The following is a 57,671-nucleotide window of genomic DNA, read 5'->3' as shown; positions in this document are numbered from 1 at the left end:
GAACAGGCCGATATGGCCGCCGGGCACCAGCTTCTTCTCGATCTTTCTCTTCGGCGTGCCGACGAGGTCCTCCGCTGCGAAGACCTGCTCGCTGGTGGTGATGTCGTCCTCAGCGCCGGCCAGCAGATAGACCGGGCAGGTCACGTCCTTCAGGCTGAGGCGCCGACCGAGGCCGACGAACGCGCCCTTGGCGAAGCGGTTCTCCTTGAAGATCTGCTCGATGGCCTGAAGATAGTAGACGCCGGGCAGGTCGAGCGGGTTCTCGTACCAGGCGGCGAAGGTCTCGGTCCGGTCGAGATAGTTCCTGTCGGCGAGGTTCTGGTAGAGCCGGACGAACTTATCGACGTAGTGCTCCTCGGGATGCATGTTCTTCCAGCCGGCGAGCATGAAGCGCCCCGGCATCAGGCCGCGTCCAAGCTTGACCATGTCGCGATAGCTCTTCAGCGGCATGGTCTGCGCCATCTGCTTGATCGGGCCGTTACCCGCGTCGGCATCGATCGGCGAGCCCGCCAGCACCAGCGACTTCACCTTGTGCGGGAAGCGCGCGGCCAGCATCGCACTCAGCCAGCCGCCCTGACAGAGCCCGACCAGGTGCACCTCGCCGCCGAGATCGTCGATCGCAGCGTTCAGTTCAGCCAGATAGGTGTCGATGCTGAAATACCGCATCTCCTGCGTCGCCGGCTTCCAGTCCGTAACGAGGACACGGTCGACGCCGTTCGCCAGCAGCACCTCGACGAGGCTCTGTCCCTTGTCGTAATCGGCAATGGTGGCCCCGTGGCCGGCATAGGGTGCGTCGACCAGGACGGGAATGCTGCCGGCCACTACCTTGCCGAATTCGCGCAGGCGCATGGTCGGCAGGTCGAGCCGCACCGTGTTGGGCGTGGCCCAGTCCGGCGGCGGCGGGCGGGTGATCTTCACGGCCTCGGATAGGAAATCGAGATTGCGCTCGGTCAGGCGCAGCGCGGCATCGACCGGCCAGAACCAGGGTAGGCTGAGCGCGGCGGAGCGGCTCTTCGGCTGGCTCGCTGCCTTCGTCGCGTTGCGGCTGGTCGCCATGGTCGAAACACTCGCTCATCGATTGGCCCCGAAGGGTAGACAGGCAACCTGATAGAGGCAAACGCGACAGCCTTGCGACAGGTCAAACCTCGCCAGCGATGCGCGGCGTCCGGGCGGCCACACCGGGGCGGCCCGGCTGCAACGGCCCGACCAATGTACGCAAGGCGTTGATGATGACGGCGATGTCGATGCCCTGTTGCAGGAAGGCGCCGGCGACAGGCGGGATGTAGCCGAAGGCGGCGAAGACCATCGCGATCCCGGACAGGCCGAGGCCGACGACGATGCTCTGCAGCGCGATCGCCCGCGTCCGCTGCGCGATCGAGACCGCTTCCGCAACGCGGTCGATCCGGTCGACGAGGATCACCACATCGGCGGCTTCGGAGGAGGCGGTCGCTCCTCTCGCGCCCATCGCCACGCCGACATTGGCAGCCGCCAGCGCCGGAGCGTCGTTGAGGCCGTCCCCGATCATAACGGTCGGCTGCCGCGCCTGTTCGGCCGCGACGGCGGCGACCTTGTCCGCCGGGCTGCAATCAGCCCGGACTTCGTTTATGGCGAGCTGGGCGGCGACCGCCTTCGCCGTGCCGGCATCGTCCCCTGTCACCATCAGGATGCGGCTCACCCCTGCCGCGTGTAGGCGCTGCAAGGTTGCGGCGGCGTCAGGGCGCACTGCGTCCGCCATGGCCAGGAAGGCGACCGGTTGGCCCTCGACCGCGATGAAGACAGCGAGCGCCGCCGCCATGTCTCCGCTCGTCCCGGCCGATGTCGCCCAGGGAGGAAGCGGCCCATAGCCCAGCACAAGGCGGCGCGATCCCGCGCGGACATGCCGCCCCTCCACGACGCCTTCCAGGCCGGAGCCGCGGTACTCCCGAACGGCAGTGGGTGCCGACAGGGGCAAGGCCTTCTGGCGCGCCAGCGCGACCAGGGTCTCGGCGAGAACATGGTGCGAGGCTTGCTCGAGCGAGGCGACGAGGCGCAGGATATCGCCCGCCTCGACGCCCGGTGCCGTGTCGAGCGCGATCAGCCGGGCGCCGCCCTCGGTCAGGGTGCCGGTCTTGTCGAAGATCGCCGTGCGGACCTGGCCCAGCGCCTCGATGGCCGAGCTGCCCTTCATCAGGATGCCGGAGCGCGCAGCACGCGAGACACCGCCGATGAAGGCAACTGGCGCGGCGAGGATCAATGGGCATGGCGTGGCGACGACGAGCACCGCGAGCGCGCGGATCGGATCGCCCGACAGCCACCATGCGAGGCCGGCGACGATCAGCGTCGCCGGTAGCAGTAGCAGCGCGAAGCGGTCAGCCATGCGGATGAAGGGAGCCTTGGCGGTCTGCGCCGCTTCCACCATCCGGATGATGCCGGCATAGGTGCTCTCATGCGCCGCGGCCGATGCACGGTAACGGAACGCTTCACCGGCATTGACCGTACCGCTGCGCAGCGCGGCGCCCCGCGTCTTCGTCTCCGGCAGAGGCTCGCCGGTGACGGCGGATTCGTCGAGCTGGGCCCGGACATCGAGCAGTTCGCCATCGACCGGCAGCAATTCGCCGGCGCGGACCAGCAGTTCGTCGCCGGCCGCCACGTCCCCGGCGGCGATGTCGACGAGGCCGCCGGCCTCCTGACGGTGAGCGATGCGCGGCGTCCGGTCCCGCAGCGAGCGGAGCTCGCGTTCAGCCTTGCCGCGCGCATAGTCCTCCAGCAGGTTGCCGCCGGAATACATCATCGCGACGACCACGCCGGCGAGCGGTTCTCCCATGGCGATCGACGCGAGCATCGCTACGAGCGCGATCGCATCGACGCCAAATCGGCCCGCCAGCATGTCCCGCAGCATCGAGACGGCGAGCGCCACCGCAACCGGGATGGTGGCTGCCGTCCAGATCTGATCCGGCGTCCAGAGTCCTCCGAAGCGGCTAGCGAAAAATCCGGCGATGGCGCCGGCTAGCGCGATGGCGAACAGGTTCAGATGGATGACCATCTCACGCATCGGTACCGCTCCGGCCTTGCCTCTCTCCAATCCCCTTCAAGCGAAGATCACTTTCCGGAAGCGGGCGAGCGCGAAGGCGAAATAGGCTGCGCCGATCGCGATGATCTTGGCGATCTCGGGCCAGACGACGTCAAGGCCTGCGCCGCGATAGAGCACGCCTTGCGAGAAGGCGACGAAATGCGGCGTCGGCGAGAAGATCCGCATGATCCATTGCAGCCAGATCGGCATACTTTCCATCGGGGTCGTTGCACCGGACAGGAGCTGCGTCACCACGAAGACCGGGATCGCGAGCAGGCCGAATTGCCCCATCGTGGTCGCCAGCGTGCCGAGCAGGATGCCGAGCGCGGCGACGGCAAAAGCATAGATCGCCGTCCCGAGCACGAAGAGCAGGAGCGAGCCGGTGATCGGCACACCGAGAGCCCACTCGACAACGAGCACGAGCGAGGCCACCGCAGCGACCAGGATGACCAGCGCGCTCGCCACCATCTTGGCGAGCATGATCTCGACCGGCGTGACCGGCATCACGAGCAGGTGCTCGACCGTACCCTGCTCGCGCTCCCGGATCAGGGCCGCACCGGTCAGGATGATTGTCAGCAGGGTGACATTGTTGAGCACCTGCATGACCGAGCTGAACCAGCCGGAATCGAGATTGGGGTTGAAGCGCGCCCGCACCACAAGATTGATCGGCAGCGCCGTCGCTGTCTCGCGCCCGGCCTGCCTGTTCGCGATCTCCGGCGCGATGATCTGCTGGATATAGACCGCGCCATTGCCGGCCTGGGTCATCGCGGTGGCGTCGATATTGAGCTGCAGCGCCGTCTGCCGCCTGGCCAACAGGTCCGCCTGGAACTTGGGCGGGATCTCGAGCACAAAGACGAGCCGGCCGGAGTTCATCTCGGCGTCGATCTCCGAGGCGGCGATGCGCTTTGAGACCTTGAACAGCGGCGGGTTGAAAGCACCGAGCAGCGAGCGCGAGAACTCCGACTGGTCCTCGTCGACGATCCCGATGGTGAGGTCGCGCGCCTCCAGCTTCACGCCGGTCGCAACCGTGTAGACGGCGATGCTGAAGGTATAGGCCACCAGCACCAGCATGATCGGATCGGCACGCAGGCTGCGCAGCTCCTTCACGACGAGGCGCAGGATATTCTGGAGATGGATGACGAGCGCGGCCATCTCACACCTCCTGCTTGCGTAGCGCCAGCTGCGCGACGACGAGGAAGAGCAGGAAGAAGAAGCCCAGCATCACCAGATTGGGCCAGAGCTCGGCCGCCCCCAGCCCCTTGGTGAAGACGCCAACACTGACCGGCTGGTACCAGGCCGGCGGCAAGCTCATGCCGATGATCCGGCCGCCGCCAGAGAGCGAGGCAACCGGCACCATCAGGCCGGAGAAATTGACTGCGGGAATGATCGACAGGATCGCGGTCGCGAAGACGGCCGAGACCTGCGTGCGGGTGAAGCTAGAGATAAGCTGGCCGAAGCCGGTCGTGGCGGAGACATAGAGCAGGGTCGCCAGCACCAGCACCCAGGTCGGCCCCTTGATCGGCACCGCAAAGACGGTGAGCGAGATCAGTGCCAGCATGAAGAAGCTCGCCATCGCCACAGCGATATAGGGCAATTGCTTGCCGAACAGGAACTCAAAGCGGCTGATCGGCGTCGAGCGGAAATTGGCGATCGAGCCGGTCTCCTTCTCACGGACGACGCCGATCGCCGACATGATGGCCGGGATGAGGATCAGCATCAGCATGATCACGCTCGGCACCATCGCATTGGCGCTCTTGAAGTCTTGATTGTAGCGGAAGCGGGTCTCGATCGTGACGGGCGACGGCGCATGGCTCGACGCGGCCTGCGCTGCCGCGAAACCTTGCGCATATTGCGTCGCCAGGCCCGTGACATAGCCGCGGGTGGTCTCGGCCCGGAACGGCATGGCGCCATCGAGCCAGACCGAGAGCTCTGGCGCTCGCGCCGCCATAAGGTCGCGGCCGAAGGAGGGCGGGATCTCGATCGCAAGCTGAATCTCGCCGCTTCGCAGGCGCTGGTCGAGTTCGGCAGCGGAGCGGATCGGCGCCTGCTCGTCGAAATAGCGCGAGCTGGAGAAGGCCTCGACCAATTGCCGGCTCTCCATCAAGTTATCCTGGTCGAAGGCCGCGAATTTCAGGTTCTCGACATCGAAGGAAATGCCGAAGCCGAAGGCCAGCATCAGCAGGAGCGGCCCGAGGAAGGAGAAGCTCAAGCGGATCGGGTCACGCAGCAGCTCCATGGTTTCGCGGCGGGTGCAGGCCCAGAGCCGGCGCGGATCGAAGCGGCGGGCCGGGGGCGCCGGCCGGGTTTCGCCGGCAGGCGCCGCAGCCGCCTCCGCTGGCGTATCCTCAATGCCGGCGGCTTCCTTGAGATAGGCGATGAAGGCCTCTTCGAGCGTATCGACCCCGCGTTTCTGCACCAGCTCCGGCGGGGTGCCGACCGCTAGCACCTTGCCTGCATGCATGAAGGAGATGCGATCGCAGCGCTCCGCCTCGTTCATGAAATGCGTCGACAGGAAGATCGTCACGCCGTCGTCGCGCGAGAGGTCGATCAGCGTGCGCCAGAAGGCGTCGCGCGCGATCGGGTCGACGCCCGATGTCGGCTCGTCGAGGATCAGCATGGCCGGCTTGTGCAGGACGGCGACGGCGAGCTGCAGGCGCTGGCGGATGCCGAGTGGCAGACTCTCTGGCCGCTCGTCGGCGACATCAGCCAGATCGAAACGGGTCAGCAGCTCCGAGATCCGGCCGGGAACCTCGGCCGGTGGCAAATGATAGAGCTCGGCATGGAGCACGAGATTCTGGCGGACCGTCAGCTCGCTGTAGAGCGAAAACGCCTGCGACATGTAGCCGACATTGCGGCGCGTTTCCATGTCGTCGGCCGCGAGCGGCTGTCCGAAAAGCCTGGCCGTGCCTTCGGTCGCGGGCAGCAGGCCGGTCAGCATCTTCATCGTCGTCGACTTGCCGCAGCCATTCGAGCCGAGGAAGCCGAAGATCTCGCCGCGGCCGATGCGGAAGCTGACATGGTCGACCGCAACGAAATCGCCGAAGCGGCGGGTCAGGCCCTCCGCCTCGATCGCAGGTGTCGCATCGTTGCTCACGACCCGCGGCCGCAGCGCGACCTCCCGATGCTGCGCGCGCTTGACTTCCGGCAATAGCGCGACGAAGGCGCCTTCCAGCGTCGTTTGCCCGGCCTTTTCGCGGAGTTCGGCAGGCGTGCCGGTGGCGATCGCCTTGCCGTCATCCATCGCCACGAGCCAGTCGAAGCGCTCGGCCTCCTCCATATAGGCGGTGGCGACGATGACGCTCATGCCCGGGCGGCGGGTGCGGATCGTGTCGATCAGGTCCCAGAACTGGCCGCGCGACAGCGGATCGACGCCCGTCGTCGGCTCGTCGAGGACTAGCAGATCGGGATCATGGATCAGGGCGCAGCAGAGCGAGAGCTTCTGCTTCATGCCGCCGGACAGCTTCGCGGCGGGCCTAGCCTCGAAGGGATCAAGCCCCGTCGCCTTGAGCAATTCGTCGATGCGGCTGCGGCGCTCGGCCGCGTCCTGCCCGAAGAGCCGGGCATGGAAGTCGATATTCTCGAAGACCGAGAGCGTCGGATAGAGATTGCGGCCGAGTCCCTGCGGCATATAGGCGATGCGCCCGCGCCGGGCCTCGCGCTCAGCCTTGATACCGAGATCACCGCCAAGCGCACGGACGTTGCCCTGCTGGATGGCCCGCACCCCGGCGACCAGTGCAAGCAAGGTCGATTTGCCGACGCCGTCCGGCCCGATCACGCCGATCATCCGGCCGGCGGGAATATCGAGGGTCAGCGCGTCGAGGGCGATCACCTTGCCGTAGCGATGCGTGACCCCCGCGAGGCTGGCGGCGGGGCCGGCCTCTGTCATGGCAGCTTCACGGCGAGAGAGTCAGGCCATTTCGCGCTGGGGGACGTGCGGACGAAACCGAGGCCGCGCACGCCCGTCTTCACCTGCCGATGGTATTTCGCGAGCAGGTTGCGATCGACCTGTAGCTTGGCGCGGAAGACCAGCTTCTCGCGCTCCTCGGCGGTCTCGACGGCCTTGGGCGTGAACTGTGCATCGGCTGCGACGAAGCTCACCGTCGCCGGGATGACATATTGCGGCACGGGGTCGAGGATGATGCGCGCTTCGTCGCCCAGCGCGAGCTGCCCCGCCTGCGCGGCCGGCAGATAGATCGTCATGTAGACATCCGAGAGGTCTAGGATGGTGACGACGCGGGTGCCCGCCGCGACGACCTCTCCGCTCCGGGCAAGCTGGTACTGGACGCGCCCGCTGCGCGGCGCGAGCAGCACGAGATCGACCAAGATCGCCTTGATCTGCTCGGCATCGGCCTCGGAGGCGTGGATCGCGAACTGGGCCTGATCGCGCTGCGCCTGGGCGGCTCGCAGCGCCGCGTCGGCCGCGTCGGCCTTGGCCGAGCGCTGGTCGTCGACCTGCTTGCTGAGATATCCCTTTGCGACAAGTTCCTTGCCCCGCTCGGCATCGGTGCGGGCGAGGATCTGGTCGCTCTTGCGCTGGGCGATGAGCGCCTCGGCCTCCGCGAGGGCCTGCCGAGCGCGCAGCACCTGCGCCTGTGCGGACCGCAATTGCGCTTCGTATTCGGGCGACGCGATGCGGGCGATGACCTGCCCGGCAGTGACCTCGTCACCTTCCTTCACAGTGACTTCCGCCAGACGACCGGCATATTTCGAGGAAACGTCGACCTGCGTCGCCTCGATCCGACCGTTGGTCTTGACGATCCCGTCCGGCATCGTGTCGCCTCGCAATCTCTCGATCAATGCCTTGATGCGGGACTGCGCCTGCACACCAGGCGCCGGCAAAACGAGCGCAGCGAGAAGGATTGCTGCAACGGCTCGAAAGCGACGCATCTTGCATCTCCGAAGAAAGTAGGCGGGGCAGGTATAGGCCATCGCCTTAACATGCGGGAAGCAGCGGACCTCGCCAAGCAGCCACTTGGCGTCAGTAAATTTACCCGGCGATGTCGAGTGCTAGACGACGGATCACATCACCTGAAACCGGACGATGCCAAAGTCCGCTAAGGGCCACAGTTGCGCCTTGGGCATATCGGGTTGTCAGAGAGATTCAGGAAGAACGGGAGGGTAGGAACCCGCTACCGGGAACCCCCGCGAACCTGAGCCGACAGAGCCGTTCCGGGTCTTGCGAGCCCGGACGGATATTGGAATGACGAGGAACAACGAGGGCGGTGCCACCGCCCAGGATGATGCGCGCCCGAGCGTGGAGCATCTCGCCCGCTACCAGCGCAGCTACCGGATGACGACGGACCGGCCGGAGCGGTTCTACCGGCTTTGGCAGGAGGCGATGGCGCATGCGCTGCTGCTGGAGCAGCAGCCGGAGCGCAGCTATCCGCAGCACGGCGACCTGACAGGTCTGCAACTGGCCGAAGGGGCGCGTGCGACCGCCCGCTTCTTCGCCTTCATGCTGGCGGAGGCGCCGGCGCGCGAGACCGAGCACTTCGAGGCCAAGATCATGGTCTATGAGGCGATGGTCTTCGACGAGGATGAGTTCCGCCGCTCGCGCACCCCCTGGATGGTCGAGGCCGCGATGCAGCAGGATGCGCACGAACTCGGTATCAACCTGACCAAGGTGCCGGTGACGCCCGGCACCGAGAGCCGGCACTGAGGACGCGGCCCCATGTTCGTGATCTACGATCTCGAGACCACCGGTCTCGAACCGCAATGGAACGTGCCGCTCCAGGCTGCCTTCCTCCACACCGATGAGAACCTCGCCTGCCTTGGCGAGCTCTCGCTGCGCTGCCGCTTGCCGGCTCATATCGTGCCGTCGCCCGGCGCGCTGATGACCACCGGCATCCGCCCCGAACAGCTCGAGCAGGCGCCGCTCTCCTCGACCGAGATGCTCTGCGTCATCGCCAAGGCCCTGGAGTCCTGGGCGCCGGCGACCATCATCGGCTACAACACGATCAGGTATGACGAGGAAATCCTCCGGCACGCCTTCTTCACCCATCTGCTGCCGCCATACGGCACGCAGCTGAATGGCCACCGCCGCGCCGATCTCCTGACCATGGTCAGGGCGGTGGCGATGCTGCAGCCGAACGTGATCTCGATACCGCTGAACACCATGGGCAAGCCGAGCTTCAAGCTCGGTGAGGTCTGTCGGGCCAATGGTATCGCCCTGTCCGAGGACGCGGCCCATGATGCCCTCGCCGACGCGAAGGCGACGCTCGCCCTGTTCCGGCATCTGCGCGAGGTCGCGCCTATAACTGTCGCAACCCTGCTGAGCCTCGCCGACAAGGCGGTCGCGAACCGCAGGCTCGCCGGCGGGGAGGTTCTCGTGCTCGGCGGTTCATCGCGATTGGCGCCCGTCGTCGGCGTGACGCCGAACCCGAACGTCGCAACGTCCTGGGCGGCGGCCGACCTCACGATCGATCCGGCGAGCTATCTCGATCTCGCGGCGGACGAGATCGGCAAGCTCATCTTCAGCTCAGGCCCTCGCCCGATCCGGATGATCAAGACCAATGCCCAGCCGATCCTGCTGGCCTACGAGCAGGGCTGCCACGCCCTGCCGCCTGATCGCGATAGCCCGCTCTACCGCGAGCGCGCGGCCCGTATCCGGGATCACGCCGGATTCCGGGCGAACCTCGCGGCCGCCCTGGCGAACCGCTTCGCCGACCGTGAGCCGTCGCCACACCATGAGGCGACGCTCTATTCCGGCGGGTTCATCTCCAACGACGATGCCCGTGCCTGCGCCCGCTGGCATGGCTCGTCCTGGGCGGATCGTGCCTCGATCGCGGCCGGGTTCAGCGACGAGCGGCTGAAAGCTTTCGCCAACCGGCTGACCTTACTGGAGGCGCCGCAATCGCTCTCGCCTGCAGCGTGGCGGAAAGGCCAGACCTGGCTGCGCGATCGGCTGACGACCGAGGCCGATGTCCAGTGGCTGACGCTGCCGAAGGCGCTCGGCGAGGTAACGACCTTGCGTCAGGCGCTCCCACCCGAAGACATCGGCGGTCACGTCCATCTCGACGGGATCGAGCGCTGGCTGTCCGCGCGCAGTGAGTTCTTCAGGTTCGCAGCCTGAAGCGACGAGACAGCAGCGATGATGACGAAGGCGCCGGAGACGGCGCCTTCGTCGTTTCAGGGACTGCTGGTGAACCTGCTGATCGACCTGACCTATACCCTCGTCGACCCGAGGATCCGCTATTGACCGCGCAATCGACCCCCGCGGCTCCCGCCGCCGCACCGGCCAAGGCCGAACTCGGCCGCGCCGCCCGCTTCCGCCGCTATCTGCGCCGGCATCCATCCGTCGCGATCGGCGGCGGTCTACTTACAATAATGGGACTAGTGGCAGTTCTGGCGCCGCTTCTGGGGACCATTGATCCGACCGCGATCTCGCCGACACGGCGCACGCGCGTGCCCTCCGAGCTCTACTGGTTCGGCACCGACATGCTCGGCCGCGACATCTATTCCCGCGTCATATACGGCACGCGCGTTTCGTTGATCGTCGGGTTCTCTGTTGCGCTCCTCGCCTCGGTAATCGGACTGGCTATCGGACTGTTCGCAGGGTTTGTACGATGGAGCGATGGCGTCATCATGCGGATCATCGACGGCATGATGTCGATCCCGTCGATCTTGCTAGCCATCGCTCTGATGGCATTGACGCGCGGCTCGGTGGGAAATGTTGTCATCGCTGTCACCGTCGCCGAGATTCCACGCGTAGCGCGTCTGGTGCGCAGCGTCGTGCTGTCCCTGCGCGAGCAGCCCTATGTCGAGGCGGCTGTGGCGAACGGCGCACGCACGCCTCGGATCATCTTAAAGCACATCCTTCCAAACACCTTCGCGCCGATGAGCGTGCAGGCGACCTACATCTGTGCGAGCGCAATGATCATCGAGGCCGCGCTTTCATTCATTGGAGCAGGTATTCCGCCGGCCACCCCCTCGTGGGGAAACATCATGGCTGAGGGACGAGCACTCTGGCAGGTCCGTCCGCACATCATCCTGTTCCCGGCGGTGTTCCTGTCGATCACCGTGCTGGCGGTGAACCTGCTCGGCGATGGCTTGCGCGACTCGCTCGATCCAAGGCTCGCAAAGAGGCTGTGACGCCGAGCCAAGTCGCCGCGGAGATCGGATCTTATGGCGAAGATTGTTATTGTAGGCGCTGGTATCGTCGGTTTGTGCTGCGCTCGCTCAGCGTTAGCCGACGGACATTTGGTTACGGTCGTCGATCCCGAGCCTCACGGTGACAAGGCATCCTTCGGAAATGCCGGCGGTATCGCGATAACCGAGATTATCCCTGCCTCAACCCCAGCCGTTTTTGCCCGGCTGCCCGGTTGGTTGCTTGACCCATTAGGACCGGTCGCGGTGCGTCCCCAGCACCTAGTGAAGCTTTTGCCATTTCTGTGGCGGTTCGCGCGATCGAGCTCACAGGCTGAGGTGAGCCGCATCACAAAGGTTCTAGCCGGGCTCCTGGCTTCCGCTGCCATCGATATTGGCGACTTATTGACAGAGATGGACCTCTCTCACGACCTTCAGCGTGCGGGCGCCTTGTGGGTTTACCGCAATGCCGCCGCGTTTGAGCGTGACGGGCCCGATCGCGAGCTTCGTCGCAGCTTCGGCATCGTCCTGGACGAGATGGACGGATGTGCGGCACGAGCGCTAGAGCCTTCACTGGGGCCTTCAGTCTTGCGCGCAGTGCTCGCTCCGCAATGGTCTCACCTTACCGATCCACGAAGGCTCACAGTAACATTACAGAAGAGGCTCGAAGCAAACGGCGTAAACTTCGAACGGCAGCGGGCACTGGCGGTCCGACGGGATATCCTTGAATGCGAATATCAGCACATTAGCTTCGACCATTTGGTTATCGCAGCTGGTGCCTGGTCGGGACAACTGGCCCGAAGTGTGGGTGATCGGGTGCTGCTCGAGTCCGAGCGAGGTTATAACCTGACGTTGCCGCATCCCGGAATTGACGTGACGCGCGAGCTTATATTCGCTGAAGACGCGTTCGTTGCTACTCCGATGGACATGGGGCTCCGGATTGGTGGTGCCGCGGAGTTCGCAGGTCTTGATGCACCACCCGATTTCCGACGCAGCGATGCGTTAGCACGGCGCGCCCGCGCTTATCTTCCAGATCTCAATTTGCGCGGCGGGGCACCTTGGGCCGGTCATCGGCCTGCTACCCCAGATTCTCTCCCCGTGCTCGGTCAATCGCCGCGCCGTTCGGATGTAATCTACGCATTTGGCCACGGCCATTGTGGATTAACGATGGCTCCTACAACCGGTCGGCTCGTAGCCGATATTATAGCGGGCCGCCCGACCTCAGTTGACCTTTCGCCCTGTTCAATCTCCCGATTTGGAGCATAGCGATATGAAACGGCACTCGTTCTTCTGTATCGACGCGCACACCTGCGGCAATCCAGTCAGGGTTGTGGCAGGAGGAGCGCCCATACTGGCCGGGCTGGATATGGCGCAGCGGCGGCAGCGGTTCGTTTCTGAACACGACTGGGTTAGGCGCGCCTTGATGTTCGAACCGCGGGGCCACGATGCGATGTCAGGCTCGATACTCTACCCACCTTCCCGCTCTGATTGCGATCTCGGCATCCTGTTTATCGAGGTCAGCGGGTGCCTCCCGATGTGCGGGCACGGAACGATCGGAACGGTGACAGTCGCCATCGAAGAGGGCCTCGTTCAGCCCGCAACTCCGGGACGTATGAAACTAGAAGTGCCTGCCGGCGTGGTTTCCGTCGATTTCACTCAGAAGGACGGATACGTCGACCAGGTCAGGCTGTTCAACGTGGCCAGCTATCTACATGCGGCAGACGTGAAATTAGACATTCCAGGATTAGGAGAGTTAGTTGTCGACGTTGCCTATGGCGGCAATTACTATGTGATCATCGAGCCACAACCCAATTGGAGTGGTCTGGATGGAATGAGGGCTTCTGAGATCACGAAGCTCAGTCCGATCGTTCGGGCAGCAGCACAAGAAGCCGTCGCACCGGTTCATCCCGACAATTCGCTTATCGCGGGCGTGAGCCATGTGATGTGGACCGATGGTCCCAAAAATGCGCGAGCTCATGCACGCAATGCAGTCTTTTACGGAGATGGAGGAATTGACCGTTCCCCTTGCGGAACCGGCTCTTCCGCACGAATGGCCCAGCGGCATGCCAAAGGGCTTATGGCCGTAGGCGACGAGTTCATTCATGAGAGCCTCATCGGTACGATGTTCGACTGCAGGCTCGAATCTGCTGCGCTTGTTGGAACGTCCCCGGCCATCATGCCGAGCGTCGCAGGTTGGGCACGCATCACCGGGCATAACACGATCTTTGTCGATGAGCGGGATCCATTACGACATGGGTTTTCTTTAGAGTAATTTCTACAGTCACCGTAGAGCAAAATTCCCTTTAGCGGCGCCGCAATCACGATACCCGCCCCTATGTTGTCAGATAAGATTCCCATGATCCGAGCTACATGCTTACGTTCTATTTCAGCGTCATCTTTTCAAAACGAGTTAGGTGCGACGAAAATTTTTCTAGACGAACCAATCATGCTTTATGACACCGCACGACTGCTCCTATCGACGTGGACGAAACTCTGAATTCTCTCTTTCAATCAATCGAAGACGAGGCATCCATGGACGATCTTCTTCTCACCAATGCCTGTGTCATGGATGTGATCGCCGGCACGGTCTCGTCAGAGCGCGAGGTGCTCATCAGACATGGGCGTATCGCCGAAATCGGGGAACCGACGGTAGGCGCGTCTTCCGCTCAGCGACTCGATCTGCGCGGCCGCGTGCTGATGCCCGGCCTTTGTGATGCGCACGTCCATGTGATCGTGCCGATGAACAGCTTCAAGCTGCTGACAACCTGGTCCCCATTTTACACAGCCATCCGCGCTCTCCCGATATTGGAGGGCATGCTGATGCGCGGCTTCACGACGGTGCGAGATGGCGGTGGCGCTGAGTTCGGACTTGCCCGTGCGGTCGAAGAGGGGCTCATTCCGTCGCCGCGCATTCTCTACAGCGGCAAGGCACTCTCCCAATCAGGCGGCCATGGTGACATGCGCGGCGCGGGTGAGAATGCCTATGACGGCCACTACGCCGTTCCGAGCCTAGGGCGCGTTTGCAACGGTGTCCCCGAGGTCAGAGCGGCCGCGCGGGACGAACTCCGGCGCGGCGCCTCCCAGGTCAAGATCATGGCCGGGGGTGGGATCGCCTCATACACCGATCCGATCGACAACGATCAGTTCTCGGAAGAGGAAATCCGCGCTGCGGTCGAGGAGGCGGCCATGGCGAACCGCTACGTCATGGCTCACACCTATACGGCCCGCCAAATCGCCCGAGCGGTTCGTTTCGGCGTCCGCTCTGTCGAGCACTGCAATTTTCTCGACGACGAGGCCGCGAGCCTGATCGCTGAACGGGATGCTTTCATGGTGCCAACGCTCGTCGCCTACGAGACGATGTGGCAGGAGGGCCTTGAGATCGGCATGCCTCCCGAGCTTCACGCGAAGATCAAGACTGTGCTCGACGTTGGCTCAGCATCTCTCGAGGTGGCCGCACGCCATAAACTGAACATGGCCTATGGGACGGATCTAATCGGGCCGCTGCACCGGCATCAGACCCTGGAATTTAAGATCAGATCCGAGGTGCTGTCGGTCGCGGAAGTGATCCGCTCCGCGACTTGTTACGCGGCAGATCTGTTTCAGATGCCAGGGCAATTGGGCGTTGTGGCGGTCGGGGCACGAGCAGATCTTCTCGCTGTCGACGGCAATCCGCTGGACGATATCAACCTGCTGGTAGGCCAGGGAGAAAAACTCGATCTGATCTTGAAGGACGGACGAATCTACAAGAACCGGCTTTCGTAATCATGCGCCGCCGTGCGTGCCCATCACACAAGGTTTCTGAGGCGGCTGGCGTCGCCGCTTGTGCAGGCGCGCCGGATTTCGTCCATCAGACTGTTGATCAGCGGCGAGGGTACAACCCATTCGGGGAAAACAAAGCCATAGGAGATTTTAAGCGACGGCCTGAAAGGCCGGAGCACAAGGTTGGCCGCGCCGGCAGACTGCGCCACAAGCGGATCTATGATGCCGCAGCCCAAGCCGCGAGCAACCATCTGAGTGGCAATGATACCGTTTGGAGCTTCGAAACGGATATCCAGATTGGTGCCGCGCTGCCTTGCCAGGCCTTCAATGAAGGTGCGCACTTTAGAACGCGGGTGCTGCATGACAAGTTCGAGGCCAATAAGGTCCTCGAATTCAACAACTGCACGCTCCGCGAGCGGATGCCCGACGGACATTGCGCACATGGCTTCGACTTCTATCAGGGGTTCCGTCCGGAATGCCGCGCTCTGTATGGGCAACACGGCGATACCAATGTCGAAGCTCTCCTTCTGGATCCACTCTTCGATGTCGAGTCTGATACGGGAATCGATCTCAGCGGTGAATTCCGGGTAACGCTGTGCGACCCGGCCGATTGCATCGATCACCAGTGCCGGTGCGAGGAATGGGGCCGTCAAGATGCGCAGATGTGCTCGCTCCATCGAACGCAACTGCCGCGCGACAGCTCCAAGGCGCCCAACACCAGCCAGCGCCACCTTAACTTGGAGAGCAAAATTTCGTCCCTCCTTGGTCAGTGCGAGCGGCTTCGACCGGCGGTCGAAGACCGTGAAGCCCAGTTCTGCCTCCAGGGCATTCAGGAGTCTGCCAATTTGAGGGGGCGTTCGATCAAGCTGTTCGGCCGCCTTCGCGATCGAGCCAGCTTCGACGAACGCCACCAGCGCTTCCAAGCCCCTGAAATTAAACATTTTCATCTCAATCTCGTGGCGACGCGCCTTGTTGTCGCGAGCTAGATAGGGAGTGGATTGCAAAAGTCGGTGCGCCACAAGTTTTCTCTTGATAATGCGTGAAAAGCTTTACATTATTCATATAGTGCGTTTTTAGATTTTTGAAGCACCGCGACGCTGCGGTCGCGGAGAAACGGGGATTGGCCCGGATGACGGCAATAGCCGCGACGGGCCGACGACATGTTCGGGAGAACGCGATGAGATTTGGTCTTTTTGCCCCAGCCAGCCTTGCTGCACTGTTGCTGAGTTCGCCTGTTCAAGCCGGCAAGGCCAATGACACGCTGACTTGGACGACGTCGAGCGAAGTAGAGACGGCGGATATCTATTATGGCAACTCGCGCGAAGCGTTGATCACCGCCTATTCTCAATGTGACACGCTGATCCATCGCGACCCGATCTCACAAGAGTACAAGCCGCTCCTCGCCACGAGCTGGAAGTGGATCGAGCCCACCGTCCTGGAACTTGAGCTTCGCAAGGGTGTGAAGTTCCACAACGGAGCGGATTTCACGGCAAATGACGTTGCCTACACGCTCAATCATGTGGCGGCGCCGGACAGTAACATGGTGCTGCGCGTGCTGGTCGACTGGATCAAGAACGTGGAGGTGGTCGCTCCCTATCGAGTGCGTATTCACACCAACGCGCCAACGCCGGCCGCCTTCGAATATCTTTCGGGAACGACGCCAATCTATCCCGCTGGGCATTACGAGAAGGCGCCCGAAGTTCCGGCCGCCGGCGGCAAGGTGCGCAAGGATTGGGGGGCGGTACAGCCCGTCTGCACCGGCCCCTACAAGCTCACCCAGTTTCGAGCGGGCCAGACCCTGACTTTGGAGAAGAATGCCGCCTATTTCGACGGCAGCCCGAAGGGGAAGCCAAGCATCGGCAAGATTGTTTTCCGGACAATCAAGGACCCGGAGACCCAGGTCGCCGAACTCGTATCCGGCGGTGTGGACTGGGTTTGGGGCGTACCCAAGGAGAATGCGGCTCCGCTGGCCGCGATGGGCAACCTTAAGGTTTCCGCCGCTCCGACCATGCGCATTTCCTTCCTGATGGTAGATTCCGCCGGCCGGAGCGGCGACAGCCCATTGAAGGACGTGCGGGTGCGTCAGGCGATGGCCCACGCCATTGATCGCCAGGCGATCGCAAAGGACCTGGTTGGCGATTCCTCCATCGTCCAGGAGGCGATGTGCGTGCCACTGCAGTTCGGCTGCGACACCAAGGTTAAACAGTACGAATACAATCCCGCGCGAGCAAAGGATCTCCTTAGGGAAGCAGGGTACCCGAACGGCCTGAAGCTCGATTTCTACGCGTATCGCGACAGGCCGTTCTCCGAGGCCGTAACGAACTATCTGCGCGCAGTCGGGATCGAGACCAACATCCAGTTCTTGACCTGGCGAGCACTCAGGCCGCTGGTCCAAAGCGGAAAAGCCGGGCTCACGCACATGACCTACGGCTCCAACGGGATCTTGGATGCGTCTGCATCCGCCGGCTACTATTTCAATGGCGATGTCGAAGATTATGCGCGCGATGCCGAGCTCACGGCCACACTGAAGCAAGCTGAAGGCACCGTCGACGAGACGCAGCGCAAACACCTCTACACCAGGGCGCTGAGCCGGATTGCGGACCAAGCCTACGCCATACCGCTCTTCATCTATGGGCGGACCTACGCCTTCAACAGGCAACTCGACTATCCGGTAACGTCGGACGAGCTCGCGCACTTCTATCTCGGCAAGTGGAACTGATGAGCTTCACGGCCGCAAATCTCCGCAGCGCTGCGGACAAGCCAGGTTCCCGGCAATGCTGACCTTTACGGTGAGGCGCGGGCTGCTGACGCTTGGCGTGATCTTCGTCACCTCGGTTATTGCCTTCCTGCTCGTCCATCTTTCGGGCGATCCCGCGGCGGCGATGGTGGGAGAGGGAGCCTCAGCAGCTGATGTCGCAGCGGCCAGGACGCTATATGGCTTCGATCGGCCTCTCGTACAGCAATACGGCGAATGGGTTGCTCGGCTGCTATCGGGCGATTTCGGGCGGTCCTTCTATCTGCGCATGAACGTCAGCGAGATCATTTTCGATCACCTCCGGGTGACGGGCACATTAAGTCTCACCGCCCTTGCCTTTGCCCTGACCCTCTCGATCCCCCTCGGGGTGTTGGCGGCTCTCCGTCCCGGATCACTGATCGACCGCTTCTCGCTGGTGCTGGCCGTAGCCGGGCAGTCGATGCCGTCCTTCATCTTCGCCTTGGGGCTCAGCTACTTCTTCGGCGTCTATCTTGGCTGGCTGCCAATCTCTGGGGCGCAGAGCTGGCAACATTACGTACTGCCTTCGATAGCGCTTGGGTATTACTCGACGCCGGCCCTGATGCGCCTGACCCGCTCGGGAATGATCGAGGTCCTGGAGTCGGACCATGTCCGCACCGCACGCGCTTATGGATTGGCGCCCTGGCGGGTTGTGATCCGTCATGGACTGCGCCACGCGATGGCGCCGGTCGTTGCGCTCGTGGCTGTCCAGCTCGGCTTCATGCTCGGCGGCTCCGTCGTGATCGAGACGATCTTCCAACTTAACGGCATCGGCCAACTGGCCTGGGAATCGATCCAGCGCGCCGATATCGAGGTGATCCAGGCGATCTTGCTATTTGCCGCCACAACCTATGCGATCCTGACTTTCATGGCCGATCTGGCGAACGTCATGATCGACCCGCGTATCCGGGTGTCGTGATGGCTCTCGTCACAGACAGCACGATCACGGTCGAACTGCCGCTGTCAGCGAGGCGCATCCTTTTGCGCAGAGCGCTGGCGCACCGGAGCCTCGTCGTCGGAAGCACGATTCTCTTTGTGATCGTCCTTCTATCGATGCTCGCTCCGTTCCTGACCTCGGCGGATCCAACCTTGCAGAATCTGGCACAACGTTTTGTGCCGCCCGTCTGGAACGTCGCCGGGAGCTGGGGTCACCCGCTTGGGACCGACAGCCTGGGCCGGGACAATTTCGCGCGATTGCTTTACGGCGCCCGGATCTCGCTCCTGGTCGGCATACTGACAGTCGCGCTCTCAGCGTTGATCGGCACGACGCTGGGTATCTGCGCGGGCTACTTCGGCGGACGTGTTGATGCGGTGATCACCTTCGTGATCACCGTTCGGTTAGCGCTTCCGGTTACGCTCGTGGCACTCGTGGTCGTGGCGCTGGTCGGTAGCTCGCTTCAACTCCTGATCCTCGTCATCGGGCTCCTGCTGTGGGATCAGTTCGCGATCGTCTCACGCAGTGCAACGCAGCAATTGATGAGCCGCGAGTTCATCACGGCGGCCCGTACGATCGGCAGCTCGCACTGGCGCACCCTTCTGGTGGAGATCCTGCCCAATATTCGAGGGCCGTTGATCGTCGTCGTCTCTCTGGAGCTCGCCCATGCGATCCTGGCGGAGTCAGCTTTGTCATTCCTTGGACTTGGCGTGCAACCGCCGGCTCTGTCCTGGGGTCTGATGATCTCCGAGGCCAAGAACCAGCTGATGTTCCGCCCCTGGATCGTCGCGATCCCCGGTGTCGGACTTATCCTGCTCATTCTGGCGATCAACCTGATCGGCGATGCCCTGCGCGACCTGACAGCTCCGGAGGGCCGCGCCGGATGAGTTCGCCATTGCTCGACATCGAAGGGCTGCGGATCAGCATTCAGACCCATGATGGGATTCTGCGTCCCGTGCGGCATTTCGACCTGACACTGGAGCGCGGAGAAACCCATGCCATCGTCGGCGAATCCGGCTGCGGCAAAAGCATGACGGCCCTCGCCATCATGCGCCTGTTGAAGCCCGGCATCCGGGTCGATGCGGAGAAGCTGGAACTCTCTGGCGTGTCACTTCTCGGTCTTTCGCCGAAGCGGCTTCGGGCGCTGCGCGGTGAGCGCATCGCGATGATCTTTCAGGATCCGATGACAGCGCTCGATCCGTGCTATCGGATCGGCGACCAAATGACCGAGGTCTTCCGTCAGCATCGTGCGGTAGGCCGCCGCGAGGCCCTGGACAGGGCGGTCGATCTCCTTGGGAAGGTTGGCGTCCCATCGCCAGCGGAACGCGTCCGGCAATTTCCGCAGCAGCTATCGGGCGGCCTGCGGCAGCGCGTCATGATCGCCATGGCGCTACTCTGCGAACCTGAGCTCATCATCGCCGATGAACCGACCACCGCTCTCGACGTGACCACTCAAGGGCAGATCCTCCGGCTGCTCAAAACAATCCAACAGGAGACGGGTGTCGGCCTGATCCTGATTACCCATGATGTAGGCGTAGTGTCCGCTATGGCCGACCGAGTGACGGTGATGTACGGCGGCGAAGTCGTCGAGACCGGCCGCTGTCATGAGGTCCTCGGCTCGCCGTCGCATCCCTATACGGAGGGACTGCTGCGCTCCATCCCGATGTTGGGACAGGACCGTGAGGCGCCGCTCGGGTTCATCCCGGGGATGGTGCCCAGGCAAAAGGGCGAACTTGCGCGCTGCGGCTTTCTGGAGCGGTGTCCCTACGCAAATTCGGAATGCGCCGCGAAGCCAATCTTGCTGCGAAGTTTCGCTCCCCGGCGAAAGGCACGCTGCCTGCGCTCGGAAGAGATACAAGCGAGTGACGGTTCCGTCTGGCTTGGCCAAGCGGAGGCCGCAGCATGAGCGGTCTGGCACTGCGTGTCGTGAATGCCACGCGAACCTATCATATCCGCAATGGCTTTCGAACCAGCCACGCTCTGCACGCGCTGCGTGGTGTCGATCTCGAGGTACAGCGCGGCGGGACGCTCGGCATCGTCGGCGAGTCGGGCTCCGGCAAAAGTACGCTGGCAAAACTCGTTCTCGGAATCGAGAAGCCGAGCAGCGGGGCTGTTTCGGTGGGTGGCAGGCCGATCGTTTCCTACTCGCGATTGGAGCGCGCGCGGCTGATCCAGGCAGTCTTCCAAGATCCCTACTCCTCGCTCAATCCGATGATGCCGATCGAGAGGATCATCGCCGCGCCGCTCAGCATCCAAGGTACGGACCGTTCCACGATAGCCGGCAAGGTCGCGATGATCGCCGGGCAAGTCGGACTCTCGGCCCATCATCTACGGGCTTATCCATCGCAGCTCTCTGGCGGGCAGCGCCAACGCGTGGCGATTGCCCGGGCGCTGATCGGCTCGCCGGAGAGCCGAACATCGACGAAGCGGTGACGCTCAGCGTGCCTGTCGGCTTGCCGAAGGTTGCGGCAGCAGCGGCTTCCGCCTCGCTCAGCGCGAACAGAAGCCTCTGGCAGTCGTTCAGATACCGGCTTCCAGCGTCCGTGAGCTTGAGCGAGCGTGTCGTCCGGGTCAGGAGGCGCGCGCCGATAGCCTCTTCGAGCGATGAAACGATCCGCGTCACGGCAGGCGGGCTCATGTTGAGCTGACGCCCGGCGCCGGCGAAGCTGCCGGTCTCGCCGACCTTCACGAAAACCCTCATCGCCTGCCATCGATCCATACTTGATCCATTCCCGCGATGAACATCGGCACCAGCCACGTTGGTCAGGGCTGGCGGAAGAGGTAACTTAGAAATGCCCGCCGCGATCGCAAGAAGCCAGGCTCTCGCGGGCATTCTGCGTATCGTTTGCATCGCAATTGGGCGCCGGCATGCGCCACTTGCCGACACTGGATGATGGCCACGAAGCAGACGTTCGCAGCGAGCGCCCGTGCCCAAGGATTTCAACGCGCAAGCTTGGAGATTTCCCACGGGAGCAATCGTCGACCGTAGGGTTTCGTCAACCGAGGCAAAGCGATTTCTGATCCGGCGGGCGAATCCGCCTACCCAGTCGCTGGGAGAATCGGCAGCTCGGGTTGAAGCAGCTCGACGATTGTGCCGTCCATCCTGATGCCGTGTCTGTCACGGACATCCCGCGATCGCGAAATCTGCGGAATCGATGCGTTGCCGCAGTCGGGAGAAGCTACCTGCGCGAGAGGCGCGCACACGCCTCAGTTGTAGAATGCATATTTATTAGTCTTTTATTAACCATGATGGCCGAAGTTTCTGGAGCGCGCCTTTAGGAGCGCCGTGCCCGACGCAGCGTGCCGGCAGCACACCGGCAGACTCCGAGGTGGCTCCAAAATGATATCGATGACCTACCGTAAGCTATCTATTTCACTGTCTGCTTTGCTTGTTGCGGGATGCACTATCAATCCGGAAAAATTGACTACGGCAGAACTGGCCTCCATGGCTTCCAATAATCTGAGCCAGGTAACGATCGATCAGGAACCTGTCCAAGGCTCCATCGACCTTTACGAGGCGATGGCTCGCGCGTTGAAGTACAACCTCGATCATAAGGTCGAAGTTTTCGAGACTGTCGTCAGGACGGCCGAGCTGAGCGCCGCTCAATATGACATGCTTCCTGGTCTCGCCGTCAGCGCCGGTTACGGCGCTCGCGACAACTACAGCGCTTCCAGCAGTTTCAACCTTGTCACCCGCACGCCCAACTTCGGAGCCTCGACCTCGCAGGAGCGCGAATCCGTCGTTGCCGAGGCCGCCCTGAGCTGGAACGTCCTCGATTTCGGACTGTCCTACGTCCGGGCTCAGCAATCCGCCGACAAGGTTCTCATCGCTGCCGAGACACGGCGCAAGGTCGCCAATCGCATCATCGAGGATGTCCGGACCGCCTATTGGCGCGCGCTGGCGGCCGACCGGCTCATCCGCAAGCTCAACGCGCTCGAAGGCCGGACCCGCAAGGCGCTGGCCAGCACCGACAAGATCTCGACGGAGGGGCAGGCCTCGCCGATCACCTCCCTCACCTATCAGCGCGAATTGCTCGAAGTCCGGCGGACGATTCAGGAGTTGCAGCGGGATCTCACCATCGCCAAGCAGCAGCTCGGCGCCCTGATGAACCTGCAGCCCGGCGAGAACTTCCAGCTGGTCGCGCCGCACCGCGGCGGCGTGCTGCGCACGCCGGGCAAGGTTCGCTCGATGATCTGGACCGCGCTGCAGAACCGGCCGGAACTGCGCGAGCTGGAGTACCAGAAGCGGATCAACCTGAAGGAAGCGGACGCCGCGCTTCTGTCCATGCTGCCGGGCATCCAGCTCTATGCCGGGCCGAATTTCGACAGCAACGACTTCCTCCTCAACAACAACTGGATGGGCTGGGGCGCCAAGGCCACCGGCAACCTGCTCAAGATCCTGAAATATCCGGCCCAGAAGGCCGTCATCGACAAGCAGGAAGAACTGCTGGAGCAGCGCGGACTGGCAATCACCATGGCGATCATGACCCAGGTCCATGTCAGCAATATCCGGTTCCAGCATCTGAGGAAGGAACTGGCTTCGGCGACACAGTATTTCGATGTGCAAAGCCGGCTGCTCGGCCAGATGAAGGCACAGACCGCTGCCGAACGAATCAGCGAACAGACGCTGATCCGCGAGGAGATGAACACCCTGCTGGCGGAGCTGCGTCGCGACCTCGCCTATTCCGGCCTGCAGAATGCCTATGCCAATCTCTACGCCTCGATGGGCATGGACGGCTATGTCAGCGATATCGACTTCCAGATACCGGTCAAAGAGCTATCGCAATCGCTGGCAAACCTCTGGCAAGAGCGCGGTAGCGGCCGCGCGGCACTGAACGCTCCGGAAATCTAAAATGCCGAATATTAAGCATCGATCACCTTTCTTGGAACAATAGATCGAAGTCATCATTTTAGAACTCCGGTCGAAACACATGAACACAACCATATAATCTATAAATTTTTATTATTATTGCCTCGAAACACGCAACTATACGGCAAGGCGGAGCAATCAACCTATGCCCATGAAGCCTAAACTCCCGTGCTCAATCGCGGCACTCGGCCTCATCCTCAGTGGCGTGGCCGCCGCGAACCAACCCGTGCAACCGCGCGACACCCCTGTCCGCGGGGTCGTGAGGCCGGTCGACCAGGCGGCGATATCGAGCGAGCTGGCCGCCCGCATCACCGAACTGCCCCGCAAGGAAGGCCAGTCCTTCCGAAAGGGCGATCTATTGGCCGCCTTCGACTGCCGCCGGCATCAGGCCGAAGCGCAAGCGGCGGAGGCTGCCTTCCGCGAAGCCCGCATCGCCCATGAAAGCCAGGTTTATCTCCAGCGCAATCAGGCCGGCTCGCGCTATGACAGCGAAACGGCCAAGGCACGGGCCGACAAGGCCGGCGCCGAAGCTGCCTCTCTCGCCGTTCGGCTCGACCAGTGCCGCGTCAATGCGCCGTTCAATGGCCGCATTGCCGAGCTTGGCGTCTATGTCCACGAGACCCCCGCGCCTGGAAAGCCCTTCCTGACGATCATCGACGACTCGGCCCTGGAGGTCGAACTGATCGTGCCTTCCGCCTGGCTGGGATGGCTCAAGCAAGGCACCGCCTTCGCCTTTGCGGTCGACGAGACCGGCGGCAGCTACAGCTCTCATATCGCCCGCATCGGCGCAGCCGTCGATCCGGTCAGCCAGACGATCAAGGTCGTCGGTACGCTGGATAGCCCTGACGGCCGGGTCATGGCCGGGATGAGCGGCTCTGCCAGCTTCGCGAGCGGTCTGTGAGGCGCCATGGTCAGCGTCTCGCTCAACGAATTGCGATCCGGAGGCGTTTCGCAAGCGCATCAGAGCAAGGCCGGGGCAGCCCCGGGCCAGGAGGGCGGAATGGGCGCCCTGCGGGCGCTGATGCGGCTCGAAGCCGCCATTCGCAGAGCAGGAACATCGCAGGAGCTGTTCTTCCTCGTCGCGAATGAGGCGCGGGCGCTTCTGCGCGCCCGGCAGATATTCGTTTTGGAAGACGAACGCCCCGACCAACCCGGAATCGTCGCGATCAGCGGTCTGCCGACGGTCGAGCGCGGCTCCCCGCTGGTTCAGGACCTTGAGCGCGGTATCAGGCATCTGGCCGCGCAAGCCGGGCCCAAGGGCCTCTTCGAACCGCGCGAATTTCGTCTGGAAAGCCTCGGTGCCGACCAGCATTCGCCGGCGCTTAGCGCCTATGCACTGCAGGAAATGCTCTGGCTGCCGCTGCCGCCCTCGGCCACCAGTCCCTCTGGTGGGCTTCTGCTCGCGCGTGAAACGCCCTGGAGCGAGGCCGATATCGGCATCGCCCATCACCTCGCAGATGCCACGAATTATGCACGCCATGCCCTCGCGGCACGGCCACGACGCAAGCGGCGCCGGATCGGCAGCAAGGCTGCCGTGGCGGGGGCGGTCCTTCTGCTGGCGCTCGGATTCGTGCCGGTTCCGATGGCGATCCTGGCGCCGCTGGAGGTGATCGCCCGCGAGCCCTATGTCGTCTCCAGCGGCCTCGACGGCATCGTCGAGGCGCTGCTCGTGAAGCCCAACGAAACCGTCAGCCAGGGCCAGCCGGTTGTGCGTCTCGTTGGGGTGGAGCTCCGCAACAAGCTGGAAATCGCGGAGCGCGAGGTCCAGGTCGCCGCGGCGCGCCTGCAGAAGGCGCGCCAGCTCGCCTTCGCCGATGCGCGCGGCCGTCACGAGATGGCGCTGATGCAGGCCGAGTACGATCTGCGCGTGGCCGAGCGCAACTTCGCCCGCGATCAGCTCGACAAGACGGAGCTGAAGGCCGGCCGCGCCGGCATCGCAGTCTATGGCGACGGCAAGGACATCATCGGCCGCCCCGTTGCCGTCGGCGACCGGCTGATGGAGATCGCCGACCCGGCCTCCATCGATGTGCAGATCGATATTCCGGTCGGTGATGCGCTGGTCGTGAAGCCCGGCGCCGAAGTGAAGCTCTTCCTCGACTCGAATCCGCTTGATCCCGTCGGAGGCCGGATCGTCCGCGCCGATTACAAGGCGCGCCCGCGCGACGGCGCGACGCTCGCCTACCGGGCCATCGTCCAGTTCGACGAGGCACCCGCTCCCGCACCCCGACTCGGCGTGCGCGGTACGGCCCAGGTCTATGGCGAGGATGTGCCGCTCTGGTTCTATCTGCTGCGCAGGCCGATTTCCGCGTTCCGGCAATGGAGCGGGCTGTGACGGCGCTGACCGAGGCCCCGCCGCTCCCGGTCCTGAGACCGGACCTCGCCCTGCTGCAGGGCGCGCCCGGCCGGCAGGGCGAGCCGCGCTGGCTGATCCATGACGCCCTGCAACAGCGCTTCATCCAGCTCGAAGACACCGCGCATCGCCTGCTCACGCTCTGGCCGCTATGCCGTACTGCCGGCGAACTCGCCAGTGCGATGGAGCGCCATTTCGGCATCGAGGTCGATGCGCGGGAGATCGAGGCCTTCGTCGCCTTCCTGCACACCAATCACCTGACCGCCGGCGACGACTGGCGACGGCTGCATGCGCTCAGCCAGCAGCATCGTTCCCTGATCTGGCGCGCGCTGCACGGCTATCTCTTCGTCCGCATCCCGCTGCTGCGGCCCAACGCCTTCCTGCAGCACAGCTTTCCGGCGGTGTCCTTCCTGTTCACCCGCACGGCCTTCGCCATCCTGATGCTGGTCGGGGCTGGCGGGCTTTATCTGGCGTCGCGCCAATGGGAGGCCTTCGTCACCACCTTCAGCTATCTCTTCACCGTCGAGGGCTTTCTTGCCTTCGCCGCCACGCTGGTACTGGTCAAGATCGCCCACGAGCTCGGGCATGCCTATATGGCGGTGCGCTTCGGCTGCGCGATTCCGACCATGGGCATCGCCTTCGTCGTGCTGACGCCGATGCCCTATACGGACGTAACCGATGCCTGGCGGCTGCAGGACCGGCGCCAGCGTCTGCTGATCGACAGCGCCGGCATGCTGGTCGAACTCGGCATCGCCGCCATCGCAACGCTGCTGTGGTCCTTCCTGCCCGACGGCCCCTTGCGCTCGATGGCATTCATGCTGGCGACCGTTGGCTGGCTGATGAGCCTGGCGGTCAATCTCAATCCCTTCATGCGCTTCGACGGCTATTATCTGGCTTCCGATATCGTCGGTATCGAGAACCTGCAGCCGCGCGCCTTCGCGCTGGGGCGCTGGCGGCTGCGCGAGTTGCTCTTCGGCCTCGGCCTGCCCAGTCCCGAGCGACTGCCCGCCGGGACGCAGGCGCTCCTGATCGTCTATGCCTGGATGACCTGGGTCTACCGGCTGGTGCTGTTTCTGGGCATCGCGCTGTTCGTCTACCACTACTTCTTCAAGGCACTCGGCATCGCGCTGTTCCTGGTGGAGATCATCTATTTCATCGCCTTCCCGATCGCCTCCGAACTTGCGGCCTGGTACCGCATGCGCAGACCAATCCTGACGAGCCGGCGTAGCTGGATCACCGGGGCGCTTCTTGCGCTGGCGCTTTGCGCTGTGCTGGTCCCGTGGTCGCGTACGATCCGGGTCCCGGCCTTGCTGGAAGCCGCGGAAACCGCACAGCTCCATGCACCACGCCCTGCCCTCGTCACACGCGTCTCCGTCGCACAGGGGGAAGAGGTCGTCGCCGGCCAGGAGCTGATCAGCCTGCGCTCGCCTGCGCTCGAACAGGCCCTGACCGACGCCCGCATCCGGCTCCAGTTGAACAGCTTGCGCATGGCGCGCCGCGCCGGCGACGAGCTCGACCGCGAAGAGACGACCGTCCTCGACAACGAACGCCGCGCCCTGCTCGGCCGCATCGAAGGCTTGGCGCGCGAAGCGGCGCAACTCACCATCGCGGCGCCGATCGCCGGCCGTGTCCTGGAAATCGGCACCGGCCTGCATCCCGGTCGCTGGGTCAATCCGCGCGAGCAGCTAGCCCTCGTCGGCCGGCCGGACCGCCTCAGCGCCCGCGGCTATGTCGCCGAGAAGGATCTTTGGCGCGTCCAGCCGGATGCTCCCGCCACCTTCATCCCGGAAATGCCGACGCGGGCAGCCGTCTCCCTGCAGCTCGACGACGTCTCGCTTGCCGGCGTGACGGCGCTCGACCTTGCGGAACTCGCCTCGACTCATGGCGGGCGCGTCGCCGCGACTGAAGACCAGCAGCGGCGCCTTGTGCCGAAGAGCGGAGAGTTTCTGGCCGTTTTCGCCGCGGCGCCGGATGAAACCGACCCGGCACCGGAGCGCGCGATCCGAGGTCTGATTCATCTGCGGGGTGAAGCTGAAAGTATCGCCGCTGGTGCCTGGCGGCAGGTGCTCAAGGTGCTCGTCAGGGAGAGCGGCGCCTGATCTCAGGCGCCGCGGCAAACGGGGAAACGAAAAGGCCGACAGCAACGGCCGAGGTGATCGGAGCTGCAGGCAGCTCCCAAGAAACGACCAGAAGACGAACCGAGTGCGGGATACCGCGACGCAAGTTTTAGATCCTGAGAGGGACGCGAAGCCCATGTCGAAAGAGATGCCCAAGCGTTGGCGCACGAAGAAGACGGAGAAGGCCAAGCCCGCAAGCGCTGCGGGCCGTTTCGGCCTGAAGGCCTCCGTCTCATACCTCCTGCTCGAGCAGCGGATGGTCTTCGACGGCGCGGCGGTCGACACCGCCAATCAACTTGCCGCGACAGGAGATCCGGCCGGACCTGCCAATCTTCCAGGCGAAGGGCATGAGTCGGCGGGCGGGCCGCCACCCGAGCAGGAGTCTTCACCGGCAGCCGCAGGCAGCGTGCCCGCCACGGGGGGAGAACCGCACGCGGCGGAACCTGCCGCAGCGCCGCAGCCGGAACCTCCCGCCCCGATCGAGATCGCGGGCGACGGCTATATGGTCGCAGAACCGCCATCCACCGCGATCGTCTTCATCGATGCCAGCGTCCGCGATGCGCAGGCACTGGCGCAGAATGTCACGCCGGGCACCACCGTCGTCATGCTCGATCCGACGAAGGATGGCCTGCAGCAGATTGCCGGCTATCTCGAGGGCCGCCACGACATCGACAGCCTGCATATCGTGTCGCACGGCGATTCCGGCGAGCTGCGCCTGGGCAACGGGCTCTATAACAACGCGAATATCGAGGATTTCGCGGCGACGCTCTCGGAAATCGGCTCCGCTTTGTCGCGGGACGGAGATATCCTGCTTTATGGCTGCGACACGGCCTTCGGCACGGCAGGCGAACGTTTCGTCTCAAATCTCTCGGCGATGACGGGCGCCGATATCGCCGCCTCCAACGATCCGACCGGCTTCTCCGATCTCGGCGGCGACTGGCAGCTGGAATACCGCACCGGGTTGGTCGAAGCCGATCTCGCCATCACGCGCGAGGGGCAGGATGCGTATGATCATGTACTCGATGTCGCCGCCAGCACCGGTAACGGTGCGCTTCTGGTCTCCGCCGGCAACGCGCTCTACAGCGTCGATGCCGCCACGGGGAAAGCGACGCTTCTGACCACAGTCCCCTCTTCCGTCGGCGGTGTCAGCTTCGGCGGCCCGGTCAATTCCATCGCAGCCGATCACACCAACGGGCTGGTCTATTACGTCGACAGCACGACCAGCAGTTCGAACCGCGCTCTGTTCGCCTACGATTACATCAACAACACCCACATCCTGATCGATTCCGACCTCACCAATAACGGGGCCGGCGCCAGCATCACCGTAGGCTCGACGGGGGTTGGCGGCGGTGGCGCTGCCTTCGCCAACGGCATCCTCTATCTCGCCGTCGAGAACACATCCGGCTCCGACGACACAATCTTCCGCATCACCTTCACCGGCAATGGCCGCACCGTCGCCACGGCCAATGTGTTCGCCACCAACATTACGAACACGGACTGGGGCGACGTCTCTATCGACCAGACCAACAACGTTCTGCTCAGCATGACCGGTACCACGCTGAACCGCTACAACCTCTCGACCGGCGCCCTGGTGTCCTCCGCGACCATGGCCGTCAGCGGGCAGTCCGGTACCGATATCAACGGCAATTTCTACGTCGTCGGCACGACGATGCAGCAGATCAACCCCATCACAGGCGCCAGCATCGGCACCGGAGCGACCATCACGACCAACGGCACGACGGCACTGGCGAATATCAGTGACGCCACGCGCTGGGTTCCGCCGACGAGCACGATCGGCGACCGCATCTTCGACGACGACAACAACAACGGTGTCTCGAACGCAGGCGAAGGCGGCCTTGCCAACGTCACGGTCCAGCTCATCGACGACGTCAACGGCAACGGCACGGTCGATGCCGGCGAGCGCGTACTCGCCACCGACACGACCGACGTCACCGGCGCCTACCTTTTCACCGGCGTGCTGCCGGGCAACTACATCGTCCGCGTCACCGACACCAACAACGTGCTCGGCGGCGCGAGCCCGACCACTGGCACCGCGACACGCGCGGTCGCTATCGGCGCGATCGGCGCCAGCAATCTGGCTGCCGATTTCGGTTACAACCGCACGCCGCCGGTGATCGACCTGAACTCGACGCCGGCGCTGACGAATATCGTCAGCAATGGTGGTTTCACCGGCAATGCCAGCGGCTGGACCTCGACCGGCTCGACCAGTTTCTCGTCCTCCATCGGCTCGGGCGGCGCGATTGCTTGGATCTCGGATGCGAGCACGGGAACACTGACGCAGACCGGCCTGACCGGCCTGAACAACGGCCCGGCACCGAGCGGCTCCGCGCAAGTGATCTTCGGACTGGGCTGGAACAACGGCGCGCTCGATCTCGGCGTGCCGGCGACGTTGACGATCTCTGTCGGCGGCGTGGTCTATGCCACGGTCACCACGCCGACCGGCGCCGGGCCGGCGCTGATCGAATACCAGAACGGCGCCACCGGCTCGCCGGCCAGCATCGCCGCCAGCACACTGAACGCCTGGACCTATACCGACATCACGATCAACCTGCCGACCACCGTCGCCGCCTCCGGCAACCTGGCCTTCACCTACAACACCGCCCTGCTCGGCAGCGACGACATCTCGATCGATAACGTGCGCGTCAACGCCTATACCGACGCGACGCCGGGACGGGACTGGAGCGCGGGCTACACGGAGAACGGCACGCCGGTCTCGATCGCGGCGCCCGCCGCCTCCATCACCGACGCCGACAACGCCAACATGGCCTCGGCGACGATCGTGCTGACCAACAAGCAGGCCGGCGACCAATTGAGGATCGGCGGCGCCACGGGCACGATCCTCGCCAACGGTTCCAGCGGCACGATCAACGGCATCGCCTACACGGTCGTCGACAACGGGACGAGCGTCACGATCCAGCTCAGCGGCTCGGCGACGACGGCGGTCTATGCCAGCACGATCCAGTCGGTGGTCTTCGAGAGCACCAGCGACGCGCCTTCAACGGCCGCGCGCGTATTCAACGTGAATGTCAGCGACGGGACGCAGCTTTCGAACACCGCCGTCTCGACGATCTCGGTGACGGCCGTCAACGACCCGCCGAGCCTGGATCTCGACGCCTCGGGCGCGGGCACCGGCTTCACGACGGGCTATACTGAGAACGGGACCGGCATCGCCATCGTCGACACCGATGTCAGCATCGTCGACCCCGACAACAGCACCATGGCCTCGGCCACGGTCGTCATCACCAACGGTCAGGCCGGCGATCTTCTCTCCGTTACCGGCACGCTGCCGACCGGGATCACCGCGTCCTACAACGCTTCGACCTACACGCTGACATTGACCGGCACAGCGACGCAGGCCGCCTATCAGACGGCGCTGCAGCAGGTCCGCTTCTCGTCCTCCTCGGATGCGATCGTCACCACCAGCCGCGCCATCAACGTCACGGTCAACGACGGCGCCGCCTCGTCCAACATCGCCGTAGCGACGGTCGCGATCACCGCCGTCAACGACGCGCCGGTCAACACGCTGCCGGCTGGTTTCTCCCTGGCGGAGGACGGGACGCTCGGCCTCGCCGGGCTGTCGGTCATCGATCTCGACGCCGGCTCGGGCACGATGACGGTGACGCTCGCGGTCTCCGGCGGCACATTGGCCGCCGCTTCCGCCGGCGGCGTCACCGTCGCCAATTCCGGCACCGCGAGCATCACGCTCAGCGGCACGCTCGCCAACATCAATGCCTATCTCGCGGCAACCGGTCCCGCCCGCATCAGCTTCACGCCTGTCGCGGATTTCAACGGCGCGGTCACGCTGACGATGACGACCAATGACGGCGGCAATACCGGCACCGGCGGTGCGCTGACTGATATCGATACCAGCACCATCACCGTCACCGCCGTCACAGACGCGGTCAACGATGCCGTCTCGACCGCCGAGGATACGGCCGCGACCTTCAACGTGCTGGCAAACGACACGTTCAGCAATGCCGGCCGCACGATCACGGCCATCAACGGCTCGGCGATCGCGGTCAATGGCACGGTCACCGTTGCGGGCGGCACGGTTCGCCTCAACGCCAATGGCACGCTCTCCTTCACGCCGACCGCCGACTACAATGGCAGCTTCGCCTTCACCTACACGGTGAGTTCCGGCGGCGTCAGCGAGACCGCCACCGTCAATATGACGGTGACCCCGGTCAACGATGCGCCGACGCTGAGCTTCCCCGGCGCGCAGAGCACCAGCGAGGATACGCCGCGCGCCATCGCCGGCGTCACCGTCGCGGATATCGACTCGAATGCGCTGACGACGACGCTGACCAGCACGAACGGCACGCTTTCGGTTGCCGCCGCCGCGGGCGCCGTCATCGGCGGCAACGGCACAGGGACGGTGACGATCTCCGGCACCGCGGCCCAGATCAACGCGGCGCTGGCCGGGCTCACTTATACGCCGGTGGCGGATTTCAACGGCAGCGCCAGCATTGCCATCACCACCAGCGACGGCGCGCTCAGCGCTAGCGGCTCCTTGGCGGTTTCGGTGAGCGCCGTTGCCGATGCGGTCAATGACAGCGTCTCCACCAACGAGGACACGGCGGCGACCTTCAACCCGCTCGCCAATGACGGCTTCAGCAATCCCGGCCGGGCGATCACCGCCATCAACGGCGTTGCCATCACGGTCAACGGCTCGGTCGCCGTCAGCAATGGCAGCGTGCAGCTCAATGCCGACGGCACCCTGATCTTCACGCCGGCGGCAAACTACAACGGCGCGGTCAGCTTTACCTATACCGTCGCCTCGGGCGGCACGACAGAGACGGCGACCGTCAGCGTCACCGTCAATTCGGTCAACGACGCGCCTGCGGGCACTGACAAGACGATCACGCTCGCCGAGGATACCGGCTACAGTTTCACCGCCGCCGATTTCGGCTTCTCGGACCCGAACGACAATCCCGCCAATACCCTGCAGGCGGTCGTCATCACCACCCTGCCGCCGAATGGCAGCCTGACCCTCTCCGGAACGGCCGTCACCGCGGGGCAAGTCATCGCCGCGGCCAATATCGCCAACCTGCGCTGGACGCCGGCACCGGATGCCAATGGTGCGGCGCTGGCGTCTTTCACCTTCCAGGTCCGAGACAATGGCGGCACAGCCAATGGCGGGCAGAATACGGACCCGATCCCCAATACGATCACCTTCGACGTAACGCCGGTCAACGATGCCCCGGTCAACGGCCTGCCCGCCTCTTTTGCGACCAACGAGGACATCTCGCTCAGGCTCGCCGGCCTCTCGGTCAGCGATGTCGATGCAGGCAGCGGCAACTATACCGTGACGCTCTCGGTCGGCACAGGCGGCACGCTGACGGCGAGCCCGGCAGGCGGCGTCACCATTGCCGGCTCTGGCACCGCGTCGATCACGCTGACGGGCACGCTTGCCAGCATCAACGCCTATCTGGCGGGAGGCTCCGCCCCGGTCTTCGTCCCGACGGCGGATTTCAACGGCAATGTCACGCTGACCATGGTCAGCAGCGACGGCTCGCTGACCGATACCGACACGCGCGTGATTGCGGTCGCGGCCGTCAATGATCCGCCGATCGGCTCCAATGGCAGCCTGACCACGCCCGAGGACGTGGCCTTCTCGGGCACCCTGCCCGTCGCCACCGATGTCGACGGCCAGGCGCTGACCTATGGACCTGGCGCCACCGCGCCGGCCCATGGCTCGGTGGCGATCAACCCGAACGGTACCTACACCTATACCCCCGCGGCGAACTTCAACGGCACCGATCGCTTCACCTATACGGTCAGCGACGGCATCGTGGCGGTCGAGTACACGATCACGGTCACGGTCAGTCCGGTCAACGACGCGCCGGTGGCGAACCCGGTCACGGCCACGACGAACGAAGATACGACGCTGACCGTGGGCGCGGCCGGGGGCGTGCTGGCCTCCGCCAGCGATGTCGACGGCGATGTCCTTGCCGTCGCGACCTTCACGATCGGCGGCACCGCCTACACGGCGGGGCAGACGGCGAGCGGAGCCTGGGGCTCGTTCACGCTCAATACCAACGGTTCCTACAGCTATGTGCCCGCGGCGAATTTCAACGGCGCGGTGCCGCAGGTCGGTTTCACGATCAGCGACGGCAGCGCCACGGCCTCCTCGACGCTGACGATCAATGTCACGCCGGTCAACGACGCGCCGGGCTCGACGCCGATCGCCAGCCAGATCGGCGCCGATGCGCAAACAGTTTCCTTCGACATCTCCGGCAATTTCTTCGATGTCGATGTCGGCGACACCCGGACCTATGCCGCGAACGGCCTGCCGCCCGGCCTGACGCTCAATCCGATCACGGGTGTGATCTCAGGCACGCTCGACCGCAGCGCCAGCCTGGGCAGCCCCTACAGCGTCACGATCACCGCCACCGATGCAGGCGGGCTCAGCACAAGCCGCAGCTTCACCTGGACAGTGACAAATCCTTCGCCGATCGCGCGCAACGACGCGCTGGCGACGACGGAGAACGCCAATATCAGCGGTTCCGTCTTCGCCGATCACGGCAGCGGCGCCGACAGCGATCCGGATGGCGACCCGATCACGGTCTCGGCGGTCAATGGCGTCGCGGGCGCGGTCGGCACCGCCGTTACCGGCACGAATGGCGGCTCCTTCACCATCGCCGCCAATGGCAGCTACAGCTTCGTCCCCGGCACGGCCTTCGACGACCTTGCCGCCGGCCAGACCCGCACGACCAGCGTTACCTACACGATCTCGGACGGACAGGGCGGCACTTCGACCGCGACGGTGACCGTCACCGTCACCGGCCAGAACGACGCGCCGGTCGCGGTCAATGACAGCTTCACCACGCCCGAGGATACGCCGGTCACCTTCGACCCGCGAGCCAATGACAGCGATATCGACGGCAATGCCCTGACGATCACCCAGATCAATGGTGCTGCGGTCACGGTCGGCGTGCCGGTCGCCGTCACCGGCGGCACGGTCACGCTCAACGCCAACGGCACGCTGACCTTCGCGCCGGCGCTCAACTACAATGGTTCGCCGAGCTTCACCTATACGATCTCGGACGGCACCACGACCGCAACCGCGACCATCAACGGCACCGTCACACCCGTCAACGACGCGCCGATCGCGCGCAACGACGCGCTGGCGACGACGGAGAACGCCAATATCAGCGGTTCCGTCTTCGCCGATCACGGCAGCGGCGCCGACAGCGATCCGGATGGCGACCCGATCACCGTCTCGGCCGTCAATGGCGTCGCGGGCGCGGTCGGAACCGCCGTTACCGGCACGAATGGCGGCTCCTTCACCATCGCCGCCAATGGCAGCTACAGCTTCGTCCCCGGCACGGCCTTCGACGACCTTGCCGCCGGCCAGACCCGCACGACCAGCGTTACCTACACGATCTCGGACGGACAGGGCGGCACCTCGACCGCGACGGTGACCGTCACCGTCACCGGCCAGAACGACGCGCCGGTCGCGGTCAATGACAGCTTCACCACGCCCGAGGATACGCCGGTCACCTTCGACCCGCGAGCCAATGACAGCGATATCGACGGCAACGCCCTGACGATCACCCAGATCAACGGCGCAGCGGTCACGATCGGCGTGCCGGTCGCCGTCACCGGCGGCACGGTCACGCTCAACGCCAATGGCACGCTGACCTTCGCGCCGGCGCTGAACTATAACGGCTCGCCGAGCTTCACCTATACGATCTCGGACGGCACCACGACCGCAAACGCGACCGTCAACGGCACCGTCACACCCGTCAACGACGCGCCCGTTGCTGCCGGCGACAGCATCACCGTCACCGAAGACACGCCCTTTACCTTCGATCCGCGCAGCAATGACAGCGATGTCGACGGTAACCCGCTGAGCATCACCCAGATCAATGGCACCAACATCGCCAGCGGCGGCTCCGTCGTGATCCCCGGCGGCACCGTCACGCTGAATGCCAACGGCACGCTGACCGTCTCGCCGGCGGCGAACTACAATGGGCCGATCGGCTTCACCTACACGATCAGCGACGGCGCCGGCGGCACCGCCAGCGCGACCGTCTCTGGTACCGTGACGGCGGTGAACGACCCGCCTGTCGCGGTCGACGATGTGGTGACGCTCGCCGAGGACGGCAGCGCGACCTTCGACGTCCGCGCCAATGACGGTGATGTCGAGGGCAATCCGCTTAGCATTACGCAGATCAATGGCAGCCCGATCACCGTGGGCGTGCCTGTCACGGTGGCCGAGGGCAGCGTGACGCTGAACGCCAACGGCACGTTGACCTTCCTACCCAACGCCAATTTCAACGGCGCGACCAGCTTCACCTATACGATCTCTGACGGTCAGGGCGGCACCGCGACGGCAACGGTCGCCGTGACGGTCGCCGGCGAAAACGACGCTCCGATTTCCTCGAACGGCAGCCTGACCACGAACGAGGACACGGTCTTTTCCGGCACGCTACCGACCGCGACCGATGCCGACAACGACCCCGTGACCTATTCCGCCGGCACCACGGTGCCCGCCCATGGCACGGTCACCATCGCCGCGAATGGTAGCTATACCTATACCCCAGCCGCCAATTTCGCGGGCAGCGACACGTTCAGCTTCGTGGTTTCCGACGGCTTCGGCGGCCAGAACGAATATTACGTCACCGTCACCGTGCTGCCGGTGAATGACGCACCCGGGGCCGGCACGATCCCGGCTCTAAGCCAGGCCGAGGCCACTGCCGTCGATCTTAACATCTCCGGCTATTTCAGCGATCTCGACGGCGACACGCTGAGCTATTCGGCCGGCGGCACGCTGCCGCCCGGCCTCACCCTGAACAGCGCGACCGGCGTCATCAGCGGTACCATCGCCAATGATGCCAGCCTCGGTGGGACGGGCGGTGCCTACACGGTCGTGATCACGGCTTCGGACGGACAGGGAGGCTCCGTCCAGAGCAGTTTCACCTTCACTGTCATCAACCCGGCCCCGATCGCAAACAACGACACGGTCAACGCGACCGAGGACACTCCGGCCGTCTTCAACGTCATCACGGGCGTCGGCACGGTCAGCGGCGCGGCTGGCGCCGACAGCGACCCGGACGGCGACACGCTCCAGCTCGTCTCGGCCAGCGCCGGCAACGGCACGGTCTCCTTCCAGCCGAACGGCACGATCACCTACACGCCATCAGCCAATTTCAACGGCGCCGACACCATCGTCTACACGATCTCGGATGGGCAGGGCGGCACCGCCACGGCAACCGTGACCATCACGGTCGGAGCGGTCAACGACCCTCCGGTCGCGACCCCGATCGTCGACCGGACGGTATATGACGGCGACACGATCTCGCTCGACGCCAGCGCCTTCTTCAGCGATGCCGATGGCGACGGCCTCAGCTACACGGTCACCGGCCTGCCCCCCGGCCTGAGCTATGATCCCGCGACGGGCCTCATCGGCGGTCGCATCCTGCCCGACGCCTCGGGATCGACCGGCAGCGCCACCTTCACCGTGCAGGTCACCGCGAGCGATGGCAGCGCCAGCGCGGCCACCAGCTTCGTCTACACGGTGCTCAACCGGCCTCCGATCGCCAATAACGACGCGGCGACGACACCCGAGGACACCCCCGTCGATATCCCAGTCCTGGCGAATGATAGCGATCCCGACGGCGATATCGACGAGATCATCCGCGTCAACAACGTGGTGCTGACATTGGGCGGCCCATCCGTCACGACTGCCAATGGCTCGGTGCAGCTCGTGCTGGTCGGCGGCGTGGAGATGCTGCGCTTCACGCCCAACGCCAATTTCAACGGCGTCGAGACCTTCAGCTACACCGTCGACGACGGCAATTCCGGCGTTGCCACCGCGACCGTGACGGTGACCGTAACCCCGGTGAACGATGCGCCGGACGCCGCCCCCATCCCGAACACGACGCGCGCCGACGGGCAGGCCTTCAACTACAATCTCGGTGCGTTCTTCAGCGATGTCGACGGCGATACGCTGACCTACGCCGTTTCAGGCCTGCCGAGCGGGCTGAGCTACGACCCGCTGACGGGCATCGTCTCCGGCACCATCGACCGCAATGCGAGCCAGGGCGGCCCGGCCAATGACGGCGTCTATACGGTGACGATCACCGCAAGCGACGGCAATGGCGGAACGCGACCTTCAAGCTTCACGCTGACCATCACCAATCCCGGCCCGGCCGCGGTCAACGACACCGCGACGACGAACGAGGACACGCCCGTCGAGATCTCGCCGCTGCTGAACGACATCGACCCGGACGGCGATCCGCTGACGATCACCTCCGCAAGTGCCGGGCACGGCACGGTCTCGATCCTGAACGGCGTGATCACCTACACGCCCGCAGCCAATTTCAACGGCACCGACACGATCGTCTACGCCATCTCCGATGGGAATGGCGGCACCTCGAGCGCCGTGATCATCGTCACCGTGAACGCCGTAAACGATGCGCCGGTCGCGAGCCCGATCCCGACCGTGATCGACTCGAACGGCGAGACCGTCCTCCTCGACATCAGCACCTATTTCACCGATGCCGACCGCGACGATCTCGATTTCACGATCACCGGCCTGCCGCCAGGGCTGACCTATGACGCCGAGACCGGCATCATTTCCGGGACGCTGACGCCCGACGCGTCGAATGGCGGGCCCTATACCGTCACGATCACCGCCAGCGACGGCAATGGCGGCACGGTCCAGACCAGCTTCATCTGGCAGGTGCTGAGCACGCCGCCCATGGCAGCGAACGATGCCTTCGCGGTCAACGAGAACGAGAGCACGACCGGCAACGTGCTGACCAATGACGGCGACCCCGGCGGCGGCGCCCTGACAGTGACCGGCGTCGCCGGTTCCGCAGGCAATGTGGGCACCGCGGTGACGGGCTCGCAGGGCGGCAGCTTCGTCATCGATGCACTTGGCAATCTCAGCTTCAATCCCGGCACCGATTTCGACAATCTGCGCGCCCGCGAGACGCGCACGACGACCGTGACCTATCAGGTCACCAATGCAGGCGGGGAAACCGACACCGCGACCGTGGTGGTGACGGTGACCGGGGTCAACGACCTGCCTACCGCGGAAACATTGCCCGATCGCACCCGCTCCGATGGCGAGGCGGTCAATTACAATGTCGGCGACTTCTTCACCGATATCGAAGGCGAGGATATCGACTTCGTCATCACCGGCCTGCCGCCGGGCCTGAACTACGACCCCGAGACCGGCCGCATATTTGGCACGATCGCTGGCAATGCGAGCCAGGGCGGCCCAGGCAATAACGGTATCTATAGCGTCACCGTCAGTGCCAGCGATGGCCATGCAGGCACGATCGAGCGGACCTATCAGATCATCGTCACCAACCCGGCCCCGACCGCCGTCAACGATGCCGCGACGACGAACGAGGACACCGCTGTCACCATCAATGTCCTCGGCAACGATGTCGATCCCGATGGCGACACGCTGACGTTGGACCCGAGCTTCACGCCGAGCGCTGGCCACGGCACGCTGACCGTCAACCCGAACGGCACGCTGACCTACACGCCCGCAGCCAATTTCAACGGCACCGACACGATCGTCTATCGCATCACCGACGGTCAGGGCGGCTTCAGCACCGCGCTGGTCAACATCACGGTGACCGCAGTCAATGACGACCCCGTCACGACCCCGATCGCCGACATGTCGCTGAATGACGGCGCGCCGGTCAGCTTGAATGTCAGCGGCAATTTCGCCGATCCGGAAGGCAGCGCCTTGACGTATACGGTCACGGGCCTGCCGCCAGGCCTGAGCTACAACGCGTCGACGGGCCTGATTTCCGGCACCGTCGCGGCCGGCGCATCCGGGCCGACCGGCAGTCAGGACTATGTTGTCACGGTCAGCGCCGGCGACGGCCAAGGCACGGCCTCGATCCAGTTCACCTACACCATCGTGAATATCGTCCCGCAGGCCGCGAACGATACGATCCAGGCCACCGAAGATGCGCCGATCCTGATCCCGGTGCTCGCCAACGACGCTGACCCGGATGGCGACGCCATCGCGATCATCAGCGTCGAGGGCACCGCGCTCACTGTAGGCGGTCCGGCCGTTGCCGTAGCCAATGGCAGTGTCTCGCTCGTGCTCGACGGCGGCGTGCAGAAGCTGCTGTTTTCGCCGAACCCCAACTACAACGGCACTGTTTCCTTCACCTACGGCATCGGCGACGGCAATGGCGGCACAGCCTCCGCGACCGTGACCATCAATGTCGCCGCGGAGAACGATGCGCCGACCGTGTCGAGCCCGATCCCGGACCGCAGCCAGGCCGATGGCAGCGCAATCTCCTTCGACGTCTCCGGCAATTTCCAGGATATCGACGGCGACACGCTGAGTTATTCGGCCGGCGGCACCTTGCCGCCTGGCCTGACGATCGATCCCGCCACGGGCCGGATCAGCGGAACGCTCGCGAGCAATGCCAGCCAAGGTGGTGCCGGCGGCGTCTATACGGTGGTGATCACGGCGTCGGACGGACAGGGCGGCACGGTACAGAACAGCTTTACCTTCACCGTCACCAATCCGGCCCCGATCGCCAATAACGACACGGTCAACGCGACCGAGGACACGCCGGCCGTCTTCAACGTCATCACGGGCGCGGGTACGGTTGGCGGTGCGGCTGGCGCCGACAGCGACCCTGACGGCGACACGCTCCAGCTCGTCTCGGCCAGCGCCGGCAACGGCACCGTTTCCTTCCAGCCGGACGGCACGATCACCTACACGCCTAACGCCGATTTCAACGGCACCGACACCATCGTCTACACCATCTCCGATGGCCAGGGCGGCACTGCCACTGCGACCGTCAACGTCACGGTCGCAGCGGTAAACGACGTGCCCGTCGTCGATCTGAACGGTGCTGCGCCGGGCACCGGCTACGCGGGCGGCTTCATCGAGGATGGCGGGCCGGTCCCGATCGTCGGTGCCGATGCGGTGATCCAGGATGTCGAGAACAGCATCGTCACGCTCGACATCACCATCGCCGGCACGGATCGGAACGGTGCGGCCGAGCATCTGAACATCAACGGCAGCACGGTCCTGGCCTATGGCACCCCTGCGAACGGCGCGGTGAGCTTCGGCAGCGTCAGCCTTGCTTACAGCTATGACGGCGCGGGATCCCTGCGGATCCAGAATGCCGCCGGTACCGGCCAGCCGATCCCGGCCGAGGCGCTCACCGCCCTGCTCCAGGCCCTGCGCTACGAGAACACAAGCAACAATCCGACGGCCGGAGACCGGACCTTCAGCTTCGTCGCCACCGACAGCTCCGGCGGCAGTTCTGCCGCCGCCGTGACGACGATCTCGGTCAGCGGGACCAATACTGCGCCCGTCGCCACGAACGACACCACCACGACGACGGAGAATGCCGCCATCACCGGAACGGCGCCCGGCGTGCTAGCCAATGACAGCGATCCGGAAGGCGACACGCTCGGCGTGGTCGCGGTCGCGGGCAGCGCGGGCAATCTCGGCGCGCCTGTAGTTGGCAGTGCCGGCGGCAGCTTCGTGCTGCAGGCCGATGGAAGCTACACTTTCGATCCCGGAACGGCCTTCGACGACCTCAAGGCCGGCGAGCAGCGTGTCACCAGCGTGACCTACACCGTTTCCGATGGGAACGGCGGCACCGCGACGGCGACGCTGAGCGTCACCGTAACCGGAGAAAACGACGCGCCGGTCGGCAGTGGCACCGCGATCTCGCTCGACGAGGACACGCAGGCTTCCGGCGCGCTGCCGGTCGCAGTCGATCCGGACGGAGATGCCCTGACCTATGCACTGGTCGGCAACGCCAGCCACGGCACCGTCACGGTCAGCGCCGACGGCACCTATGTCTACACGCCGGCCGCGAACTATTTCGGCGCGGACAGCTTCACCTACAGCGTCAGCGATGGCACTGCCGACGTGACCTACACGGTCACGATCGACGTTCTGCCGGTCGAGGACGGGCCTGTCGCCGGACCGCTGCCCGACCTCGCCATGGTCGATGGACAGGCTCCGAGCATCGACGTCTCCGGTGCCTTCTCCGACCCTGACGGGGAGCCCCTGTCCTTCACGGCCGGCGGATTGCCGAGCGGGCTGAGCATCTCGACCACCGGCGTCATCTCCGGCACCGTCGACAATTCGGCTTCGCAGCAGGCTGGCGGCCTTTATGCTGTGACCGTGACCGCGGCGGATGCTGCCGGGAACGCCGTCAGCCGCAGCTTCACCATCACCGTCACCAACCCCGCGCCGACAGCGGTGGACGATCTCCGCAGCACCGGCGAGAACGCGCCCGCCACGGGCAACGTCATCAGCAACGACAACGATCCGGACGGCGACACGCTGACCGTTATCGCGGTCGGCGCCAGCGGCAACGGCGTCGGCACCCCGGCGGCAGGCTCGGCCGGCGGCAGCTTCACGATCCTCGCCGATGGCAGCTACACCTTCGATCCGGGCACGGCCTTTGACGATCTGGCCGCCGGCCAGGCGCGCGAAACCAGCATCAGCTACACCATCTCCGATGGCGAAGGCGGCACCGCCAGCGCGCTCCTGCGTATCACCGTCACCGGCTCCAACGATGCACCGATCGCCACGGATTCCAGCGCCACGACGGCCGAGGACACCGCAGTAACCGGCGCGATCGCGGCGAGCGATGCGGAAGGCGACGCACTGAGCTTCACGCTCGTCGCTCAGCCGCCGAACGGCACCGTCACGCTCAATCCGGACGGCAGCTATGCTTACGTGCCGGCCGCCGATTTCAATGGCACGGATGCCTTTTCCGTCACGGTCTCGGACGGCAATGGCGGCGCGACGACAGTCACCGTCACCGTGACGGTGACGCCGGTCAACGATGCCCCGGTCGGCTCCGACGGCGCGATCACCGTGACGGAGGACACCCCGTTCAGCGGCACGCTACCGGTCGCGACCGATGTCGACGGCCCCGGCTTGACCTATGCCGCCGGCACGATCGCCCCCCAGCACGGCACGGTTGCGATCAATGCGGACGGCACCTTCACTTACACCCCCGATGCCGATTACAGCGGCCCGGACAGCTTCACCTATACGGTCTCGGACGGCATCGCTCCGCCGCAGAGCTACACGATCATCGTCACGGTCTCCGGCGAGAACGACGCGCCCATTGCCGTGGACGACAGCGCTTCGACGGAAGAGAACACCGCGGTTTCCGGCGTCGTCACCGGCAATGACAGCGACCCGGACGGCGATGCGCTGAGTGTGGTCGGCGTCGGCGCGCCCTCGGGCGGGGTCGGCAGCGCGGTCGCGGGCTCGGCCGGCGGAAGCTTCGTCATTGCGGCCGATGGCAGCTTCACCTTTACGCCCGGCGCAGATTTCGACGACCTGCAGCTCGGCGAGCAGCGCCAGACCAGCGTCGCCTACACGATCTCGGACGGCAATGGCGGCACCGCCACGGCGACGCTTGTCGTCACCGTCAACGGCAGCAACGATGCGCCGAGCGGCGGAGCTCTGCCGCCATTGGCCGGCACGGACGCCGGCAGCGTCTCCTACGACGCCTCGATCGCCTTCTCGGATGTCGAGGGCGACACGCTGAGCTTCTCGGCTGCCGACCTGCCGGCCGGGCTCTCGATCTCGTCCACCACCGGTGCCATCACCGGCACGCTCGCCAGCGACGCCAGCGTCAACGGCCCCGGCGCGAACGGGATCTATGTCATCACGGTCACCGCGACCGATCCGGGCGGATTGAGCGTCTCGCGCAGCTTCACGCTCACCGTCACCAATCCCCCGCCCGTGGCCGGCAACGACAGCGCGACCACCGCCGAGGATACGGCGCTGATCGGCGCCACCGTCGCGACCAATGACGGCGATCCCGATGGCGACGCACTGACCTATGCCCTGGTCAGCGGGACCGCGAACGGCACGCTGACCTTCCGGGCGGATGGCAGCTACGACTATGTGCCCGCACCGAATTTCAACGGCATCGACAGCTTCATCTACAGCGTCAGCGACGGCCAAGGCGGCACGGCACAGGCGGTCGTCACGATCACGGTCACGCCGGTCGACGATGCGCCCGTCGCGGTCGACGATCCAGGTGCCTTCGCGATCGACGAGGATGGCAGCGCCACGATCACGCCGCTTGCCAATGACAGCGACCCCGACGGCAACGCACTTACGATCACGCGGATCGCTAACCAGGCCATCGCCATCGGCGGCTCCGTCGCGGTCACCGGCGGCGTCGTGACGCTCAACGGCGACGGCTCGCTGACCTTCGCCGCCAATGCCGACTACAATGGCGCGCCTTCCTTCACCTACACGATCTCCGATGGCACCATCGAGGCCACGGCCACGATCACCGGCACCGTCAATCCGGTGAACGATGCGCCGGTCAACGGCCTGCCCTCGTCGTTCACCGGCACGGAGGACACGCCGCTCGCGCTGACCGGCATCTCGGTCGTCGATGTCGATGCCGGAAGCGCGCCTATCACGGTCACCCTGAGCGTCGATGCCGGCAGCCTGACGGCCGGCTCGGCCGGCGGGGTCACGGTTGCGGGTTCCGGCACAGGCGCGATCGTGCTCACCGGCACGCTCGCCGACATCAACGCCTATCTCGCCGGCCCGGGCGCCCCGATCTACCAGCCTCCGGCAAACAGCAACGCTGCGGTAACGCTGACGATGCTGACCAATGACGGCGGCAATAGCGGCACGGGCGGCCCGCTTTCGGACATCGACACGGCAACCATCATTCTCGCCGCCGTCAACGATCCGCCTGTCGTCTCGGCGCCACCGGCCTCGGGAGCCGAGGACACGCCGATCACGGGAGCGGTGATCGCCACCGATCCGGACGGCGACGATCTCTCCTTCTCGCTCACATCCCCGCCGGCCAACGGCACGGTCTCGCTCGCGGCCGATGGCAGCTATGTCTACACGCCTAACCCGAATTTCTTCGGCACCGACAGCTTCACGATTACCGTCGACGACGGCAATGGCGGCATCGTCGCGGTCCCCGTCAACGTCTCCGTGACCCCGGTCAATGACGCGCCGATCGGCTCCGATGCCAGCTTCACCGTGGCGGAAGACGGCAATCTCTCCGGCACGCTGCCACTGGCGACCGATCCCGAAAACGATCCGCTGACCTATGCGCTCGGCGGCCAGGCGAGCTCCGGCGTCGCCACCGTTAATGCCGACGGCACTTTCACCTATGTCCCGAACCCGGATTTCTCGGGTACCGACAACTTCACCTACACGGTCAGCGACGGCAGCCTGACGGTGACGCATACCGTCACCGTCACGGTTACCGAGGACAACGATCCGCCCGTCGCCGGCAACGATGTCGCAACGGTGGCGGAGGATTCCGCCGTCGTGATCGACGTGCTCGCCAATGACGGCGATCCGGACGGCGGCGTGGTCTCGGTTATCGGCGCGAGCGCCGGCAACGGCACCGTCGCCATCAACCCCGACGGCACGCTGACCTACACGCCCAATCCCGATTTCAACGGCACCGACACGATCGTCTACACGATCTCGGATGGGCAGGGCGGGACTGCGTCCGCGACGGTCACAGTCACCGTGACGCCCGTGAACGATCCGCCGGTCGGCTCGAACGTCTTGGCCACCATCGCCGAGGACGGCCTGCTCAGCGGCACGCTGCCCGGCAGCGATCCCGATGGCGATGCCCTGACTTTCACGTTGGCCACGCCGCCCGCGAACGGCACCGCGATGATCAATCCGGATGGCAGCTACAGCTACACGCCGAACCCTGATTTCAACGGCACCGACAGTTTCACTTTCACGATCTCCGACGGCACCGCTCCGCTGCAGACCTACACTGTCTCCATCACGGTGACGCCGGCTGACGACGCGCCCATCGCCAACCCGACCCCGCTCGTGGTCACCGAGGACACGCCCGCAAGCGGCGCCATAAACGCCTACGATCCCGATGGCGGGCCGCTGACCTATGCCCTGACCACGCCGCCGGCCAACGGAACCGTCGTCATCAACGCGGACGGTACCTACACCTACACGCCCAACCCGAACTTCAACGGCGCCGACAGCTTCGCCATCACCGTCACCGACGCGTCCGGCGCCACGCTCGTCGTGCCGATCAGCTTCTCGGTCGCGCCCGTCGACGATCCGCCGGTGGCCAATCCCTCGCCTCTCGCGGTCACCGAGGACACGCCGGCCACGGGTTCGCTCAACGCTTCCGACCCCGATGGCGATCCCCTGACCTATGCGGTGACCACGCCGCCTGCGAACGGCACGCTCGTCGTCAACGCGGACGGCAGCTATACCTACACGCCGAACCAGAACTTCAACGGCCCGGACAGCTTCACGGTTGCGGTCTCCGATCCCCAGGGCAACACCATCCTGGTGCCGGTCTCGTTCACGGTCGCGCCGGTCAACGACCCCCCGGTCGCCAATCCCTCGCCGCTCGTGGTCACCGAGGACACCCCGGCCATCGGCTCGCTCAACGCCTATGATCCCGATGGCGACGCACTGAACTTCGCGGTGAGCACGCCACCGACCGGCGGCACCGTCGTGATCAATCCGGACGGCACTTACACCTACACGCCGAACCCGAACTTCTTCGGCACGGACAGCTTCACGGTCACCATCACGGATGACAGCGGCGCGTCCGTCAGTATCGTGGTGCCCGTCTCCGTCACGGTCTCGCCCGTCAACGATCCACCGGTCGCCAACCCGCCGCCGCTGATCGTCACCGAGGACATGCCGGCCACCGGCTCGCTCAACGCTTCCGACCCCGATGGCGACCTGCTTGGCTACGCGCTGGCGAACCCGCCGGCCAACGGCACCGTGCTGCTCAATGCAGACGGCACCTATACCTATCCCGGCTCCTCTGCGAGAAGATCGAGGCGATCGAGCCTGGCTTCGGCATCGAGATCATGACGCTGGCGGCGACCTTGGCCGAGCCCCTCGAACGAAAGCAGACGGTTAGCTCCCTGGTGGAGGAGACCAGTGCGGACGTGTCCGGCCTCATCGACATCCTAGCCAACCGCGTCGGTGAGCGGGCGGTCTATCGCATGGCCCCGATCGCCAGCGATGTTCCCGAGCGCTCTGTTCGCCGTGTCGCCGCGCTGACGGAAGAGACCGGAGCCGTCTGGCCAGGCCACTGGCCGCGGCCGGCGAGGCTGCTGCCACGACCGGAGCCGGTCGAGACCATGGCTNCGTGTCGCCGCGCTGACGGAAGAGACCGGAGCCGTCTGGCCAGGCCACTGGCCGCGGCCGGCGAGGCTGCTGCCACGACCGGAGCCGGTCGAGACCATGGCTCTGCTGCCGGACCATCCACCGGCCTGGTTCAGCTGGCGCGGGATCCGCCGCCGGGTTCGGCGCGCCGACGGACCGGAGCGCGTGTTCGGCGAGTGGTGGAAGCGCGAGGCCGAGATGGTCGCCGTGCGCGATTACTTCCGGGTCGAGGATGATGCAGGCGAGCGCTACTGGCTCTATCGAGCAGGCGACGGCGAAGACGTCGCCACGGGCTCGCATCGCTGGTTCCTGCACGGCCTATTCGGATGAGCGCGCGCTACGCCGAGCTCCAGGTCACCAGCCATTTCAGCTTCCTGCGCGGCGCCTCCTCGGCCGATGAGCTGTTCGCGCAGGCGGCATTGCTGGGCATCGAAGCGCTCGCTGTCGTGGACCGTAATTCGCTCGCCGGCATCGTCCGGGCACATGAGGCGGCGAAGGCAACCGGCGTCAGGCTGATCGTCGCCTGCCGCCTCGATCTCGCTGACGGCATGTCGCTGCTGGTCTATCCAACGGACAGGCCAGCCTATTCGCGCCTGTGCCGACTGCTCTCCATCGGCAAGAAGCGTGGCGGCAAGGCGCGATGCCATCTCGAATGGTCGGACGTCGTTGCGCATTGCGATGGGCTGGTCGCGGTGCTCGTGCCGGACCTGGCCGACGAGGACTGCGCTTTTCGCCTGCGTCGGCTTCGCGAGGGCTTTGGTGACCGCGCCTATCTCGCCCTCTCGCTGCGGCGCCGACCGAACGACCACCTTCGGCTCCATGAGCTCTCGAACCTTGCCACGCGGATGCGCGTGCCCACGGTCGTGACCAACGACGTGCTCTTCCACGAGCCGGCCAGGCGGATCCTGCAGGACGTCGTGACCTGCATCCGACACAACGTCACGATCGACGCCCTCGGCGATCGGCGCGAGCGCCATGCCGACCGCTATCTGAAGCCTCCGGAGGAGATGCACCGGCTGTTCGCGCGCTATCCCGGGGCCTTGGCCCGGACGCTGCAGATCGCCGATCGATGCCGGTTCTCGCTCGACGAACTCGCTTACCAATACCCGGAGGAGCGCGACGATCCCACGCTGACACCGCAGGAGACCCTTGCGAAGCTGACCTGGGAAGGCGCCAAGCAGCGGTACCCCGAGGGCCTGCCCGAGAGCGTCCGGGCAAGCCTGAACCACGAGCTGACGCTGATCGAAAGGCTCGGCTACGCGCCGTATTTCCTGACGGTGAACGCCATCGTCCGCTTCGCCCGCTCGCGCGACATCCTCTGCCAGGGGCGCGGATCGGCCGCGAACTCCGCCGTCTGCTTCGTGCTCGGCATCACCTCGATCGATCCCGGCCGCAACGACCTGCTGTTCGAGCGCTTCGTTTCGGAGGAGCGTCGCGAGCCGCCCGACATCGATGTCGACTTCGAGCATGAGCGCCGCGAAATCGTCATGCAGTGGGTGTTCGACACCTATGGCCGCGATCGTGCGGCCCTGTGCTCGACCGTCATTCGCTACCGGACCAAGGGGGCCCTGCGCGATGTCGGCAAGGTGCTGGGCCTCCCCGAGGACCTGATCGGGACGCTGTCATCACAGGTCTGGGCCTGGTCCGAGGAGGGCGTCGAGAAGCGGCACGTCGAGGAATTGAACCTCAACCTGGCCGACCGGCGGCTGCGCTTGGCGCTTGATCTCGCCCGCCAGCTTAATGGCACTCCGCGGCACCTCTCGCAGCATCCCGGCGGCTTCGTCCTGACACATGATCGCCTCGACGACCTTGTGCCGATCGAGCCGGCCGCGATGGCAGATCGCCAGGTCATCGAATGGGACAAGGACGATATCGACGCGCTGAAGTTCATGAAGGTCGACGTCCTCGCGCTGGGCATGCTGACCTGCATGAAGCGAGGCTTGGACATGCTTGCCGACCACAAGGGTGTCGCGCTCGACCTGGCCTCGATCCCGCCGGAGGATCCACGGACCTACGCGATGATCCGCAAGGCCGACACGCTCGGCACATTCCAGATCGAGAGCCGCGCGCAGATGTCGATGCTGCCCCGGCTCAAGCCGCGGACCTATTACGACCTCGTCGTGCAGGTCGCGATCGTTCGGCCCGGCCCGATCCAGGGCGACATGGTCCACCCCTATCTCCGGCGACGCGAGGGGCGCGAGCCGGTGCACTATCCCAAGCCCGAGCTGGAGAAGGTCCTGGGCAAGACGCTCGGCGTGCCGCTCTTCCAGGAGCAGGCGATGCGCGTCGCGATCGAATGCGCCGGCTTCACTCCGGGCGAGGCCGACATGTTGCGCAAGAGCATGGCGACCTTCAAGTTCACCGGCGGGGTGTCGAAATTCAAGGAGAAGCTCGTCGCCGGCATGGTCGCCAATGGCTACGAAGCCGAGTTCGCCGAGCAGACATTCCGACAGCTCGAAGGCTTCGGCAGCTATGGTTTTCCGGAAAGCCATGCGGCCTCCTTCGCGCTGATCGCCTACGCCTCCGCCTGGCTGAAATGCTGGCATCCTGATGTCTTCTGCGCCGCGCTCCTGAACAGCCAACCCATGGGTTTCTATGCGCCGGCGCAGATCGTTCGGGATGCTCGCGATCACGGCGTCGAGGTCCGGCCGGTCTGCGCCAACGCCTCCCGCTGGGACTGCACGTTGGAGCCGACCGGCGACGAAACGCGGTTTGCCGTTCGCTTAGGTCTCCGGATGGTCAAGGGGTTGTCCAACGTCCACGCTGCCGCGATCATCACGGCCCGAGCCCGTCTGCCGTTCGAGACAATCGAGGATCTCTGGCGCCGGGCTCGTGTACCCGTGTCGGCGTTGGCGCAGATTGCCGAAGCCGATGGGTTTCGGCCCGGCCTTAGGTTGGCGCGGAGAGAGGCGCTCTGGGCAATCCGCGTTCTGCGCGACGAACCGCTGCCCCTGTTCGCCGCGCCTGCCGATAAGCAGGCCGATGAAACGCCTGAGCCTTCAATCGCACTCCGGCCGATGGCAGCTGGAGGAGATGTGGTCGAGGATTATCGCCATGTCGGGCTGTCGCTTCGCGATCATCCGGTCTCATTCCTGCGGGAGGATCTTCGGCGCAGGGGCATCGTCAGCTGTCAGGCCGCAATGGACGCGCGCGATGGACGCTGGCTCGAAGCCGCCGGCATCGTGCTGGTGAGGCAGCGGCCGGGCTCGGCCAAGGGCGTGATGTTCATCACCCTCGAGGACGAGAGCGGTATCGCCAACCTCGTGGTCTGGCCGAAGGTGTTCGAGCGCTTCCGCCGGACGATCCTGTCGGCGGGGATGGTCGCCGTGCGCGGGCGCATCCAGCGTGAGGGAGAGGTCGTGCATCTGGTGGCACAAAGGCTCACCGACCTATCTGCCGACCTCGCCGGCGTCGGCAAGCGGGATCAGCCATTCCCGCTGCCGCACGGACGCGGCGACGAATTCCACCATGGCTCGCCAACCCCGGACCCGCGCGATCTACCGCCGAAGGGAATGCGGACGCGCGACATCTACATCCCGGATCTGCTTATCGACACTATCAAGGTGAAGACACGGGATTTTCGATGATCCGGCTGCCGGCGGGGATCGAAAGGCTCCTGCCTTGTATGGACCAGCGGAAATGCTGATCTACAATCCATGCTCAGTAATCGCGTTCGGGTCATCGACCTTGAGACGGCCGGCGACGGCCCCCACGACGTCTGTGAAATCGGTTGGCAGGACGTCTCGCTAGGAGCCGATGGACGCTGGGAAGTCACCGAGGAACGCGGCGCGCTTCTCGTCAATCCCGGACGCGCCATCTCCGCCGATACGATGGCAGTGCACCATATTCGGGATGAGGACGTTGCTGGCGCGCCGTACTGGAAGGATATAGCGCCGTCTATCCTGAAGCCGGAGCGCGGAGTATTGGCTTTGGCGGCGCACCGAGCGGCGTTCGAACAGCGATACTGCCGACCGCGGCTGTGCGCGGGTGCTCAATGGATCTGCACCTGGAAATGCGCCTTGCGCCTGTGGCCGGAGCTGCCCCGGTTCTCGAACCAGATGCTTCGCTATCAGCGGAAGCCGGCGGGCCTCGTGCACGAGATTGGCTTGCCGGCTCATCGCGCTATGCCCGATGCATACGTAACTGCGCACCATCTCCGCGACATGTTGAATGAGGCTTCGATCCACCAATTGCTTGGGTGGAGCAGAGAGCCCGGCTTGTTGCCTCGCGTGCCAACGGGGCCTGATCGCGGCAAGGGATGGAATCAGCTGAGCGCGCCGGCGCTGTCAGAACTCGCCGCCAGTCGTGATGTCGACCTTCGATTCAGTGCTAAGACTGAACTTGAGCGGCGAAATTCCCAGAACGAAGTCGACCGCGAACCTGCACAGGCACGCTTGCTCTGACGCTCCTATGATCCGTCCGCTGCGCTTCTTGGTAAGGTGCGCTTTTACCGAGCGAGGAAGAGATCGTCGCCTGATGACCTGCCTCTCGATCACTCTCAGAGGTTCTGCGCGATCGATCAATCGAGCCGCCGCGAAACATGCAAAGAAGCTCTCGCACTTCTCTGAACGCCAAACAGAAAACGGCCCCGGTCGCCCGAGGCCGTTGTTCAATATGCGCGTGCCGTCAGATCACGGCAGGCGGTACTCGGCCGGACGCGGTGGCATCCCGAACGTAAGGATCGGCGTTTTCGTCGAAGCGCGACCAGCCGCCGGCTCGATAGTCAGCCTCGCGGGTCGCGCGGTCGATCGGAGTGGCGCCGTCGAGGATAGCTTGGACGGTGACCTCGTGCTCGGGTTCGGCGCGGACGGATACGACCGATCCGCCGCGGCGAACGGTCTCGGCGTAGTAGTTCGCCTCGTCCTCATCGTGGCCTTCCTTAACGAATGAGCCAACCAGACCACCGGCGGCGGCACCGGCCACGGCGCCTGCGGCGGTCGAGGCTAGCCAGCCCGCGGCAACAACCGGGCCGACGCCGGGGATTGCCATGATGCCGAGGCCGGTCAGCAGTCCGGCGGCGCCGCCGACGCCGGCGCCGATTCCGGCACCTTCGGCGGTGTTGGTCTCGTCAGTCTTGCCGTCGCTGCCGACAATGCTGATGGCGCTGCTGGAAACGCCGGCGGCCTCAAGTTGGTCCACGACCGAGCGGGCGGTGGCGTGGCTATCGTAGGAACGGGTCAGCGTACGGGTCATGTCGTTCTCCAGTTTTTGCGGTGCGGGAGGCACGGATCAGTTGCGGGTGATATTGCCGCGGTAATCGACCGAGACGTTGACCTGCGCCCCCGAGTGGGTCGCGGTGCCCTTCCAGACGCCGTTGTCGTCTTTCTTCAAGGCTCCAACGTTTGAATAGCCGTTGGCCTCGAGGCGGCTCTTGGCCTGGCCCTCGGTGAAGCTGTTGGCGCCCGGCAGCGGGGCATTCTTGTCGGCGTCAGCCTTTGGGGCGGGCATCGGCGACGTCGTCGACGTCTGTGCGATCGCGCCAAAGGATGTCGCGGAGGCGATCAAGGTGGCAATGAGCAGCTTCTTCATGATGGTCTCCCGTGGGCGTGCGGCCGATGCCGCGATGCACAATCCAACGGCAGATTGCCTCCAAAAGTTCCAGCGGAGCGGAATGGAACATGGGCTCTCAGGGTTCGTTCAGCAGCCATCGACCACCCAAATCGCTGGAGGATTAGATGGCGACCGAACCGAAGCCGCTCGACGACCTGTTCCATGACATGCTCAAGGACGTCTATTACGCGGAGAAGCAGATACTGAAGGCGCTGCCGAAGATGGCGAAGGCGGCCAAGTCGCCCGAACTCAAGAAGGCTTTCGAGACCCATCGCGAGGAGACCGAAGGTCACGTCGAGCGCCTCGGCGAGGTGTTCGAGCTCATCGGCAAGGCCCCGCGCGGCAAGACCTGCGACGCCATCCTGGGCATCATCGAGGAAGGCAAGGCGGTCATTGAGGATTACGGCGACAGCCCGGCGATCGACGCAGGCTTGGTGGCCTCGGCACAGGCCGTCGAGCACTATGAGATGGCCCGCTACGGCACCCTCAAAGCGTGGGCTCAGCAGCTCGGCCACAAGGATGCGGTCACGCTGCTCGACGCGACGCTCGCCGAGGAGACCAAGACCGACAAGACATTGACGCAGCTCGGCGGCGCCGCCAACACCGCCGCGACGAAGAAGGCAGCCTGATCATGGGAATTTTCGACAGCATCAAGAAGGCCATCTTCGGCGAGGCCAAGGCCGATACGGTTGCCACTCCAACGTCTGCTCCCGCACCCGGTGCGGTTGTCCCACCGTCCGGCACTTCCACCGCACCGGCCTCGTCGCCGGGAGGGACGCCCGTCGGTCAGACCACGGCAAACATCGGCACTGCGCCTGGATCGGCGGCCTCGCAGCAGGTCGACGTCGCGCCGATCCTCGACAAGGCGGTCAAGGACAGCGGCCAGCAGCTGAACTGGAAGACGTCCATTGTCGACCTGCTCAAGGCACTCAAGATCGACAGCAGCCTGACCGCCCGCAAGGAACTGGCGCAAGAACTCGGTTACACGGGTGATACCAACGACTCGGCGACGATGAATGTCTGGCTGCACAAGGCAGTCATCAAGAAGCTCTCCGAGAACGGCGGCAAGGTCCCGGCCGATTTGCTCGACTGAGCGCAGAGGTCCCCGGCGGCGTGCCGTCGGGGATCGTCAATCAACAAGCGAAAGCAGGCTTCCAGAGATCGGCCTGTTCCAAGGCTTGTCGAACGTCTTCACAGCGTCGTTGCCTTCGCCCAAGGCCTTCTGAGCTCCTCACTTCTTTCCTGCTGGATCATCTCCAAGGCGAGATTGAGCCGTGTGGTCGAAGTCGGCTGGACCACGAGATTTCGAGCCGCGGTCAGCTCATCCAATCGAGCGGCCGCATCGCGACGGCCATGAGGCTCACGCTCATCCAGACGCCGATCCAGAGCCAGAAGTCGAGCGAGACGAGATACCGCATCGGGTCATACCTCCGTTTGTCGGAGAGAAATGTCCGAGGTGGACGCGCAGTTTCCAACTTTCGATAAAATGCAACCGATATGGGAAACGCCGCATTAACGCGCTCCGGCTTTGGGAGAGCGCGAGTTTCGATCGCTGTCAGACGGCTGCGGGTTGTGCTTTCTCACAAGGGTTCGACGATCGTACCCCTTCCTGGCCGCCCGGATTTCAACTGCACGTTCTCGGCAGGCGTCTCTCAGGCCGAAGGCGATGATGTCGCCCTCAGTTTGCATGCTCGTGCCGATAAGGCGCTCTATGCGGCCGAAGGTCTCGGGCGAAATCGCATCGTCTCGTTCGATGGTCTTGATCAGGCGAGCGGCGGTCTGACATTTGCAAAAGAAAGCGCCCGCCACTCAATGGCGGCGGACGCGTGCGCACATGGCCAAACTCGTCGACGGTTATCCCGTTTTCAGGTTATCCGCAGACTGCTTGCCAGACCTCTTGTCGGCAACGAGTTCGTAAGAGACCTTCTGGCCCTCGTTCAGGCCACGTAGACCGGCTCGTTCCACCGCACTGATGTGAACAAAAACGTCGTTTCCGCCGCCATCAGGGGTGATAAAGCTATAACCCTTGGTCTCGTTGAACCATTTCACAGTGCCGCTAGCCATATTCGTCTCCAAAGTGGACGGCCAGCATGAGCCAAGGTCAGTTTCTCGGCAAGGTATGGACGACGGAGGAACTTCTGGATCTCGGCGCAGTCTCCCTAGTAGCATAGATCAATTGGAGCAGCTCCATGACCAACAGCCAGGACCGGGATATTCGCGAGGCCAACGCCCGAGCCGATAGGCAGACGGAAGGCTCGGGCGGCGGGGTTGTCGCACCAATGCACCCAGATCCGCATACGACCACCGACCCGGCGGTGGAGACGCCGGTTGAAGGTCGTCAGGGATTTCTGGGCCGCCCGGTGCTGGCGGTGCTCGTAGGGGGCCTTATTTTGGCTGGGCTTGCTTGGATCGTGGTCCACCATATGGCCGGGTGATCTCTTAGCACGCCCGTTGCGGGCGCAATGCGTCTGAGACCAACCCGGAGTAAGGAGGGCCCGCGGGAACGTTCGAATTGTTCGGCAGTTGCGCCTCCATGACGCATTTTACCATCCGCAACGAAGACGAACTGAACGCTGCCCTGGATCGCGCGATCTATCTCGCAGGATGCGCAAAGGGTGGTGATGAGGAGCGAGAGCTCGATGCGATCAATGCCGCGGTCGAGCTCTATGAGCAGTCACTCGCAGTTGAGACCGCAGCCAGCCGGAGCACTCGACGAACAAAAGATGACGTCCCTAGCGGGACCGGGTCAGACTGACCCCGCGTCTCATAAACCGCCATCACCCGATAGGGCTAAGAAGGTCGCTGCTGGTGTCGTGGCAATTATCGCGTTCGTCATCGTGGCGATATTCGTCGGCTTCAATCTGAATCACGCTCAGACACAACGCGAGCTGCAATCCGGGCAGGTCGATCCAAGGGACGCCCCGAAAACCCCGACGGATCTACAGGCGCCACGGCCGCCATCGAAGTGACGCGCTCCACGCCTCGGAGAAATCCGGAACCAGCAGATGCACCGCTCGTTTACCGGCGAAACGCTTGGGTGGAAGACCTTGGACGCAATCTGGAAATCTGACGGCCCGAACAAGCGACCGACGCAAGTGCGGCGCGCACTCCATACGGAGCATTGCCGCGACAAAGACTGCAAGCGTTACAAGGTTGTCGTTTGGCGCGAATGGCCCGGTCTCTCGCTCACCTCCTACACGCTCGAAGATGGCACCCCCGTGCACTATGAGGATGAGTGCTACTTCACACTGCCATCTGGAAAAATGCTCACCCGCTGCGAGGACGAATGAACGACATCGAGGATGGACAGGTCGTCGTCGTGCTGCGTCAGGATGTGAAGCGCGGCGGTGAGATCATGGCGACTTACCAAATGGAATATCCTAACTTGGCTGCGGCCCTTTCAGCGATCCGTGGCGATCTCAACGCCGGCCGGGTCGAAGTCATCACTGTCGCTGGACGGCAGCTCAGCGACGACCAGGTCACCGCTCTTTCGGAAAAATGGGCTCATCGTTAACTGGCTGCGCAAGGCAGTCATCAAGAAGCATTCCGAGAACGGCGGCAGGGTCCCGGCCGATTCCCTCGACTGAGCGTAGCGATCCGTGGCGGCGTTGCCGGTTCATTATTGCAAAATGAAAGCGTCCCGCTCAAAGTCGGCCCGAAAGGGTACTGGCTGAATCTGTTAGCGCTGAACTGAAATCAGCTCCCCATTATGTAGGCAGCCGAAAACCATTCAGCCTCACAGCAATTTATCGAGCGTGATGGGTAGGTTGCGGACGCGCTTGCCGGTGGCGTTAAATACGGCGTTGGCGACGGCCGCGCCCGTGCCGGTGATGCCGATCTCGCCGACGCCCCGCGCGCCCATCGGCGTATGCGGGTCGGGGATGTCGGTCCAGATCACGTCGATTTCCGGCACGTCGAGATGCACCGGGACGTGGTATTCGGCGAGGCTCGGATTCATGATGCGCCCGCTGCGCTCGTCGAACTGGGTCTCCTCCATCAACGCAAGGCCCAAGCCCATGATGATGCCGCCGCGGAACTGGCTAGCGGCGGTCTTGGGGTTGAGGATGCGGCCGCAGTCGAAGGAGCCCAGAAAGCGCGAGACGCGCGGCTCGCCCGTGACGACGTTCACGCGCACTTCGCAGAACATCGCGCCATGACTGTGCATCGACCAGTGCATCAGTTCGAACGGCTGCGGCGGCTCGGCCTCGACGCTGATCTCCTCGCGCCGGGCGCGCCCGAGGATCGAGGCATAGCTTTCGTAGCGCTCCGGCTCATCGCGCTTGCAAAGCCCCGCATCGCGGCTGGCGATCTCCTCCGGCTTCAGTCCGGCCAGCGCCGAATCGTTGCCGGCAAGGGTCAGGAGCTCGCCGACGAGCTTATTGTAGGCGGCGATCACCGAGGCGCCGGTCGCGGCGGTCTGCTGCGAGCCGCCGGCCATAATGACGCCGGGCAGGGTCGAATCGCCGTAGTTGAACCGGACCGCCTCCATCGGCAGGCCGAGCCGCTCGGCCGTGACCTGCGTCTGCACCGTCGCCGTGCCCATGCCCATCTCGTGGACGGCGACATCGACCGTAGCATGTCCATCCCGCGTGATCGTCAGCCGGGCCGCCCCGCCCGGCATGCGGTAATAGGGATAGGTCGCGGTCGCGCAGCCCATGCCGACGAGCCATTCGCCGTCGCGCACGGCGCCGGGCCGTGAATTGCGCCGGCTCCAGCCGAAGCGCTCGGCCCCCGCCCGCCAGGACTCGACGATATTGCGCGCCGAGAAGGGCAGGCCCGAGGTCGGATCCTCCTTCGGCTCGTTGCGGATGCGCAACTCGACCGGGTCGATGCCGAGCTCGTGGGCGAGTTCGTCCAGCGCGCATTCCAGCGCGAAGGTGCCGACCGCCTCGCCCGGCGCGCGCATAAAGGTGTTGCTGGCCATGTCGAGCTCGACCTGCTGCACGTCGAGCAGCATCGTCTCGGCGGCGTAGGCGCTGCGCGTCGGCAGGATAAAGGGCTCCGGCATGGCGTTATGCGGAGTCTTGACCG

34 protein-coding genes and 2 pseudogenes (2 of these 36 only partly in view) are annotated in these 57,671 nt (G+C 64.6%); 25 read left to right on the top strand and 11 right to left on the bottom strand.

The genetic code is table 11. The annotated features are described in order from the left end of the window. From Q9235_RS25565 to Q9235_RS25545, 5 genes are all read right to left on the bottom strand, one after another. Window positions 1-1,056, bottom strand: the 5' portion of a protein-coding gene (locus tag Q9235_RS25565; RefSeq protein ID WP_091862357.1) for an alpha/beta fold hydrolase. 66 nt of this gene lie to the left of the window's left edge; the window shows 1,056 of its 1,122 coding nt (coding positions 1-1,056); its start codon is at window positions 1,054-1,056; its stop codon lies off the left edge, out of view. An 82-nt stretch (window positions 1,057-1,138) separates the two neighbouring features. Continuing rightward, window positions 1,139-3,031 (bottom strand): heavy metal translocating P-type ATPase, encoded by a 1,893-nt coding sequence (locus Q9235_RS25560; protein WP_091862362.1) that lies wholly within the window; start codon window positions 3,029-3,031, stop codon window positions 1,139-1,141. Between the two features lie 36 nt (window positions 3,032-3,067). Further along, the gene (locus tag Q9235_RS25555) at window positions 3,068-4,201 is read right to left on the bottom strand and encodes an ABC transporter permease (protein ID WP_306224552.1); all 1,134 of its coding nucleotides are present in this window, start codon (window positions 4,199-4,201) and stop codon (window positions 3,068-3,070) included. Between the two features lies 1 nt (window position 4,202). Next, the gene (rbbA, locus tag Q9235_RS25550) at window positions 4,203-6,935 is read right to left on the bottom strand and encodes a ribosome-associated ATPase/putative transporter RbbA (RefSeq protein WP_306224551.1); all 2,733 of its coding nucleotides are present in this window, start codon (window positions 6,933-6,935) and stop codon (window positions 4,203-4,205) included. After that, window positions 6,932-7,936: an HlyD family secretion protein gene (locus tag Q9235_RS25545; protein WP_113587616.1), complete on the bottom strand. Its 1,005-nt coding sequence runs from the start codon at window positions 7,934-7,936 to the stop codon at window positions 6,932-6,934. Before Q9235_RS25545 ends, rbbA begins: the two co-directional genes overlap by 4 nt. Before the next feature lie 313 nt (window positions 7,937-8,249). On the opposite strand from Q9235_RS25545, the gene Q9235_RS25540 reads away from it, so the two are divergent. The 6 genes from Q9235_RS25540 to Q9235_RS25515 all read left to right on the top strand — a co-directional run bounded on the left by Q9235_RS25540 (window position 8,250) and on the right by Q9235_RS25515 (window position 14,896). Further along, window positions 8,250-8,708: a hypothetical protein gene (locus Q9235_RS25540; protein ID WP_306224550.1), complete on the top strand. Its 459-nt coding sequence runs from the start codon at window positions 8,250-8,252 to the stop codon at window positions 8,706-8,708. A gap of 12 nt (window positions 8,709-8,720) precedes the next feature. After that, the gene (locus tag Q9235_RS25535; RefSeq protein WP_306224549.1) at window positions 8,721-10,121 is read left to right on the top strand and encodes an exonuclease domain-containing protein; all 1,401 of its coding nucleotides are present in this window, start codon (window positions 8,721-8,723) and stop codon (window positions 10,119-10,121) included. A gap of 122 nt (window positions 10,122-10,243) precedes the next feature. Then, entirely contained in the window at window positions 10,244-11,140 is an 897-nt protein-coding gene (locus Q9235_RS25530; protein WP_422678243.1) for an ABC transporter permease, read from the top strand. A gap of 33 nt (window positions 11,141-11,173) precedes the next feature. Continuing rightward, window positions 11,174-12,400: an NAD(P)/FAD-dependent oxidoreductase gene (locus Q9235_RS25525; protein ID WP_306224548.1), complete on the top strand. Its 1,227-nt coding sequence runs from the start codon at window positions 11,174-11,176 to the stop codon at window positions 12,398-12,400. A gap of 4 nt (window positions 12,401-12,404) precedes the next feature. Continuing rightward, window positions 12,405-13,406, top strand: a complete 1,002-nt coding sequence (locus Q9235_RS25520) for a 4-hydroxyproline epimerase (RefSeq protein WP_306224547.1) — start codon at window positions 12,405-12,407, stop codon at window positions 13,404-13,406. Between the two features lie 260 nt (window positions 13,407-13,666). Next, window positions 13,667-14,896, top strand: coding sequence for a metal-dependent hydrolase family protein (locus Q9235_RS25515; protein ID WP_306224546.1), 1,230 nt, complete (start codon window positions 13,667-13,669; stop codon window positions 14,894-14,896). 23 nt (window positions 14,897-14,919) lie between these two features. On the opposite strand, the gene Q9235_RS25510 is transcribed toward Q9235_RS25515, so the two are convergent. After that, entirely contained in the window at window positions 14,920-15,840 is a 921-nt protein-coding gene (locus Q9235_RS25510) for a LysR family transcriptional regulator (RefSeq protein ID WP_306224545.1), read from the bottom strand. A gap of 230 nt (window positions 15,841-16,070) precedes the next feature. Here Q9235_RS25510 and Q9235_RS25505 point away from each other — a divergent pair, with 230 nt between their 5' ends. The 5 genes from Q9235_RS25505 to Q9235_RS25485 are packed head-to-tail and all read left to right on the top strand — an operon-like array spanning window position 16,071 to window position 21,033. Continuing rightward, window positions 16,071-17,612, top strand: a complete 1,542-nt coding sequence (locus Q9235_RS25505; protein WP_306224544.1) for an ABC transporter substrate-binding protein — start codon at window positions 16,071-16,073, stop codon at window positions 17,610-17,612. A gap of 55 nt (window positions 17,613-17,667) precedes the next feature. Further along, window positions 17,668-18,585: an ABC transporter permease gene (locus Q9235_RS25500; RefSeq protein WP_306224543.1), complete on the top strand. Its 918-nt coding sequence runs from the start codon at window positions 17,668-17,670 to the stop codon at window positions 18,583-18,585. Then, window positions 18,585-19,487 (top strand): ABC transporter permease, encoded by a 903-nt coding sequence (locus Q9235_RS25495; RefSeq protein WP_306224542.1) that lies wholly within the window; start codon window positions 18,585-18,587, stop codon window positions 19,485-19,487. The genes Q9235_RS25500 and Q9235_RS25495 overlap by 1 nt, the downstream gene beginning before the upstream one ends. Window positions 19,488-19,495: 8 nt before the next feature. Next, window positions 19,496-20,506, top strand: coding sequence for an ABC transporter ATP-binding protein (locus Q9235_RS25490; protein WP_306224541.1), 1,011 nt, complete (start codon window positions 19,496-19,498; stop codon window positions 20,504-20,506). Beyond that, window positions 20,503-21,033 (top strand): ATP-binding cassette domain-containing protein, encoded by a 531-nt coding sequence (locus Q9235_RS25485; RefSeq protein WP_306224540.1) that lies wholly within the window; start codon window positions 20,503-20,505, stop codon window positions 21,031-21,033. Before Q9235_RS25490 ends, Q9235_RS25485 begins: the two co-directional genes overlap by 4 nt. Here Q9235_RS25485 and Q9235_RS25480 read toward each other — a convergent pair. Next, window positions 21,011-21,319: pseudogene (locus Q9235_RS25480) on the bottom strand (LysR family transcriptional regulator); the annotation flags it as partial. The gene Q9235_RS25485 and the pseudogene Q9235_RS25480 sit on opposite strands and share 23 nt — an antisense overlap. A 567-nt stretch (window positions 21,320-21,886) precedes the next feature. Between Q9235_RS25480 and Q9235_RS25475 the strand changes: the two are divergent. The 8 genes and pseudogenes from Q9235_RS25475 to Q9235_RS25435 all read left to right on the top strand — a co-directional run bounded on the left by Q9235_RS25475 (window position 21,887) and on the right by Q9235_RS25435 (window position 51,493). Beyond that, the gene (locus Q9235_RS25475; protein ID WP_306224539.1) at window positions 21,887-23,452 is read left to right on the top strand and encodes a TolC family protein; all 1,566 of its coding nucleotides are present in this window, start codon (window positions 21,887-21,889) and stop codon (window positions 23,450-23,452) included. Window positions 23,453-23,696: 244 nt separating this feature from the next. Continuing rightward, complete coding sequence (locus tag Q9235_RS25470; protein ID WP_422678242.1) at window positions 23,697-24,371, top strand: efflux RND transporter periplasmic adaptor subunit; 675 nt, start codon at window positions 23,697-23,699, stop codon at window positions 24,369-24,371. Between the two features lie 99 nt (window positions 24,372-24,470). Beyond that, window positions 24,471-25,802, top strand: a complete 1,332-nt coding sequence (locus Q9235_RS25465; protein WP_306224537.1) for an efflux RND transporter periplasmic adaptor subunit — start codon at window positions 24,471-24,473, stop codon at window positions 25,800-25,802. Then, complete coding sequence (locus tag Q9235_RS25460; RefSeq protein WP_306224536.1) at window positions 25,799-27,919, top strand: HlyD family efflux transporter periplasmic adaptor subunit; 2,121 nt, start codon at window positions 25,799-25,801, stop codon at window positions 27,917-27,919. The genes Q9235_RS25465 and Q9235_RS25460 overlap by 4 nt, the downstream gene beginning before the upstream one ends. 154 nt (window positions 27,920-28,073) lie before the next feature. After that, entirely contained in the window at window positions 28,074-46,793 is an 18,720-nt protein-coding gene (locus tag Q9235_RS25455; RefSeq protein ID WP_306224535.1) for an Ig-like domain-containing protein, read from the top strand. Further along, a pseudogene (locus tag Q9235_RS26975) lies at window positions 46,730-47,420 on the top strand (DUF6504 family protein); the annotation flags it as partial. The gene Q9235_RS25455 and the pseudogene Q9235_RS26975, both read left to right, overlap by 64 nt. Then, complete coding sequence (locus tag Q9235_RS25440) at window positions 47,417-50,677, top strand: error-prone DNA polymerase (RefSeq protein WP_306224534.1); 3,261 nt, start codon at window positions 47,417-47,419, stop codon at window positions 50,675-50,677. The pseudogene Q9235_RS26975 and the gene Q9235_RS25440, both read left to right, overlap by 4 nt. Before the next feature lie 69 nt (window positions 50,678-50,746). After that, on the top strand, window positions 50,747-51,493 hold the full coding sequence (locus tag Q9235_RS25435) for a 3'-5' exonuclease (protein ID WP_306224533.1): 747 nt from the start codon (window positions 50,747-50,749) through the stop codon (window positions 51,491-51,493). A gap of 223 nt (window positions 51,494-51,716) precedes the next feature. Here Q9235_RS25435 and Q9235_RS25430 read toward each other — a convergent pair whose 3' ends face one another. Further along, window positions 51,717-52,283 carry a hypothetical protein gene (locus tag Q9235_RS25430; RefSeq protein ID WP_306224532.1) on the bottom strand — a complete coding sequence of 189 codons (567 nt, stop codon included), beginning with the start codon at window positions 52,281-52,283 and terminating at the stop codon, window positions 51,717-51,719. 36 nt (window positions 52,284-52,319) lie between these two features. After that, complete coding sequence (locus Q9235_RS25425) at window positions 52,320-52,619, bottom strand: PepSY domain-containing protein (protein ID WP_055728248.1); 300 nt, start codon at window positions 52,617-52,619, stop codon at window positions 52,320-52,322. 146 nt (window positions 52,620-52,765) lie between these two features. Between Q9235_RS25425 and Q9235_RS25420 the strand changes: the two genes are divergently transcribed. Then, complete coding sequence (locus Q9235_RS25420; protein WP_055728249.1) at window positions 52,766-53,269, top strand: YciE/YciF ferroxidase family protein; 504 nt, start codon at window positions 52,766-52,768, stop codon at window positions 53,267-53,269. Window positions 53,270-53,271: 2 nt separating this feature from the next. After that, window positions 53,272-53,733 carry a DUF3597 domain-containing protein gene (locus tag Q9235_RS25415; protein ID WP_306224531.1) on the top strand — a complete coding sequence of 154 codons (462 nt, stop codon included), beginning with the start codon at window positions 53,272-53,274 and terminating at the stop codon, window positions 53,731-53,733. Window positions 53,734-54,494: 761 nt separating this feature from the next. On the opposite strand, the gene Q9235_RS25410 is transcribed toward Q9235_RS25415, so the two are convergent. Then, the gene (locus Q9235_RS25410; RefSeq protein ID WP_306224530.1) at window positions 54,495-54,704 is read right to left on the bottom strand and encodes a cold-shock protein; all 210 of its coding nucleotides are present in this window, start codon (window positions 54,702-54,704) and stop codon (window positions 54,495-54,497) included. A gap of 125 nt (window positions 54,705-54,829) precedes the next feature. On the opposite strand from Q9235_RS25410, the gene Q9235_RS25405 reads away from it, so the two are divergent. From Q9235_RS25405 to Q9235_RS25390, 4 genes are all read left to right on the top strand, one after another. Continuing rightward, window positions 54,830-55,075 (top strand): hypothetical protein, encoded by a 246-nt coding sequence (locus Q9235_RS25405; protein ID WP_306224529.1) that lies wholly within the window; start codon window positions 54,830-54,832, stop codon window positions 55,073-55,075. A 98-nt stretch (window positions 55,076-55,173) separates the two neighbouring features. Continuing rightward, the gene (locus Q9235_RS25400; RefSeq protein ID WP_306224528.1) at window positions 55,174-55,395 is read left to right on the top strand and encodes a hypothetical protein; all 222 of its coding nucleotides are present in this window, start codon (window positions 55,174-55,176) and stop codon (window positions 55,393-55,395) included. A 250-nt stretch (window positions 55,396-55,645) separates the two neighbouring features. Then, a complete protein-coding gene (locus Q9235_RS25395; protein WP_306224527.1) occupies window positions 55,646-55,930 on the top strand; it encodes a hypothetical protein in 285 nt (94 codons plus the stop codon). Continuing rightward, a complete protein-coding gene (locus Q9235_RS25390) occupies window positions 55,927-56,154 on the top strand; it encodes a hypothetical protein (protein ID WP_306224526.1) in 228 nt (75 codons plus the stop codon). Before Q9235_RS25395 ends, Q9235_RS25390 begins: the two co-directional genes overlap by 4 nt. Before the next feature lie 222 nt (window positions 56,155-56,376). Here Q9235_RS25390 and Q9235_RS25385 read toward each other — a convergent pair whose 3' ends face one another. Beyond that, a protein-coding gene (locus Q9235_RS25385) for a xanthine dehydrogenase family protein molybdopterin-binding subunit (protein ID WP_306228444.1) crosses the window boundary here: on the bottom strand, window positions 56,377-57,671 show its 3' portion. It continues 985 nt past the right edge of the window; 1,295 of the gene's 2,280 nt are visible here — the last part of the coding sequence; the start codon falls outside the window, past its right edge; its stop codon occupies window positions 56,377-56,379.

It is taken from the genome of Bosea beijingensis (assembly GCF_030758975.1).
Taxonomy (GTDB): domain Bacteria; phylum Pseudomonadota; class Alphaproteobacteria; order Rhizobiales; family Beijerinckiaceae; genus Allobosea; species Allobosea beijingensis.
This window is presented reverse-complemented; position numbering and strand designations above follow the sequence as displayed.

Excerpts from the sequence above, each read along its gene's own strand:
- Q9235_RS25495 (WP_306224542.1), top strand. The coding sequence starts at position 18,585 with ATGGCTCTCGTCACAGACAGCACGATCACGGTCGAACTGCCGCTGTCA.
- Q9235_RS25545 (WP_113587616.1), bottom strand. The coding sequence starts at position 7,936 with ATGCGTCGCTTTCGAGCCGTTGCAGCAATCCTTCTCGCTGCGCTCGTT.
- Q9235_RS25505 (WP_306224544.1), top strand. The coding sequence starts at position 16,071 with ATGAGATTTGGTCTTTTTGCCCCAGCCAGCCTTGCTGCACTGTTGCTG.
- Q9235_RS25395 (WP_306224527.1), top strand. The coding sequence starts at position 55,646 with ATGCACCGCTCGTTTACCGGCGAAACGCTTGGGTGGAAGACCTTGGAC.
- Q9235_RS25555 (WP_306224552.1), bottom strand. The coding sequence starts at position 4,201 with ATGGCCGCGCTCGTCATCCATCTCCAGAATATCCTGCGCCTCGTCGTG.
- Q9235_RS25520 (WP_306224547.1), top strand. The coding sequence starts at position 12,405 with ATGAAACGGCACTCGTTCTTCTGTATCGACGCGCACACCTGCGGCAAT.
- Q9235_RS25535 (WP_306224549.1), top strand. The coding sequence starts at position 8,721 with ATGTTCGTGATCTACGATCTCGAGACCACCGGTCTCGAACCGCAATGG.
- rbbA (WP_306224551.1), bottom strand. The coding sequence starts at position 6,935 with ATGACAGAGGCCGGCCCCGCCGCCAGCCTCGCGGGGGTCACGCATCGC.
- Q9235_RS25430 (WP_306224532.1), bottom strand. The coding sequence starts at position 52,283 with ATGACCCGTACGCTGACCCGTTCCTACGATAGCCACGCCACCGCCCGC.
- Q9235_RS25560 (WP_091862362.1), bottom strand. The coding sequence starts at position 3,031 with ATGCGTGAGATGGTCATCCATCTGAACCTGTTCGCCATCGCGCTAGCC.
- Q9235_RS25500 (WP_306224543.1), top strand. The coding sequence starts at position 17,668 with ATGCTGACCTTTACGGTGAGGCGCGGGCTGCTGACGCTTGGCGTGATC.
- Q9235_RS25485 (WP_306224540.1), top strand. The coding sequence starts at position 20,503 with ATGAGCGGTCTGGCACTGCGTGTCGTGAATGCCACGCGAACCTATCAT.
- Q9235_RS25515 (WP_306224546.1), top strand. The coding sequence starts at position 13,667 with ATGGACGATCTTCTTCTCACCAATGCCTGTGTCATGGATGTGATCGCC.
- Q9235_RS25455 (WP_306224535.1), top strand. The coding sequence starts at position 28,074 with ATGTCGAAAGAGATGCCCAAGCGTTGGCGCACGAAGAAGACGGAGAAG.
- Q9235_RS25510 (WP_306224545.1), bottom strand. The coding sequence starts at position 15,840 with ATGAAAATGTTTAATTTCAGGGGCTTGGAAGCGCTGGTGGCGTTCGTC.
- Q9235_RS25540 (WP_306224550.1), top strand. The coding sequence starts at position 8,250 with ATGACGAGGAACAACGAGGGCGGTGCCACCGCCCAGGATGATGCGCGC.
- Q9235_RS25410 (WP_306224530.1), bottom strand. The coding sequence starts at position 54,704 with ATGGCTAGCGGCACTGTGAAATGGTTCAACGAGACCAAGGGTTATAGC.
- Q9235_RS25425 (WP_055728248.1), bottom strand. The coding sequence starts at position 52,619 with ATGAAGAAGCTGCTCATTGCCACCTTGATCGCCTCCGCGACATCCTTT.
- Q9235_RS25435 (WP_306224533.1), top strand. The coding sequence starts at position 50,747 with ATGCTCAGTAATCGCGTTCGGGTCATCGACCTTGAGACGGCCGGCGAC.
- Q9235_RS25465 (WP_306224537.1), top strand. The coding sequence starts at position 24,471 with ATGGGCGCCCTGCGGGCGCTGATGCGGCTCGAAGCCGCCATTCGCAGA.
- Q9235_RS25405 (WP_306224529.1), top strand. The coding sequence starts at position 54,830 with ATGACCAACAGCCAGGACCGGGATATTCGCGAGGCCAACGCCCGAGCC.
- Q9235_RS25420 (WP_055728249.1), top strand. The coding sequence starts at position 52,766 with ATGGCGACCGAACCGAAGCCGCTCGACGACCTGTTCCATGACATGCTC.
- Q9235_RS25415 (WP_306224531.1), top strand. The coding sequence starts at position 53,272 with ATGGGAATTTTCGACAGCATCAAGAAGGCCATCTTCGGCGAGGCCAAG.
- Q9235_RS25525 (WP_306224548.1), top strand. The coding sequence starts at position 11,174 with ATGGCGAAGATTGTTATTGTAGGCGCTGGTATCGTCGGTTTGTGCTGC.
- Q9235_RS25400 (WP_306224528.1), top strand. The coding sequence starts at position 55,174 with ATGACGCATTTTACCATCCGCAACGAAGACGAACTGAACGCTGCCCTG.
- Q9235_RS25390 (WP_306224526.1), top strand. The coding sequence starts at position 55,927 with ATGAACGACATCGAGGATGGACAGGTCGTCGTCGTGCTGCGTCAGGAT.
- Q9235_RS25440 (WP_306224534.1), top strand. The coding sequence starts at position 47,417 with ATGAGCGCGCGCTACGCCGAGCTCCAGGTCACCAGCCATTTCAGCTTC.